Raw genomic sequence first — 56,661 nt, 5'->3', positions numbered from 1 at the left:
GTCGTCGTCGAGCCACTCCTGGAGCTGCTGGAGGACGCGCGCGGTCAGGGCGTGCGCGGCGGCGGCCGGGTCGTCGGCGGCAGCCGCGAGGACGGGTGCCAGTACGACGGCGGGCAGGGTGGCGCCCGCGGTCCGCACGAGGGGGTCGCCGAGGCCGAACGGGTCCTCGCCGAGGACGGCGAAGGACGCCGGGGCGGCCGCCGCGGTGGTGCCGCGCGGCCGGGTCCAGCGCAGCTCGAACAGGGCCTCGCGGACGAGCGCGTCGGCGGGGTCCGCCACCGTGTCGGGCAGGGCGCGCAGGACGAGCGAGCCGACGGTGACGACGGGCCGCCCCTCGGTGTCGGTGACGCTCAGCGCGACCGCGTCGTCACCTGCCGGGGAGAGCCTGACCCGGACGGCGGTGGCGCCGGTGGCGTGCAGGGTGACGTCCTGCCAGGCGAAGGGCAGCCCGCCGCGCCCGTGTTCGCCCAGGTCGAGGAAGGCGCAGGGGTGCAGGGCGGCGTCGAGCAGGGCGGGGTGGATGCCGAACGCGTCGGCGGCGGTGGTGCCCTCGGGCAGCGCCACCTCGGCGTACACGTCGTCGCCGGAGCACCAGGCGGCCCGTACGCCGCGGAACAGCGGCCCGTAGCCGAAGCCGGCCTCCGCCATCCGGGGGTAGAGGCCGTCGAGGTCCAGCGGGGAGGCGTCGGCCGGCGGCCACGCCTCGGCCGTGGGCTCGTCCCCGACCGCCGGGTGGTGGTCGGTGGCGGCGAGGACTCCCTGGGCGTGCTGGGTCCAGGGCTGTTCCTCGTCGGCGGGCCCGTCCTGGCCGGTGTCGGGCCGGGAGTGGACGGTCAGGGTGCGGCGTCCGCTCTGGTCGGGGCTGCCGACCCACACCTGTACCTGCACTCCGCCGTGTTCGGACAGGACCAGGGGCGCGGCGAGGGTGAGTTCCTCGACGCGGTCGCAGCCGACCTCGTCGCCGGCTCGGACGGCCAGCTCCAGGAAGCCGGTGCCGGGCAGCAGAACGGTGCCCCGCACGGCGTGCTCGGCCAGCCAGGGGTGCGAGCGGACCGAGAGCCGCCCGGTGAGCAGCAGCCCGTCGGAGTTGGCGAGGGAGACGGCGGCGGCCAGCAGCGGGTGGTGGGCGGCGCCCAGTCCGGCGCCGCGCACGTCTCCCGCGTGGCGGCCGAGTGCGGTACGGGGCCAGAAGGCGCGGTGCTCGAAGGCGTACGTCGGCAGATCGACGGGGCGGGCCCCGGTGCCGGCGAACCAGCCCTCCCAGTCGACGCCGACGCCGTGCACGTGGAGCGCGGCGAGCGCCTCGGTGAGTGCGGCGGCCTCGGGACGGCCGGGGCGCAGCAGCGGGTTCGCCACCGTGTCGTCGGCGGCGGACCGGGCGAGGGCGGACAGTACGGCGTCGGGGCCGAGTTCGAGGAAGACGTCCACACCGTGGCCGGTCAGCCAGGTGAGGGCGTCGGCGAAGCGCACGGTGCGCCGGGCGTGGTCGGCCCAGTAGTCGGGCGAGGCGAACTGCGCGGCGGTGGCGGGGACGCCGGTGAGGGTGGAGATCACCGGGACGGCCGGGGCCTGCGCGTCGAGTCCGGCGACGACGGTGCGGAACTCCTTCAGCATCGGTTCCATCAACGGCGAGTGGAAGGCGTGCGAGACACGCAGCGGCTTCGTCTTCCGGCCGAGTCCGGCGAAGTGCGCGGCGACCGCCGCGGTCTCGTCGGCGTCTCCGGCGACGACGACGGAGTCCGGTCCGTTGACGGCGGCGACGGAGATCCCGTCGGTGAGCCGGGCGAGGACCTCCTCCTCGGTGGCCTGGAGTGCGGCCATGGCACCGCCTGCGGGCAGTGCCTGCATCAGACGGGCCCTGGCCGACACCAGGGTGCACGCGTCGGCGAGGGTGAACACCCCGGCGCAGTGCGCGGCGGCGATCTCGCCGACGGAGTGCCCGGTGAGGAAGTCCGGCGTGACGCCGAGGGATTCGACGAGCCGGAAGAGGGCGACTTCGAGGGCGAACAGGGCGGGCTGGGCGTAACCGGTGCGGTCGAGCAGCGCCGCCTCCGCACTGCTCTCGGCAGCGAACAGCACCTCCCGCAAGGGCACCTCGAACTCACGGTCCAGGAGCCCCAGCACCTCGTCGAAGGCAGCCGCGAACACCGGGAACCGGGCGTACAGCTCACGCCCGGCCCCCGTCCGCTGAGAACCCTGCCCGGCGAAGAGGAAACCGAGCTTGGTGCGGGCCCGGACCGTGCCCCGCACGGCGATTCCGTCGTCGCCTTCCGCCAGGGAGGAGAGCGCGGCCAGCGCTCCGGCCCGGTCGGCGGCCGTGATCACGGCCCGGTGCTCCAGCCCGGCCCGGGTGGTGGCCAGAGAGTACGCGAGGTCGGTGTCGGACGGCGACGGCCCGGCGGTCAGGAACTCCCGCAGCCTGGCCGCCTGACCACGCAGGGCCTGCGGAGTGCGACCGGACACCAGCCACGGCAGCGCTCCCGGTTCGGCCGTCCCGGGCGTCTGCGGCTCGGGAACGGCAGCGTCCTCGGGAGCCTGCTCGATGATGACGTGGGCGTTCGTGCCGCTGAGACCGAAGGAGGAGACGCCGGCTCTGCGCGGCTCCTCGCGCCGGGGCCACGGGGTGGGCTCGGTGAGCAGTTTGACGGTGCCTGCCGACCAGTCGACGTGCGTGGACGGTTCGTCCACGTGCAGGGTCCTGGGCAGCAGCTCGTGGCGCAGGGCGAGCACCGTCTTGATGACGCCCGCGACGCCGGCGGCGGCCTGGGTGTGGCTGATGTTGGACTTCACCGAGCCGAGCAGCAGCGGCCGGTCGGCGTCGCGGTCCTGGCCATAGGCGGCGAGCAGCGCCTGGGCCTCGATGGGGTCGCCGAGGGTGGTTCCGGTGCCGTGGGCCTCGACCACGTCGATCTGGTCGGCGGAGAGCCGGGCACCGCGCAGCGCCTGCTCGATGACCCGCTGCTGAGAAGGCCCGTTGGGGGCGGTCAGGCCGTTGCTCGCGCCGTCCTGGTTGACGGCTGAGCCGCGAACCACGGCCAGCACCCGGTGCCCTTTGCGGCGGGCGTCCGAGAGCCGTTCCAGAACGAGCACGCCGACGCCCTCGGCCCAGCCGGTGCCGTTCGCCGAGTCGGCGAAGGAACGGCAGCGGCCGTCCGCCGCGAGGCCGCCCTGCCGGGCGAACTCCACGAAGGTGGTGGGGCTGGACATGACGGTGACACCCGCGGCGAGCGCCATTTCGGATTCGCCGGAACGCAGGGACTGTGCGGCCAGGTGGAGCGCGACGAGGGAGGAGGAGCAGGCGGTGTCCACGGTGACGGCGGGGCCGACCGTGCCGAAGACGTAGGCCAGGCGGCCCGAGATGACGCTGGTCGCGTTGCCGGTCAGGACGAAACCCTGCACGTCGTCGTCGGCCCCGGTGCGGTACTCCTGCGGCATCGCCCCGACGAACATGCCGGTACGGGTGGCCCGTACGGCGAGCGGATCGATGCCGGCGCCCTCGAGAGCCTCCCAGGACGCCTCCAGCAGCACCCGCTGCTGCGGGTCCATGGACAGCGCCTCACGGGGCGAGATGCCGAAGAAGGCAGGGTCGAAATCGGCGGCGCCCCGCAGGAACCCGCCGCGGACCTCGGTGGGACCGTCCGCCGTGTCGAGTTCCCAGCCGCGGTCGGCGGGCATGCCCGTGATGCCGTCCCGTTCCTCCACGAGCATGGCCCACAGGTCCTCCGGGGAGGCGACGCCGCCCGGGTAGCGGCAGCTCATGCCGACAATGGCGATCGGCTCTGCGGCGGCCGTCTCCAGTTCGTTCACCCGCTGCCGCGAGCGCTGGAGGTCGGCGCTGGCCCGCTTGAGGTAGTCCCGGAGTTTCTGCTCGTTGCCCATATCAACTCAACCCATCTGGAAGACCGGCGGACAGCAGGGGATCAGGCGCTGCAAAGCGCACATACCTGCAGACCAGCGGCAAGTCTCGGGGCTGCGCCGCCAGGAAAACCCCTAGTCCTGAACGGAGAGCCGAAGCGCGGGGCGGCGGCGGGGGCCGGAGCCCCGGTCGCGCACCGGTCCCCGGCGGTACCACGGCGTTTGCGCGCCTCACGGCACCGCTGTCGCTCTAGGGGTTTACGGAACGGTCCGGAGACAGGATCGGTGGCATGTCCGAAACCGTGGAGGGCTGCTCCAGGCCCGAACGTTCCACCGACGCCGTTGAGCCGCACGAGCCCCGTGAACGCGACAACCCGCACGAGTCGAACGAGCACACCGAGCTGAACGCGCTCGACGCGCTCGACGCGCTCGACGACCAGCTCATCGCTCTGATCCTGCAGCGATCACGGCAGGCCCGCAACGCTCAGCGGATCGGCCGGGCTTCGGGCCGGCCGATGACGCCGCTGGCCCGTGAGAACGAGATGCTGAGGCGCTACGCCCGCCACCTCGGCCGCGAAGGCACCGCGATAGCCATGGCGGTGCTCACGCTCTCGCGACGTCCCTGAACTCCCGCTCCCGACGACCGCCTCCGCTTCGATCGCACTGAGCCGACGAGCACGGGGTGGAGTCCCCGGCTGCCCGTCGGCCCGGTGCGAGGTCCTGGCGCCGCCCGCTACCAGCTCGCCCCCGAGAGTTCCGCGCGCTGCTCGCTCACCAGACGGGCTTGCTTCAGATCCGACTCCACCATCATCCGCATGAGTTCCGGGAATTCCACCCGCGGTTCCCAGCCCAGGTGCTTACGGGCGTGGGAGTAGTCGGCGCACAGGGTCTCCACCTCGGCGGGACGCACGAGGCCGGGGTCCACGTACACGTAGTCCTCCCAATTCAGACCCACGCATTCGAAGGCGATCCTGGCCGCGTCGCGCACCGAGTACATCTGCCCCGTACCGACCACGTAATCGTCCGGCTGATCCTGCTGGAGCATGAGGTGCATGGCGCGGACGTAGTCCCCCGCGAATCCCCAGTCGCGCACCGCATCGAGATTTCCGAGGCTCAGCTTCTCCTGGAGGCCGAGCTTTATCTGCGCCACGGCGAGCGAGATCTTCCTGGTCACGAACTCCGCGCCACGTCGAGGCGACTCGTGGTTGAACAGAATTCCGGACGCGGCGTACATGCCATAGGACTCCCGGTAATTGCGAGTCATGTAATGACCGTACGTCTTCACCACGCCGTACGGGCTACGCGGGTGGAAGGAGGTCGTCTCACTCTGCGGCGACTGCGTCACCATGCCGAACATCTCGGACGACGATGCCTGGTAGAAGCGGATCTGTCCGTCGACGACGCCGTTCGCCGACGGCTTGGTCAGCCCGCTGACGATCCGGATCGCCTCCAGCATCCGCAGAACTCCGGTCCCGTTGACTTCGGTGACCAGTTCCGGCTGCTGCCAGGACATCGGAACGAACGAAATCGCCCCCAAGTTGTAGACCTCGTCCGGCTGCACGGCATTGACCGCCGTGACCAGGGAGCCCTGGTCCATCAGATCGCCGTGCACGAATTCGAGGTCCGGGACCAGTCGGCTGACTCGGTCCTTTCGCGGGTTCGCCTGCCCCCTGGTCAGTCCCCAGACCCGATACCCCAAGGAAAGCAGGTGCTCCGCCAGATACGACCCGTCCTGCCCGGTGACACCAGTAATCAGTGCGCGCTTGGCCATCCCATACCCCTTCGATTTCACGGAGGGGCCAGCGAAGCAGGAAAAGAGCTAAGGAATTTGCGAGACTTCCCCCCGCTCCGGACCGCATGGGCGCCCCCGACAGCCCCCTCCACCTGCGCCGTACGGGGCCGCTGTCCCCGCCCGCCGACGCCGGGCACGGGGTCCGGCCGCCCGGCGGGAACGCATGCCATCGGCACAGGGCCGCGGTACGACCCGTCCTCGATGAGTTGTCCGCCGACGGGGATGTCTACGTGCCCACCCCGGTTCGGGCGACCGAAGCCGAGACTCCGCCATCACGGCCAGACGGCGGCCACTGGCGGACTCCGTGGGTTCCAGGGCCGCTCGCTTGGTCGTGATGAGAGCCGGCGAGGCCCGTCAAGGGCGTCCGGTCCCCTGTAGATCGTGATCTTCGTCGTTGATGGGCGGCCTGCTGTTCGTAGTGGCAGGCCCGGGCTTGATGGCATCGTCGCCAGGCGGACCACCCGAGGTGATGTGCGGCTGGGCAAACGGTGATGGCCAGTGCGGCGAACAGGTGTTTGGGCCCGTCGCAAGTCAACGGAATCAGCTCGCCCGGGGCCGGGCGGTGGCCGTGGTCGCGTGCGGTGGCTGTGGCTGTGGCTGTGGCCAGGAAGGCATGGGCGAGCATCGTGAGGGTGACCCAGTGGTGCCAGGACGTCCAGCGTCTGACCTGGTGTTCGTCCAGCCCGGCCAGATGGACTGATGGCCAGGGAAGGTGGACGACCGCCAGGTTTCTGCCCTTGATGTTGGACCGATGGGGCTGGGGGCAGGGTAGGCATTCCACGGCAATACCGGGAACGAACAAAGCAGTTGCCGCTGGGCGGAAGTTCGTTCCGCCCAGCTGCTGAAGAGGGCCCCTTCCACGCGGCCCACCGCCTCAGTGACCGCCTTGTGGCTTCGTGCAACCGCCTTCCAGGTACACCCCATGGGCCTCGAACGTGGCCGGGCTGCCCAGCCGTCCGGTGACACAAGGACCGGTCCCGGGGACGAAGGAGGAGAAGCCGAGGGTGCCACCGATGCGGTGGACACTCCCGGAATCGACTTCATAACCGAGCCGGACGAGGGCGGCGGCGAGGCCGGCCTCGTTCGCGGGGGGCTTGGCGCCCGGGCCGGTGAGTGCCTGCCTGATGCGCTGCGCGTGGGCCTCACCTCGGCAGCGCGCCTCCGACGACAGACGTGCCTGCCGCTTGAAGGCGTGGTTCTCGGCGTACTTGGCGGCCTCGGAGTCGCTGGGCCGCGGCTCGGATTTGGCGGGCCCGTCGGGCGGAGGGGTGCGGCGGGCCTCGTCGCAACGGGCCGCCACGTCCGGGAACGCCTTGTCATGAGCAGCCTTGGCGGCGGTGTCCACAGGAGCGGGAGCGGGCGCTGTCGGAGAGGCGACGGCGGCCGTAGCTGTCGTACCCATTCCGCCGGCGCCGACGTGGGTGGCGCCGCACGCGGTGAGGGCGAGCAGCGCGAACACCGATGCGACGGCGGCGGCCAACGGCCGGTACGACGTGCGCGTCGCGGCGGTCCTGCATATCACGGGTGGTCTCCCCTCTCACCTGCGGTCTCGGCACCCGCGATTATGCCCGCAGGCCCCACGGACTGGAGCCGAATCCGGACGAACCCGCCCGGTACACCTGGGAGTACGTCGCCGAACCTTCGGACGGTGCGGTCGTCGTCAGGGACGCCGAGCGGCAGGACAGACAAGAGGGCCATGCTCCAATTCGGCCCGTGCGCACTGGACGTCTGCACTCCGTCGGCGGGTAGCTGACCGGCCTCGACGAACCGTGGATACGCCGTTGCAAGGACGGTCGTGCAGGCCATTTGCTACTTGTTGCCAGTCGGCGGACAAACCCCTCGAAGTGCGTGATCAAGCAGGCCAAGAAGGTCGTTGGAGACGAATACGCCTACCTCTGTACCGCGGCAGGATGCAGTTGATGGCTGACGGTTACATCCGCTGGTACCGGGAATCAGCGGCCACCTGGGTCTTCACGGAGCAGACAGAACTCTTCGCGGAGTACGGGATCCATCTCGTGCACCCGGCGAGGGGCGAGGTGCTCGCGGTCGACGTGGAGGGCAAGCACGTTCCGCTCGGACGCGAGGAGCTGAGTCTCCTGCGGGAGCGCCCCCTGTTCACGCGTCAGGGTGGCGGAGTTACGGCCAGGTGCTCGTGGAGCTCCCTGTGCCGGAATTGCCAGGCCGGTCCGGCCGTGCGCAGTAGGCCGGCCTGCTGGCACCGCCGGAGAAAGCTGGCCAGTTTCCAGAGGAGTTGCCCCCGCACGTGCAGACGGAAGATGGTGTAGCGCGTCCAGGCCCGGCCTCCTAAGCCGAGTGCGAGGCCGGACGCCGGCCCGGTCGCCAGGGCCGCCTCAGGATCGGCGACGAGCCTGTAGACCAGCCCGGTCGTCGTGCCGAACAGCGCTCCAGCAACAAGCCCGCCCACCAGGTCGCCGCGCAGCGGGGAGCCCGGATCGGTTCTGGGGACATGGCTGTTCATGGACAGGCACATGATCAGGGCGAACACCAGCCCGTACGCCAGGCCGACCGCGCCGCCGTAACCCGCCCCGGCCAAGACACCTGAGCGCATCTCGCCCCGGGCCGCGAAGTAGGCCCCGCCCACGGCTCCTAAGGGAGGCAGCTCCAAGACCGTCGCGGTCAGCTCTTCCGCAACACTCCGCAGCCTGAAAACGGTGCTCAGTCTGGGCATGCGCAGCGGGCGTGGGACCGGCCACAGCACTGCCTCCGCGCACGACAGGGCCATCACGAGGAGTAGGGCGCCGGTGAGGTGCATCCACAACCTGGAGGGCTGCTCGGGCAGCGCCCAACCGAAGGCGACCCACGCGCCGCAGTTCAGCAGGACTGTCAGAAGCGCCTCCTGTAAACGGACGTCTCGTGCTTTGGCGAGCGGCCACAGGTCGTGCAGGACGAGGTCGCTGGAGGACAGGACCCGGCCCTGCTCGGTGCGGCCGGCCTCGTTGGCGTGCAGGTAGCGGGCGAGCACTGTCAGCACCCGGCGGGTCTTAGCCGGATCGAGGGCCGGCACAGCGGCCGCCCCCGGCCCAGGAGGCGCCGTCACTGCGGCGTCGATGTAATGCGCACCGGCGGTCGTCCACCCGGCTTCGACGCGGAGGCATACAAGCAGCGCAATTCTGTCGAGCGGTGCATCAACCGTCTCAAGCAGTGGCGCGGCCTGGCCGTGCGAATGGACAAGCTCGCCATCGCCTACGAGGGCGCACTTCACCTCGCAGCAATCTTGATCTGGACGCGCTGTGGGAGGACTGAGGACGGCCGTTCGCCAAGGTAGCCCTGATTCAGGGCTTGGACAGAGCGTCGACTGCCCTCATCCGGCAGTCCGAGCACCTCCCAGACCTCTTCGAGACAAACAGATGCCGATAGACCGTTACCTGACGCCGAGGGATGCCACAGAGCGTCGCCTCATTCGCCAGGGCGTGCTCCAGGACTGAGCCGCCTGTTTCCAGGCATGCCGCGAAGCTTGTCGGAGCAAGTCCGAACGCGAATTTGAGGGACCGGAGGCGGTGACCAAGCTGCGGCATGACCACCACCCTCGCACGTGGCCCGATCAACGTGGAGCCAAAGAGAGAGGCCCTAGAAATGGCTTGGCCGCGTGGACAGAGAAACGGGACGGGACTCAGTCATTTCCTCTGGCTCTCCCGCAGGATCGTTGGCCCAATGTCCTCCTTCTGTCACTCTGTGCGGACAAATACCGCAGACCCAGGGGGAGCAGATGGTCTGGATAATTTTGTCCGCGATCGCCGGTTTGATGGTGGCCGTCTGTGTGGCGTTCACGTTCACCGCTGCGCACCGTATCCGCCGCCTGCCGACGGCGGCTCCGGTCGAGGAGTTACTGGTGACGCTCTATGAGCGGGCGGCCCTGAGCAGCCGGGAACGGGTGATACTGACGGCGCTCTCCCGCGTGTTCCTCGGCTCGTCCCCGGACGGTGTCCGGACGCCGCCGGCCGCTGGTTACGCCCCCCGTGACGCAGTGGAGGACGCAGCGATGGCCGCGTGGCGCAAACACGGCACCCACGACCCGGCCCGCGCGATCAGGGTCGCGGCGAAATCCACAGCAGTCAGGCAGGCTACCGCCCGGCTTGCAGCGCTGAAGATGGTGACGGAGGAACATCTGCACCGGGCCCTGACCAATGCCCTGGAGGCGCTGCAGTCCTCGCTGTTGATCATGCCGATCCTGCTGCTCGCGTCGCTGATCGGGTGGGCGGAGGGAACCTCAGGAGCACCAGTCGCAGTGGCGGTCAGCGCTGGCCTGCTGCTCATCGGCCTCGCGGTGTACGGGACTGTGCGCACGGTGCCGCGGTCGGTAACGGGTCATGACGGTGTCGTGCTCGGCTACCTCGACCGGCGCGGCGGTCGTTTCCGGTTGGTCGTCGACCCTGAGCCCCCCGAGCACACCGCCGCGCTGCTGAGCGTGGCCAGCACCGGCACGGCCAGTCTCAGCATGCCTCAAGACCTGCGCCACAAAATCCTCTACCCACCCACCACCGAACTCAACGGCAGCGGAGGCGTAGGGCTGGGAATCTAGCAGTGCTTGGTTAGGTGGTGTCGTAAGGCTGCCAGGTGGGTTGTCGGCAGGTGGGGCAGGTCCCGGTCCAGGTGGCGATGAGGTGCTGAAGAAGATCCAGGGCCTGATAGGGGGTCAGGCCCTGGCAGGGGCTTTTGGGCAGGCCCACCTGTTCGGTCAGGAACAGGTGGGCGGCGGTGACGAGGGTGACGTGGCGGTGCCAGCCGATGAACGAGCGGCCCTCGAAATGGTCCAGGCCCAAGGCCGTCTTGAGTTCGCGGTAGTCGTGCTCGATGCGCCAGCGGGCTTTCGCCAGACGGACGAGGTCCTTGGCGGGAAGGTCGACGGGCAGGACCGGTTCTGAACCTCAGGGCGCGCAGCTCGCGGTGACGGACCGGGCACTCGCGGAACGTGGCGGCGACGGTCTCGGCGGGGCTGCGGGTGCCGAGGAGTGCGGCCGTCTCCATGAGTCAGGCCCGGTTGCGGCCCTTGCGGCGGCGCAGGGCGACCGTGGTCGCGCCGCCCGTGAGGAGCAGAGCCGCGGCGGTGCCGACGAGCAGTGGGGTGTGGTCGTTTCCGCCGGTCTCGGCGAGGCCGGAGGCGGAGGAGGAAGTGGGCGCGGGAGCGGCCGGGGCGGCGGGCTGCGGCGTAGAGGCGGTTGGAGCGGTGGTCTTCGGGTCCGGCATCGGCATGAAGCACCGCTGAGGAACAGCCGCGCGCCGGGCCCAGCGACGTCAGAGGATTTCCGTGAGGCCGCATGCTCCGTGGCGGCTTCCTGTTCTCTCGCCTATTCCGAGCTGTCGAGGACTGTCTGCTCCCCGCCGCCGTACGGGAGTTCCCCGACCGGTCCGCCGCCGTGGCCTGGTACGCGGCCGAGAGGGACGACCTGATCCTGGCGGTTGCCGCGGCGCACGCCGCCGCACTGCACGAGCGGACCTGGCGAATCGCCCTGACGCTGTGGCCGCTGGTCGTGTGGCGCGTGCGCGACGGCTGGGCTCCGTTCCTTGAGACCGCGCTCGAAGCCGCCCGGGCCGATGCCGACCAGCACGGCGCGTCACGGATAGCCAATGTGCTCGGCTGGGTCCTGACCCAGGAAGGACACGTCCCGGAGGCACTCACCCATTTACGGGCCGCCCGCACATTCGCCTCCCGGACAGGTGACGCGGTGGCTGAGGCGAACGCCCTGATCGTGCTGGCCATGGCACAAGCGGCGCTAGGCAGCCAGGAGGAGGCCGCACACTGATGCGAGCGGACACTGCACCCGGCGCGTCAGGCCGGCGGCCGAACCCTCGAGAAACTGACCCTGCAGCACCTCGCCCGCCACTGGGCCGGCGTCGGCAAATGGCGCCGGGCTCTGGACACCGCGACCCAGGCCCTGGCTCTCCACCGCCCGGGCATGAACCGTTCGCCCTCCGCTTGTAGCGCCCCGCTTCGGCGCCTCGTCCGGAACGCACCTACGACGCGTACCGGGTGACGTCCTCGATCCGGATGTCACCGCGTCACTAGTGGTGGGGTGCACGGTCAGGATGCCAGCGCGCCGGCCACCCGGGCCAGGCGGCTGGCCGACAGCGCGAAGCGGTTGGCAGGGCTGCGGAAGGAGTACGCGCCGTTGTTGACGGAGAAGGCGTGTCCGGTTGTCGTCCAGGACGCGGGGCTGGGGACCCCTTGATCCTCCGGGAGAGCAGCGGCGAAAAGCCCGGAATCCAATACGCCGGTGCGGGCGCACAGCGCGCCCGCCAGGGGGCCAAAGGCAGCATCTAGTACCGCGTTGTCCCCGAGCACCGGCAGCAGGCGGACTGCGGATCAGTGATGCTGCCGCCAGGTAGCACGTTGTCCGCAGCCGCAATGAGCTCCGGCCAGGACAGGTCCGACCCCATGAAGTGCCCGCCGTCACGGGCAAGCAGCTCCGCCTGGTCCCAGTCGGGGCGGTGGAGAAGGTAATCGTCGGCGGCCGGAACTTCAGCGCGGGTGGCGTGGGCGGTTGCGGCCTGGGCGCGCATGGTCTCAAGCCAGGTGTACTCCTGCGCCAGGACGGCGCGACGTTCCTGCGCCTCCTCCACCTGGGCGCGGGCCTTCGGAGAGCAGACCGAGTTCGAGCGCCCGGAGCACGGCCGACGTCCGGTCGGAGACCGAGAGCTTCTTGAACGAGCGCAGCAGGTGGGTCTTCACCGTCGCTTCGCCGATGAACAGCCGACGGCCGATGTCCGCGTTTGTCAGTCCGTCGCCGACCAGGCGCAGTACGGTGCGTTCGCGGTCCGAGAGGAGCGGAGGTTCCGTGGACCTGGCGCGGAAGAGCTTCGGGGCGAGGGACGGGGTCAGGACCGTCTCGCCACGGGCCGCCGCGCGGACCGCCCGCACCAGGTCGTCCCGGGCGGTGCCCTTGAGGAGGTAGCCTGATGCTCCCGCCTCCACCGCACGAAGGACGTCCGCGTCGTCCTCGTACGTCGTCACGATGACGACCCTGCTGCGAGGCGACTCCCGCAGGATCAGCCGGGTCGTGGCGACTCCGTCCGGGCCGTCGCCCATCCGCAGATCGAGCAGCACGACATCCGGCAGGAGCCGGGCGGCCAGTAGTGCCGCTTCCTCGCCGGAAGCGGCCTGTCCGACGACGCGAACACCGTCCGCCGTTTCGAGGATGGCGCACAGACCCTCCCGTACGACGGGATGGTCGTCGGCGAGCAGGACGTGGATCGGCGAATCCTCAGGCATGAGTGGCCTCCGGTATCCGTACGGCCGCCGGGGTCAGCGGAAGTGTCACGGTGAGAGTGGTGCCCCGGTCGGCGCGACTGTCGAGGGTCGCCGTGCCACCGGCTTGTTGGGCACGCGCCCGCACCCCGGGCAGGCCATAACCGCCCGGCGCGGGAGCGGCCGCCGGGCGCCGGGGGGCGACGGGGGCGTTGTCGGCAGCAAAGCCCTTGCCGTCGTCGTGGACGGTGAGGCGGACGGAGTCCTCGGTGTACGACAGGTGCACATCCACCCGGCGGGCCAGCGGCCCCGCGTGCTTGCGTATGTTCGCCAGTGCCTCCTGAGTGGTGCGCAGCAGCACCACGCTGGTGGTGGTGGCGAGCTCACGCTCCGGCCCTTCGGTCACGCACCGCACGTCCAGGCCCGTTTCCGCTGCGAGGAGCTGGCCCTGCCGGCGAATTGCCTGGAGAAGGGAACTCTCGCGCAGCGGCGGCGGAGTGAGGCCGGTGATAAAACCGCGGGCCTCGGCCAGGCTCTCGCGAGCCACGCGTTCGGCCAATTCCAGGTGGCGGCGGTTCAGTTCGGGGTTGTCCGGCGCTGTCGCGTCGACGGCCTGGAGGAGACTGATGATGCTCGCGAGGCCCTGGGCGAGGGTGTCGTGGATCTCACGTGCGAGACGCTCGCGTTCGGCGGACACTCCTGCCTCGTGGGACAGGCGCGAGGCGTTCTCCCGGCTGCGGCGCAGCTCCTCGATCAGCTCGGCGCGCTCTGTGCTCTGTTGTACGACTCGGGTGATCCAGAGGGTGAGCAGGACCGACAGGGCGAGGCCGAGGAGGCAGATCGGCAGCATGGCGATGACGTCCGGTTCGAACGCGCCGCCGTCCAGCCACACCACGGCGCACGGCCACAGGTGGGCGAGCGTGGTGAGACCAAAGGACCGGGTCAGCGGCAGACCCATCATGAGCATGGGGGTCACCGCGAACAGCGCGAACGAAGCGGACAGGTCGAAGTATCCGGCCACGGCGAACAGCAGGAGGGGCACGAGGGCGGAGGCGAAGTGGCGTGTGCCCTTCTCCCGCCGGCCGGTCCGCGCTGCCCGGCACCGGCCGAAAAGGACGTACCAGGGGATGATCGCCGTCAACGCCCCGAGAGAGACGGCTCGGTGCACGGTCGTTCCGTCGGAGACGAAGAGGAGAAGCGCCGTGACGACAAGGTACGAGACGGCGAAGAAACCGTCCCAGAGGCCGGGCCAACGGGACACGGCGGAGCCAGAGCGAGGAGGGACGGGGCCACCCGGGCCGGAGCCATCCGGATTGGAGCCGCACGGGTTGGGGTGACCCGGGTCGGGTACGGCAGCCGAGGTCTCCGGTGGCGGGTTCCGTTGAGCGTGAATATGCACGGATCACTCCTACCATCTGTCCACCGACCGGTGGACAGCCCGCTCCACCGGTCGGTGGAACCCACGCGTCCGCGACGTCTCTACGGTGGAAAGGAAGATCGTCGGAGCAGCGGGGGAACAGCACGTGGTGAGCCAGAACGCCCAGACGGGGCAGGCCAGTCAGCCGGGTCGGGCCGAGCACAGCGCGCAGGTCGCGCAGAGCACACAGGCTGATCGGAAGGGGCAGGCCGGTCAAGCCGGGTGGCGACTGCGGCCTCCCCGGCACCGCGTCGAGAAGCGGGCGTTCGGCTGGTGGACCCTCCAGGCATCCTTGTTCGCCTTCCCGCTGCCACTGGTCTTCGGGCTGCTTCACCTCCTCATCCCGCCGACCCGTTTTGTCTTCGGCCCGCTCTTCCTCGCCGCGTTGCCCCCGGGCCTGGCCTACCTGGCCGTTATGCCGGCGTGGCGCTACCGGGTGCACCGCTGGGAGATCACCGACGAGGCCGTCTACGCGGCGTCCGGCTGGCTCTGGCAGAGGTGGCGGGTGGTTCCGGTGTCCCGGATCCAGACCGTGGACACCGTTCGGGGGCCGCTCCAGCAGTTGTTCGGGCTGTCCGGGATCACCGTGAGCAGCGCCTCCGCCGCCGGCGCTGTGAAGATCAAGGGGCTGGACCGCCGGGTCGCCGCCGACCTGGTCGAGCAGCTGGCCCGCGGCGCGCAGGCCGTACCGGAGGATGCGGCATGAGCGAGGTCCGTACGGTACACACGGCGGGGCCGGGCTCCGGGGAGAGCGCCGGGGAAGCCCAGTGGCGGCGGCTCGACTCCCGGCTGCTGCTGGTCAACCTGAGCGTGCTGGCCGCGCCGGCAGCCTCGTTCGGGGCCGCCCTGCTGGTAGCCGGAGGCCGACCGGGCCCTCACATCCTCATCGCCCTCGGCTCGTTCCTGGTGACCTGCCTGGTGGTCGCAGGCATCGGTCTGCTGCGGCTGCTCACCACTCGCTACCGGATCACCGGGGCCGACCGGCTGGAGTTCCGTACCGGACTACTGCTCCGCAGCCGTCGTTCGATCCCTCTCGACCGCGTTCGCGGTATCGACCTGACCGCGAAACCGCTGCACCGCGTCTTCGGCCTCACCACGCTGGTGATCGGCACCGGTGGTCAGGGCGGCGGAACGGCGGGTGGTGGCACGTCGGGCGGAGGTCTGTCCCTGGACGGATTGAGCAGGACGGACGCGGAAGCGGTACGGGCACGCCTTGTGGCACGCCGGGCTGGCGAGGCCGTCCCCGGCCCTAACGCCAACGCCAACGCCGATGTGGACCGCGGGGCCGGGACCGGGGCAGCGGTCACAGCCGGCATCCGTGCCGGAGGGAGCGGTGAGCCGATCGCCGTGCTCGACCGGTCCTGGCTGCGGTACGCGCCGCTTACCGTCTGGGGCGTGGGCGGCGTGTTCGCGGCCGTCGGCACCGTCTATCGAACGCTGCACGAGATGAAGGTCGACCCTCTCGAACTCGGCCTCGTCAAGGACTTCGTCGCATACGTCGAAGACCGCTTCGGGGCCGTTCCGCTCTGGCTCGGGATCCTGCTGGTGGTCCTGCTCGTCGTGACGGTGGGTGTCATCGGATCACTCGCCACCTTCGTCGAGGGCTGGAGCGGGTACCGGCTGGACCGCGAGGATGGCGGGTTGCTCCGGATCCGGCGCGGACTGCTGATTAGCCGCTCCGTCACCCTGGAGGAAAGCCGGCTGCGCGGGCTCCAGCTTTCTGAGCCCCTGCTGCTCCGGCCGGCCGGCGGCGCCCACCTCCACGCGGTGGCGAGCGGTCTCGGCGACGCGGACGAGAACCGCAGCCGCAGCCGTCTCACCCCGGCTGTGCCGCTCGCCGAGGCGCACCGGATCGCGGTCGAAGTCCTGTCCGGACAGACTGCGGTAACGGGAGCGGTACGGGGCTCGGGTCCGCCGCTGGTTGCCGTACTCGTGCCGCATCCACGGGCCGCGCTGCGCCGCCGGGTCGGTCGCGCCTTCGGAGTCGCGGCAACTGCCGTCGTTTTGCTGGCAGTTCCGGGCGCCTGGCTCACGCCGGTCCTCGTCCACGCGGGCTGGATCACCGGTCTTGTCCTCCTGCCGGTTGCGACGGCCTGTGCGTACGGGGCTTTCCGCAGCCTCGGACACGCCGTGGACGGCCCATACCTGATCAGCCGTTCCGGCATCTTTGTCCGTCGTACGGTGGCGCTCCGGCGGGACGGGATCATCGGCTGGACGGTCTCCCGATCGCCGTCCCAGCGCCGGGCGGGGCTTCTCACGCTGGCGGCGACGACCGCTGCGGGCTCGGGGGCGTACCGCATCCGTGACGTGAGCGTGCAGGAAGGCCTTGCCGTCGCGGAGGAGGCGGTGCCGCACCTGCTGGCCCCATTCCTCGAACGGGATGCCTGAGGCCGGAGTCCCGCTGCTCGATCTTGACGCCTGGTCCAGGCGGAGTAGACAGTGTCTACGTCTGCTTGATAGACACTGTCCATGCCAACGGAACAGCGTTCGGAACCTTCGGCGGGACAGCTGCGGCCCTCCCTGCGTGAGCGATTGATCGAGGTCGGTGCCGAACTTGTGTCGACCGGCGGAACCGCCTCCCTGGGACTGCGCGAGATCGCCCGCAGGGCCGGGGTGTCGCACGGAGCGCCGCGCCGGTACTTCCCCACCCACCGCGCGCTGCTGTCGGCGATCGCCCACCGGGGCTTCGAGGAGCTCGGTGCCCGGTTCGAGGCGGCGGTGGTTGCGGGGGAGTCGCCGCGTGTTCGGCTGGTCGCGCTGGGGAGGGCGTACGTCGGCTATGCGCTGGAGAACCGTGGCATGTTCGAGCTGATGTTCCGGCACGACCTGCTCGACAGTTCGGCGGAGGCAGCAGGGAGCGCAGAGACCGCGGGGAGGGCAGAGGCAGCAGCGGCAATGGAGGTAGCAGAGGTAACCGAGGCCACCCTGGCGGACCGGCCGCGGCTTCGTGAGTCCGCACTGCCTCTCATGGCGACCGTCGTCGACCTCGTCGCCGAAGGCCTTTCGGAGCGCCAGGGCGGTGTGCGGCCCGCCGTGGTAGCTGCCGCCCTCTGGGCCAACCTGCACGGAATCGCTCAACTGTGGACCTGGGGAAGCCTCCAGCTCACGCTGTCCGAACCGCCCTCGGAGCAGTTGGACCAGCTCGTCACGAGCGCTGTCGACGCCCACCTGGGCACCCGGCGCCCCGCATGACCGATGTGATCGGCAGCCGTACTGCTGAACCCCGCCGGATCCCCGGGCCCACGCCCCGCTCGGCGTCCCTGCTCGCCCTCCTGGTCAGCGTGGTCGGCGCCATCATCGTCGCGCTCGACGGGACCGTTCTGCTGGTCGCGCAGCCCGCCCTGCAACATGGCCTCGGTGCGAGCACCGCGCAGGTTCAGTGGACAAGTACCGCCTATCTGCTGGCAGTTGCCGCACTGCTTGTGGTCGCAGGACGGCTCGGTGACCGGTACGGGCACACAAACCTCATCCTGGTCGGCGTTCTGGGCTTCGCCGCCGTGTCCGCCGGTATCGCGCTCGCGCCGGACGTCCACTGGGTGATCGGGCTGCGGGTCGCGCAGGGGATGTTCGGAGCACTGCTGCAGCCCGCAACCCTTGCCCTGCTCCGGCTGGCGTACCCGGCGGACCGGCTCGGCGGGGCAGTCGCCCTGCGTACCAGTGCGATCGGGGTGTCGGCGGCGACGGGGCCGCTGCTCGGCGGGGTGCTGGTCGCGCACTTCGGCTGGCAGGCCGTCTTCTGGATCAACGTCCCGGTCGCGCTCCTGCTCGCGGCCTTCACCCTTGCCCTGCGGGTGCCGGTCCCGTCTTCGCGCGCCGCAGGACCGCAACGCCTCGACCTCACCGGCGCGGTCCTGCTCGCGGGCGCGCTCGCGGTGCTGGTGCACACGCTGTCCGGGGTGCCGGCGTATGGCTGGGGTGCGGCCCGAACCTTGTTCGGGCTCGCCGTCGCGGCGGTGGCCTCGGCCGGGTTCGGGGTGCACGAACACAGGGCCGCGTACCCGATCGTGCCGGCGGCGGTGGCACGATCGGTGCCGGTGACCGCGTCGATGGTGATGCTATTGGTCAGCGGTGGAGCCATGTTCGGGGCGCTGTTCGCGACGACGTTCCACCTCCAGGACGTTCTGGGCCTGGACGCGCTCGCCAGCGGAATGCGGGTGATGCCGATGACCGCGCTCATGGTGCTCGGCGCACCCGTGGCGAGCAGGGCGCTGCGCCGGTACGGGGCGTGCCGTACCGCGGTCGTGGGTGTCGCCCTGGTATCCGCGGCCCTCGCGGCACTGGCCCTGACGCTGACCGGCGCGGGACCTGCCGGACCGGCCGGGGCATGGGTGGCCTTCGGTCTGCTGGGGGCGGGGTTCGCCACCGTGATGGTCACCACCACCGAAACCGTGGTCGGTGACGCTCCGCCCGGGTACGCCGGTGTCGTCGGCGGCCTCAAACAAACCGCCATGAACATCGGCCCGGTCTTCGGTATCGCTGTCGCCGCCAGCATGATGCCGTCAAGGTCCGCCGCCTTCCGGGACGCGTTCGTACTGACCCCCACCCTGTCGGTGCTGGCCGGACTGGCCGCCCTCGGGTTGGTGCCGGCACTCCTGCTGCCCGGCGGGCAGACGCACGGTCGCAAGTTCGCGAGTGCGGATCGAACGTGAGTTCCAACTGCCGCATCTCCGTGAAAGGGTGGCCGGCATGACGACGCAGCCCGTTCGTACGACGCCCGAGTTGGACCAAGCCCAACGGGCGGGCGTGGGTAATGTCTGGGCAGCTTGCGGGCAAGGCCGGGCTGCACCACAGCACGTGCCCTTCGCCGTCCGTGACCGCCATTGATTTCACGGCGTTCTGCTTGTTCTTGCCGGGAATGGATTTCTCCCGGCCCCTGCTCTTGGCCGCGGGGCGTCGGACACGGATTTCCGTGCCGTCGGTGATCCCGGTCTTTCTGCTGGTGCCGAGGTGGTTGACGGCCTCTGCGAGGGTGCGCGGGCGGGGGCCGGGGACGACGGTGCAGCCCCGCTCGGCGAGCAAGGGCCGCACCTCGTTGACGGTGCGGGTGACAGTGGAGTGGTCCCCATCGAACCAGCAGGCCAGCACGTCGTGGGCGGCACCATGACGCAGGTGGACCAGGGTGGCCGGCAGCCGGTCGACGAACACCAACTGGTGCTTCGCACCGGCCCCCACGGCTCGCTCCGCCGCCGTGAGACACGCCTGGCCTGATGGCGGGCATGTCACAACGGACCGACACCAACGACGAGTTCACCGATCACGTCGGCCGTCGGACTGGTAATCCGACGGTTGCTGGCGATCGTTGCCCGAGCCACGTTCCCCACCACCCCCCATGGTGCGACACGAGCAGCCTCGATATCTCACCACTTACCATGCACGGGCTCGTTAGCCCTGGTGGAAGACCCTGACGTTCCAGTCCGCCTTCCAGTTGCCGTCGCCGAACCGGAGGTCGGCCGTGCACTTATAGGTGTCACCGTCGCATGCCAGGCCCGTCACCGGAACAGGGGCGGCCACGCGGTTTACGGCCGAGCGGTTCTGGTGGAAGACACGGACCGACCACTCCGCCTTCCAGTTTCCGTCACCGAACTTGAGAGCGGCCAGGCACTTTCCGGTGTCACCGTCGCAGGTGGCGCCCGTGACCGGAACCGGGGCGGCGGCACGGTGGTCGGCCGAGCGGTTCTGGTGGTAGACGCGGGCGTCCCAGTCCGCCTTCCAGTTGCCGTCGCCGAACCGGAGGTCGGCGGTGCACTTGTAAGTGTCACCGTCGCAGTTGAGACCGGTCACCGGGACCGGGGCGGCGGAGACGGATCCGCTGAAGCCCAGTGCCAGGGCCGAAGCAGCGGCCAAAACGCCCAAGGTCGTACGCAGCACGAGAGTTCCTTTCAGGTGGCAGCCGGACAAGTGCCGGCCGGTCAGGGAAGAGATGCGGCAGCCACAGGGTCCGCCACTCCTGCGGCCCTCAGGCATCACCAGCACGAGTGACGCATTGCCGCCAAACGGGTCAAGGGACGATCCCTCTTCGGTGTCTGCCTTGGGAAGCGGAGCAGGCGGGGGCCGGGCTGCCGAAGGGGGCTGCCACGGGCGGGCTGTCGCAGGAGCGACGGGACGTCCTGGATGAGATCGATCCTGGGTGGGCGCCGGTGTGGGACGCGGGCTGGCAGCGGTACCTGCGGTTGGTGCAGAACCACCTGGAGCACGGTGGCAGCATGCCGATGGAGGCCGGTGAGGTCGTCGTCCAGGGCGAGGACCTCGGGCGATGGGTGCAGGGATGCCGGTTCGGGTGGGATGCGCTGCAACCGGCGCAGCAGGGGCTCCTGGAGAACGCCCTCGGGCTCGAACCGGCTGACGAGTCGGAGCGGCCGGTGAAGCGCACGCAGGATGACAAGTGGAGGCTCACCCTCGCGGCGGCGAAGGCGTTCCCTGCCCGTGAGGGGCACCTTCAGGTGCCGAGGAAGCATGTGGAGTCCGTGGAGTCGCACGGCGCGGGAGACGTTCAGAGCGGCTCTGGCGGCCTTGGAGTAGTGGACGTGAAGTTGGGGATGGTCCTGGACAACATCCGTAAGCGTGCCGACAAGCTCCCCGCCGAACGCCGGGCCGAGCTGGACGCGCTGGGGATGCGGTGGACGACGGCGAAGAAGGCGGCGGCGCGATGAGCACGGATGCATACACCAGCAGGCCGGTGGAGCGGGCGGCGGAAGAGGTACGGGAGGGCTTGGCGGTTGCGGCGTTGGCAGTCGCGGTCTGTTCCTACGCGCAGTTCGCCGTGCACGCACGCTTCGACGCCGGGATGACAGGAGAGGTCCTGCCCGTGCTGTGGTCGGTGGTCCCCGAGGAGCAACGGTCGGCGTACCCGGCCCGGCTGGAGGAGTTCGTGGACACCCACCGCGAGCGGCTGGTGCGGCTGTTCGCGGAGTACGGGCCGCAGTCCGCAACGGCCAGGCACGGAAGGTGCGAACTGCTCGCCCACCCGGTGTCGCTGATCGTCCTGGAGCAGCTGGTGGCTGTCCGCTCCCGGTACGCGCTGGCGGCACGGTGGCACGGGGAGCTGCCGGACCGGTGGCTGAACGACATCAGCACCACCTGGGGCGTCGGCGAACTGCTGTGAACCAGGGCGCAGGAGCCGTTGTCGTGACCCGGGATTGGATAATTCGTTGTTTGATGGCCGGCCCATCGCCTTTCCTGCTTCGGGAGCGCTGTGCCCGCCACGACCAGCATCACGTTCCGTCTGGCCGCACTCACGGGGATGATCGCCGCCGGTGCAGCCCTTCCGGCCGCCTCAGCCGCAGCGAGCGAGAACATCGTGGGGATCGGCAACGCCGCCTTCGACAACACGATGATCAACATGAACAAGCAGGTCACGGCCGTGTCCCGCACGACGCAGGGCAGCGGAGTGCTGAGTAACCTCAACCAACTGCCCCTGGGCCTTCCCCGCAACGGCGGAGCCGGCGGCGAGGGCATGGCCGATCCCGGTGGTGCCACCGGGGGAGTCGTTCGCTTCGTCGAGGCAGTGGGCAAGTGCTCAGGTTTGTGCTCGCTTTAGCTCGTCTTTCGACCCCCGTGGCGGAGCTGGGCGCGGTGGTGGCGAGGGATGTCAGCTGTCTGCGGGCCGCGGCTTCTTCGTCCAGCTCGGGGTGCACCCGTTGCGGGTCAGGCGCCGGGGCATGAGCGTGATGAATGCCCAGTTCAGATGGGCTTCGGCAGGTTGGGGCAGTCGCTCATGGTCCCTGGCGTTGCGGCGGGCGTTCATGGTCCAGCCGAGGGAGCGTTCGGCTTTCCAGCGCCGGGGCAGGACGACGAGGCCATGCGTGACCTTGGGTCGCAGCACGGGCTGCAGGGTCACCAGAGGTGACCTGCGGCCCAGGCGGGTGGCAGGTCGCGGGCGTAGGCGGAGTCCGCCCAGACCTGGGTGATCTGTGGGTGGGTGAGCCGCAGGCGCCAGAGCTGGTCTCGGGCGACGACCTCGTCGCGGACGCCGCCCGCCGTCACCGTACTCATCACGGGCCGGCCCAGGGTGTCGACGACGAGGTGTCTCTTGCGACCCTTGATCTTTTTGCCCGCATCGTAGCCTCGGCTGTCCCGGCCGACGGGGGAAGCCGCCTTGACGGACTGCGAGTCGACGATCAGCGTCACAGGGCCTTCCACCGGCTCAGGCTGAGGCCCTCCCTGGCGGCCAGGCCGACGGAGGTGAGGACGTAGGGCTCGCGCCCGGTGCCCTCATGGGGAACAGGCGTGGTGGCTGCCCGGCCCCGCTGCATACCGCGCGGCTTCATGGCATCAGGTGGGCCATGGAGCGTGCCCGCTCCCACATACCGGGGATCTGCTCGCTCGGGCGCTGCTGTTCGCCGTGCAGGGCGTTGAGCACCACCAGGCATCCGGTCAGGGCCGGCACCGCCCACTGCGCCAGGTGCAGCTGCCGCCGCGCCTTGTCCAGGTCGATCGGGTGCTTGGCTGCTTTCTCGGTGTCAGCAGGGTCGGAGGAGGAGGCCAGCTCGACTTTCTTGCCCAGAACCCGGGCATAGGCCGTGGCGGCCAGAGCCGCGGCGGTGACCACGGTCTTGGCCGTGGTGGAGGCGGCCACGCCCTGCTGGGTGGCGACGCGGTGCGCGTTCACGGCGAGCAGTCCACCACCGCCGAACAGGTGCGCGCCGATCGCGGCGGCGTTGACCGGCGTCCACTTCGCCCATCCCGACGACGAGATCCGGTCTCGGGTCGTCTGCGTGCCGCCTTCGTCCTCGGCCGCACCGTTGAGACCGATCGCCCCCATCAGTGAGCCGCCGAACCAGGCCGCCAGACCAAGATCGTGCAGGCTGCGAATGGTGGTGTTGCGTTCAGACATAACGGAGCTCCTTCAGGAAGGGAAAAGAGGGGTTCGGCCGACATGGACTGCACCCCCAACCCTCGCCAGCCTCCGCAGATCCCGCCATCGCAGGAGATCAGTCGGGTGAGGGTCCGGACGCTTCCGGCGGGCGGCTGCACCGCGTACGGGCTTCCCTCGACGATGACGTCCGCTGCGCGGTCGTCGGACAGGTCCGCCTCGGTGCCGACCGGCCGGACGACCTCGATGCGGGTGGCGTCGGCGGCGGCCGAGACGGTCACCGCGGGTGCCGTGGCCGGGGGCGGGACGTCGTCCTGGTCGTCGTCGGCGGGCCTCAGCAGGAGCTGCCAGGAGGCGTACTCGCCTTTGATCGTCTGGTCGGGGCTCCCGGAAGGGGCGACTGTGTCTGGTCTCCCGGCATAGCGTCCGGCCCGGAAGGGACGTGGGGGGGGCCGGGGTGTGCAGTGTTGCTGGTGCGCTGGCGAGTCCGATGGTTGTGGTGGAAGTCCCGGTGGGCCCGAGCAGAACGATCCCGTCGTAGAGGGCGGCGACGGTTGCTGCGGCGACTGCGGCGCCGCTCAGACGGCTGCTGCGTGGCCGGGGATCAGTGGTCATTCCTGTGCTCTCCTTCGGCCAGTACTGCTGTCACCTGCTACAGGTGCGGAATGCTTCGTCGGTGTGACAGTTGCCGCGAACTTTTTAGAGAGGTGGTCGACGGAGCAGCGGTCGGTGGCCCACGCGTCGGTGGCCCGCGCCGCGACCGGGACAAGCCGACTCCCCTCCCCCACCGGGCACTTGGGCAGGAGAAATTCGACCGCGTCGTGAAGTGAGAGTGCCGGGTCCGGCCGGCGGGCGACGGGCGCGTCAGGCCCTGTGGTGCGCGCGAGTGGTGGGAACAGCCCGTGGTGGGAACCGTTCGAGCCGTCGGGCCATGGGGGTAATCTGCCGTAACGGGCGGCGAGTTGGCGCGGGCGCGCCGGATACGTACCATCCGCCTGCGACAGGGTGCCTGGAACCGGCAGGACGGAGCGGTGCGGTGAACGACGCGATACCCGATGCGGGATCCGGACCAGGACCGGAGGCGGGGCCAGGGGCTCCCGCGGCACCTGGCATCGACTGGGAGGCCGAGGGCCGCTGGCACGACACGCGGCCCGCGTCGTTCGTGGCGGTGACCGTCGTCGGGTGCGCCGTGGCCGCCGGGGTGTGCTGGGCGGCGGGGAACACGGGCTGGGTCCGGGTGATGGCGCTCGGCCTGGTGCTCTCGGTGCTCGGCGCCTGGCTCAACGACCGGATGATGGTGAGCCTCCAGAGGAGGACCGGTGTTTCCGTGCGGCACGCGGCGGTGCTGCTGCGGCACCTGCGGCAGGAACGGATTCCCCACGATCCCCGGGACCGTCGCGTCATGGCCGAACTGGTCCGGATGCAGATCGGCCGGCAACGGCCGGTGACGGGACGGGCCGCGGTGACGGGCCTGGCGGTCTTCGTGCTGCTGGCCGCCTTCATGCTGGTCGCCGGCCACGTCGTCCTGGCCGTCGGAACAGGGGTCCTCGCGGTTGCCTTGATCAGGCAGTACCGCGGTGCCGCCCGGGTCCGCGCCCGGCTCGCACGGATGGAGAGGGTGCTGGCGGAGCCGGACGCCTGAGTCCCGCTGCCGCGCGTCGGCGGATTCCGGCCGTGGTCAGGATCGCAGCGGCGGTCGCGCCGGCGGCGAGGGCGAGGACCGGGCCGCCCACTGCGAGGGCGTGCTGGAGGGAGGTGGCCGCCGCGTATCCGGCGCCGGCTTCCGCCCCGGCCCACAGGGGTGCGGCGAGCAGGCTGGAGGGGGCGATGCGGCGGTAGGGCACCCCCGTGGCGCCCGCCAGGTGCGGGGCCAGGGTGCGTACGACGGGTACGAAACGGGTGAGGAGGACGGCCCGGCCACCGCGTCGCGCCATGAGGGCATCGGCGCGCCGCCATGCGGCGGCGGGGATGCGGTGCCCGGCACGGCCGGTGCGCAGGCGGCTGCCCAGCAGGTGCCCGGTGCGGTGGCCCAGAGCGTCGCCGGCCACGACCGCGCACGAGGCGGTGGCGATGACCAGGAGGAGGTTCAGCTCGCCGGTGCGGGCCAGTGCCCCGGCGGTCAGCAGCAGGGCCAGGGTGGGAACGAACGCGCCGATCAGCAGCACGGACTCGACGAGCACTGCGGCGGCCAGGACCGCGTAGGCGGCCGGGGCGGGCATCTGGCCGAGCAGGGTGGTCGGCGTGGTCATCGGCGCGCGCCGGCCGGTACGGTCCGGGGCATCGCCGGGGCCGCGGAGGCGGCCGGGCCGGCCGGTCGGCGCAGTTGCCATACCTTCGCCGGGGGCAGGTTGCCCCAGACGCTCCGGCAGCCCGTGGCGTACCGGTGCTGGTAGGCCGCCAGAAGCCGCGGGGCAGCCCGTACCGGCTGAGGGAGCGCGGTCAGCTCCAGCCGAACCGGCGGTCCACCACCGCGGTGAACTCCTCGAAGGACAGTACGGCGTCGCCGTTCTGGTCGGCGGCGTCGAACAGGGCGGAGGACGCGTCGGTGTCCTGCACGCCCCAGGACGGGATCACGCCCGCTGCGGCCAGCGACGGGCCCTTCGCCCGCAGGGCGACGATCACCTCCTCCCGGGACAGCAGCCCGTCGCCGTCCAGATCGAGGGCCTCGAAGAGCCTGCGGGCCTTGTCACTCATCACATGTCCCCGTCGGTGTGTGGGCGGCGGATGCGCCGTCCCGCTCATGCGGAAGGACGCGTGCCCAGCGCCCCGGGTTGCCCGCCCCACCCTGCGGCTGGCGGGCGGGGGCCGGGGCTGCCGTCCGGCCGGGCGGCCGGCCTCCCGCGGGGCCCCGGGGCCGGTCCGCGCCCTGAGCCGCCGGCCGGACCGCCGGGCGGCCCAGACGACTGCCAGGAGGGCCGGCGCGAGCAGCGGGTGGCCCATGGCGATCCGCGCGAAGGCGAGCCGGCCCGTGGAGTCCTCCTCGTACAGCCACTGCTGGACGACGAACCTGGCCGCGAACACACCGGTGAGCGCGAGGGTGGCGATGTCGTAGGAGCGGACCGACGGCTTGTCCTTCAGCCAGGCGGTCCCGGTGCTGTTCAGCGCGCCCCAGATGATTCCCACCAGGGGCCGGCGGACCAGGACGGAGAGGAGGAAGACCGCTCCGAGCACGAGGCTCGACCAGATGCCCAGCAGGAAGTAGCCCTTCGCCGAGCCGGTCTTCCAGGCGACGAAGGAGGCGACCGCGACACCGAACAGGCCGGACAGGGCGGGCTGTACGGGTTCCTTGCGGACCAGGCGCACGACGGAGAGCGCGACGCCGGCGCCGACGGCGGTGAAGATCGCGGGGGTCAGGCCCAGGGAGGCGTTGGCGAGCACGAAGGCCACGATCGGCAGCATCGTGCAGACCATGCCCGTGGCACCGCCCATCTGCCCCAGGGCGGTGGGCCGGGCCTTCGGGGACGCGGGGCCGGTGGGGCGTACCTGTTCAGTCATGGCGGACCAACTCACCGGGGTAAGGGGGGTGTTGCCGGCAGGTGCTGTCTGCTGCCGCGTACCGGCGCTACCGCGGCTGCCGCCTCCCGGCGCGTCCTGCCGCATTCCGGTCCGTACCGGCGCGAGTGCCCAGGTGGCGGGAGAGGAAGCGGTCGGCCGCGTGGTACATGTCGATGTTGTTCTCCGGGTTGACGAAGCCGTGGCCCTCGTCGTCCTTGACCATGTACTCGACGTCGACGCCCCGGGCGCGGAGCGCCTCGACGATCTGGTCGGACTCGGCCCGGGTGACGCGGACGTCGTTGCCGCCCTGGATCACCATCAGCGGGGTACGGATCGCGTCGACCCGGCTGATCGGCGAGCGGGCGAGCAGTTCCGCCTCCTGCGCGGGGTCGTCGGGGTTCCCGGCGTAGCGGTACCAGTTGTTGTACAGCGACGGCTTCACGAACTCCGGTACGTTCCGCAGGAAGGTGACGAGGTTGGAGATGCCGCAGAAGTCGATCGCGGCGGCGAACACGTCGGGGGTGAAGGTGACGCCGACCAGCGTGGCGTAACCGCCGTACGAGCCGCCGAAGATGCCCACGCGGCCGGGGTCGGCGTACCCCTCGGCGACGGCCCAGTCGACGGCGTCGATCAGGTCGTCGTGCATCCTGCCCGCCAGTTCCCCGACGCCGGCCTGGAGGAAGGACTTGCCGAATCCGGTGGAGCCGCGGAAGTTCACCTGGAGGACGGCGCAGCCGCGGTTGGCGAGCAGTTGGGCCGTGGGGTCGAACCGCAGGCTGTCGCGGTGCCAGGGGCCGCCGTGCACCAGCAGGACCAGGGGCAGCCCGCGCGGCTCGGCCCCGCGGGGCAGCGTCAGGTACGAGGGGAGGCCCAGCCCGTCCCGCGCGGTGATCGTGACCGGGGCCATGGGGGCGAGGGTCGCGGGATCCAGTCCCGGCAGGGGGCGGAACAGGAAGCGGCTTTCGCCGGTGGAGTGGTCGTAGAAGTAGGTGGCGCCCGGGTCGAGGGGGTGGCTGAAGCTGACGACCCAGCGCCGGCCGCTCGTGTCACCGGACACGGAGGCCAGTTCGCCTTCGGAGAGCTTCTCCAGGTTCTCCAGGACTGCGGCGAAGTGGGGGTCCAGCGCGCGGACGACCTGGCGCTCGCCGAGGTAGCGCACGCCGAGGAGTTCTCCGGTGCCGCGGTCGAGGATCAGCGGTTCCGGCATGGTGGGGAAGACGCTGGAGCGGGTGTCGAGGTCGAGTCCCGGGTGGCTGTCGACCGGGGTCTGCGTACCGCTGGCCAGGTCGAGCCGGGCGATGCCGAGGTGGTCGGTGTCCCCGTAGGAGGCGATCCACACGCCGGTGCCGTCCGGGGTGGGCTGGAACGGGTTGATCCCCACGGGGTGTTCGGCTCCGTCGAAGGTGGCCACCAGGCGCAGGGCTCCCGTCTCCGGGTCCCACTGGGCGAAGTCGATCTCTCCGCCGGGTGTCCAGATCTGGGCGTACAGCTTCCCGTCCGGGGTCGGCAGGAGTCCGGCGAACCGGCCCGGGTTCTGCGCGACGACCGTCAGCTCGCCGGTGGCGATGTCGACTTCGCAGAGGTCGAACTCGGCGGGACTGCGGTGGTTCAGGTGCACGGTCATCCTGCCCGGACGGGCGGGCGACGTCTCCCAGGCCACGGCGGTGGCCCCGGGGTAGGGGGTGAGGTCGAACGCCTCGGCGTCAGGATCGTCCAGGTCGACGCGGTGGACGTGCCAGTTCTCGTCGCCGTCGCCGTCCTGGGCGTACAGCAGCCACCGGGGGTCGTCGGTCCAGCGGAAGGTGTGCACGCTGCGGTTGTCGTCCGCGGTGACGCAGCGCGCCGGCTCGCCCGCGTCGAGGCTCTCCACCCATACGTTGAGCCGCTCGCGCCAGGGGGCGAGGTAGGCGATGCGGGTGCCGTCGGGCGAGATCGAGGCCGCGACGCGGGCGGGCGGGGTGAAGAAGTCCTCGACGGCGAGGAGGGGGGCGTGGGGCGGGGAGTGGTGCGGGAGGTGGTTCGGGTCCTGGTGCGGGACGGCTTTCGGGGCCGCGTCCGGGACATCGTTCTGCACGTCGTTCGGGACGTCGTTCTGGGCATGGTTCGGCGCGTCATTCTGGGCATGGTTCGGCGCGTCGTTCGGAACGGTCGGCATGAGGACACTCCTTGTCGGATACGTGGTCCGTGGGTCGAGGTGCGCTCCCCGAGGAGGGCTGCGTCGGCCCCGCCCTTGCGCGCGCTCTGCGGGGGCGGCGGCGCCGGGCGGCGGGGCTCGTGACGCCCGAGGGGGGCGGCACTCGCGGTGTCGGGCGACGGGGCCCGCAGCCGCCGGGCGGGCCCGCGGTGCCCGGCGGCAGGACCCGCAACGCCGGGCGGGCCCGCGGTGTCACGCCACGGGGTTCCCCACCACTCCCCCGGTGGCGGTGCGGATGGCCTGGGCGAACCGTCCGGCGAGCTCCGGCACGTCGGAGAACTCCGTGAGGTCGGCACCGGACAGGACGGCCGCCCCGATGTGCTCGTCCAGCACCCGGATGACCGCCGCGGCTGCCGCGGCGTGCACCCGTACGTCGAGGTCGTCGTCGGGGCGGTCCAGGCGGCCCCCGATGATCGACCGCAGCTGCCGTTCCGTCTGGTCGCAGGCCATCAGCCAGGCCGTACGGAGCGCCGGTTCGGTGTCGGCGAGCCGGATCATCTGCATGGCGAGCATCTCGTCGGCGTGGCTGACGGGCGGCGCCTCCTGCCGGAGCCGGTTCAGTTCGGCGGTGAGGTGGTCCTCGAGGGAACTCTCCCGGGGCCAGCTGCGCAGCACGCTCAGCAGGGTGACGACGCCCTGCATGACGATCGGCTCGGCGCAGCTCTCCTTGCTGCGGAAGTGGCGCCAGATGGTCCGCGTGGACAGGCCCACCGCCTCGGCGATCTGGTCACCGCCGGTGGCGGCCACGCCCTGCTCCCAGAACAGGCGCGCGGCTTCCCGCGAGATCTCCAGCCGCAGCCGCTCACGCCGCTGGTCACTCATTCCGCCCGCGCTCCGCTTCGTCTCCGCCACGATGCCCCGCCACCTCTCCGCTTCTGTCTCTCAACGACAGTATGTCACTTAGTGACACTCGACAAGAGGGGCGGCGCCTCGCACGACGACGTTCGCCCGCCGACGCCGAAGGACCTGATCGAGCCAACAATCGAGCGGCCCCGCCGTCCGCTCCCCGCAGCGGCGACCGGACTCCCCCGCCTGCCGGCCACCGGCGCTCTTACCGCCGGTTACGGTGCTCAGCTCCGGCACGCGCGCCCGCGGGAGCACCTCCACCCGAACACGGGCCGGCGTCCGGGCCGTTGGCACCGGTCGGCCCCCGTACGCGCCATTCCGCCGCGAAGGTCCGCCCCGTGCGGGCCTTCGGTGCCAGCATGGTGACCATGACGACTACAGGGCGTACCCCTGCCGGTCCCCGGGAGCCTTCCGCGGGTCGTGGCCGCGGCCGGACCATCGCGGGTGTGCCCGTCCCGCTGACCATGGGCGCGGAGGAGGAGTACCTCCTGGTCGACCCGGTGTCCCGGGCGGTGAGCGCGGCCGGCCCGGAGGTGGTGGCCGAAGCGGCGGGTGAGCTCGGCGACCGCGTCGGCCCGGAGCTGACGCGTTATCAGGTCGAAGTGCGCACCGACGCCCACAGCAGCCTGGCGGAGTTCGCCGAGCAGGTCCGCTCCACACGTGCGACCGTCGCGCGGGCGGCGGCGCGGCACGGCCTGCGGATCATCTCCAGCGGCACCCCGGTCCTCGGCCAGGCCACCCCGCCGCCGTTGACCGGGAGCCCCCGTTACGCCAGAAGTGCCGCGATGTTCCGTTCGCTGGACGATGAACAGAGCGCCTGCGCCTGCCACATCCACATCGGCGTTCCCGACCTCGCCACCGCGGTGCGGGTCAGCAACCACCTGCGCCCCTGGATTCCGGTCCTGATCGCCCTCACCGGCAACTCGCCCTTCTGGGCGGGCCGCGACACCGGCTACGCCAGCTGGCGCACCACCACCTGGGGCCGGTGGCCGGTGGCGGGGCCGCCGCCGTACTTCGAGTCCCTCGCCCACTTCGAGGACCTCGTCGCAGGCTTCATCGCCACCGGCACCGTCATGGACCGCGGCGGCCTGTACTGGGACATCCGGCCCTCCCACCACGTACCCACACTGGAGTTCCGCTTCGCCGACGCGACCACCACCCCGGGCGAGACCGTACTGCTCGCGGGCATCCTCAGAGCGATGACCGCGGACGCGCTGCACGCCATCGCCGCCGACGAGCCGGCGTTCCGGCCGGAGCCGGAGATGCTGCGGGCCGCCTGCTGGCGTGCGGCCCGCCACGGCCTGGCCGGGCAGGGCATCGACCTGACCACCGGCGGGCTGTCCCCCGCCGTCGGCCAGCTGGACCGGCTCCTGTCCCGGCTGCGGCCCGCTCTGCTGAGTCACGGCGACAGCAAGCTCGTCCACACCCTCTGGTCGCTCCAGCGCGCCCACGGCAACGGCGCGGAGCGGCAACGCGCCGCCCACCGGACCCGCGGCAGCCTCGCCGACGTCGTCGACCATCTGATCGACAGCGCCTGACCGCTGACGCCCGGTCAACTCAGCGGACGACCTGCGTTTCCCGTTCCCGCCGAGGGGTGGGGCATGGTACTCCGCGGCCCCTCGCCCGAAGGAACCTCCCTGCGGGAGAACGGCGCCCGCCCGGATGTTTGTATATAGCAATGATCATGTTTGTATATAGCAATGATCGTTGACACACAGCAGACCCACGAGCGACGGACGTACCTGGACCACGTCCTGGAGCACTGGCACGAGGACCAGGACGCGGAGGCGCTCGTCCAGGGCGCCCAGCGGCTGACCAGGGCGCAGGCGCGCCGACGGCTGTTCCGCCTGGGGCACGCGCTGCGCGGGCAGGGGCTCGTGCCGGGCGACGGCGTGGGGCTCTTCCTCGCCAACCGGGTGGACTCCGTCCTGGTACAGCTCGCGGTCCACCTCATCGGCTGCCGCGTGGTCTTCCTGCCGCCCGAGCCGGGACCCGGCGAACTCGCCGCGCTGGTCGAGCAGTCCAAGGCACGCGCGGTGGTCACCGACCCGCTCTTCGCGCGGCGGGCCGCAGCCGCGGCCGGCCGCAGCGCCCACGCACCCGTACTGCTCAGCCTCGGGCCCTGCGAGGAGCAGTGCGCCGACCTGCTGGCCCTGGCAGCCGAGTGCCCCCCGGTACGTCCCGAGGGCGTGCCCGCGGCGGGTGCGGACGAGTCCGTCACCGTCCTCTACACCGGTGGCACGCTGGGCCGCCCCAAGCTCGCCTCGCACAGCCACCGCCTCTACGACGCGCTGGTGGACCTGACGCGCAGCACTTCCGAGGACTCGGGGCCGGGCGCCTTCCTGACCGCGCGGCCCGCTCCGGTTCCGGCCCCGGCCCGTGCCCCGGGTTCCGTCCCCGCCCCCGGCCCGGTCACGGCCCCGGACCGGCACCGGGTGCTCGCCGCCACGCTCCTCACGCACGGGAGCGGGCATCTCACCGCGGTCCAGGCGCTGGTGACGGGGTCCGTCCTCGTCGTGCTGCCCGAGTTCGAGCCCGGGTCCGCGCTGGAGGTGCTGCGCGAGGAGCGGATCACCGCCGTGATGTTCGTACCGCCCATGCTGTACGCCCTCCTCGACCACCCGCGGTGCACGCCGGGAGCCCTGCCCGCGCTCCGGCGCGTCGTCGTCGGAGGCGCGGCCTCCTCGCCCGCCCGGCTGCAACAGGCGGTCGCCGTCCTCGGTCCCGTGCTCAGCCAGGGTTACGGACAGTCCGAGGCGCTGGGCATCACCGCGTTCGGCGCGGAGGAGCTCGCCTCCGAGGCGGCCCGGCGGCCCGAACTCTGGCGCAGCTGCGGCCGGGCGATATCGGACACCGAGATCGAGATCCGCGGGGAGGACAGCACGGAGCCCCTGCCCGCCAAGCGGGTCGGCGAGGTCTGCGTACGGGGAAAGTCGGTGATGCTCGGTTACTACGAGGACCCGGAGCGCACCGCCGAGGCGCTGCACGACGGCTGGCTGCGCACCGGGGACATGGGTTACCTCGACGACGAGGGCCATCTCTACCTCGTCGACCGGGCCAAGGACATCATCGTCACCGGCAGCACCAGCGACAACGTCTACTCCCGGGTGCTGGAGGACTTCCTGCTCACCCTGCCCGGCGTGCGCAACGCGGCGGCACTGGGCGTACCCGACGAGGAGTACGGGGAGGCGGTGCAGGTCTTCCTGGCCACGGCGGACGGCGCCGACGTCGACCCCAGGGCGGTCGGTGAGGCGGTGAGGGCCGAACTGGGAGAGCTGTACACACCCCGCAGGACGGTCCTGCTGGACCGCCTGCCCACGACCAAGGTCGGCAAGGTGGACAAGAAGGCGTTGCGCGCCGCGTGGACCGAGGCCGGGCCGGACAAGTAGGCCGCGCGGCGCGCCTCGGGTCCGCGCGACGAGGTGTGCCGGGAGGTGCGGTGGCGCTCCCGGCGGGCCGTGCCGCCGCTCGGCACGGCCCGCCTGCGGGGAGCCGTCTGCGGACAGGGGCCTGCGGGCAGGGACCCCGCGGGGAGTGACCGGGAAGTGACCGGCGTGCGACCGGGCCGGGCGAGGGTGAGTCCGTACGGCGGCGTCACTCGGGGCGACGGCTCGTCCGGAGCCACGCGGTGCCCCGGCCGGGGCGATCGGATGGTCCCGGCCGAGGTAATCGGATGGTCCCGGGGGACACCGTCATCGGTCCGGGTGTGTCGCCGCCGGGCCGGACCGCCCCCACCCAAGGAGTTCCATGCCTCGTCGCGCCCTTGTCCTCTCGCTCCCCGTCTCCGTCGCCGCGCTCGGCCTCGCCGTGTCAGCGGTGCTCGTCCCACCCGTGGCGGCTGCCGCTCCGCCCTCGGAAGTGCCTGCGGCCTCCGGCACCGGCTCGGCTGCTTCCGCCGTGGACCCGACTCCGCCGAACATCATCTGCGACTCCGGGTGGGACCTGAAGCCGGGCACCTACTTCTCCACCAGCTGCCGGCCGGACGGCTGGGTGCCCTACCAGGAGTACCGCGCGGTGGTGCACTGCACCAACGGGGTGGCGTACGGCCCCTGGGTGGTCCCCTTCGACGCCCCCCGCAGGACGGTCTCCACCGCGCGGTGCTCGGGAGGCACCCGGACCGGCTGGGACACGCAGTGGCGCCGCCCCTGACCGGGCACTCGTGCGGTGATCCGTCACTGCGTCAGGTCGACGACGACCTTGACGTCGTCGGGCCGGGACTCCAGTGCCTGGGCGGCCCGGTCCAGAGGGACCCGCCGGGTGATGAGCCGGTCGAGCCAGTCGCCGTCGGCCTGTGCCAGGGCCTCGGCGGCCTGCCGGAAGTGGCGCAGGTTGGCGTTGACGGAGCCGACGACCGCGTCGTTCTGCAGGACGATGTCCCGGTTGAGGGTGCCGGCGTCCACGGTGATGCCGCGCCCGGCGGGTGAGACGCCGGTCAGGCATACCACTCCGTAGGAGGCGGTGCCGGACAGCGCCGCGAAGACCAGGTCGCTGGCTCCGGTGGCTTCGATGACGACGTCGGGGCAGAGCTTGGCCATTACGTGCCGGGCGTCGTCCGTGTGGTAGGTGGCGCCGACATCGCGGGCGAGGGAGGGCTTGGGGCCGTCCTTCACCTGGTCGAGGAGGTGTACGTCGAGTCCTCGCTGGGTTCCCAGCAGGGCGGCCAGCAACCCGATGGGGCCCGCTCCTGTGACCAGGACGCGCTGCGGCTCGAACCAGGAGCGGCCCCCGACACGTTCCACCTGCTCCCACGCCTTGGCCACCACCGAGGTCGGTTCCATGAGCACACCCGCCCGTTCCAGGCGGGGTTCCAGACGCACCGCGTAATCGGGTTCCACGCACCAGAACTGGGCGCCGAATCCGTCGAGTTCCTTGATCCCGCGTTCGGTGTAGCGTCCGTTGCGGCACATGTCGAACTCTTCCCTGGCGCACGCTCCGCAGGGCACGGGGTCGGGCCTGCGCACCACACCGGCCACCAGGTCGCCGACGGAGAACGAGCTGCCCGGTGGGGCCTGCTCGACCCGGCCCAGGGACTCGTGCCCCAGGACCATCCAGTCCCGGCCGGCCGGCGCCCATCCGTACTGGCCGCCGGCGAGCTCGTGGTCCGTCCCGCACACGCCCATCATCAGTCCGCGTACGAGGAGGTCGGTCCCGGTCGGGGAGGGCACGGGCAGATCGCGCACCCGCAGGGAGTTCCGCAGGCCGGGTTCTACCGTCAGCGCGCGCATCAGTGGCAGCCTCTCTCAGCTCGTGCCCCGGCCGGCATCGACTCTCGCGTACCACCCCACCGGACGTGCAAACGGGGTCCAGGCGTACGGGTACCGCTGCCCCGGGCGCTCCATCTCGCTGTCGCACACACGCTCGACCGAGGGGCCCCGCCCGGCCCGTGACGTACACCCGGCGGGCTCCGCGCACACCACCACTGTCACCCGTTTGATCGCGGGCGCCTACGAAATTCCTGATCAGGCGGCAGAGTGAGTCCCATGTGGCTTCGTCGAACAGCCGCGTGCGCCCTCACCGTGCCGCTGGCTCTCCTGTTGTTCCGCGACACCCCGGTACGGCTCTTCGCTGCGCAGCCGGTGCCGTTGTCCGGAGTTCAGCGGCCCGCGATCGTCAGCCGCGCGGAATGGCATGCCGACGAGGCCCTGGTGAAGGAAGTCGCGACGACGACGGGGGCTGTGCAGACCGTCTTCATCCATCACACCGGGCACGCCAACGGATACTCCTGCGCCGACACCCCCGCGATGCTCCGGGCGATGGAGGAGTCACACATCCGCGACCAGGGCTGGGACGACATCGGCTACAACTTCGTCGTCGACCGCTGCGGCACCATCTACGAGGGCAGAGCAGGCAGCATCGGCCGCTCCGTGCTCGGCGCCCACACCACCGGTTTCAACGCCCACAGCGTCGGGATCGCGGCCCTCGGCACGTTCCACCCCGGCGTGCCGGGGTCCGATGCGCTGATCAAGGGGATCGCCAAGGTGGGCGCGTGGAAACTCGACAGGGCCGTCGACCCCCGGGGCCTGGTACGGATGGTTTCGACCAACGACGACAGCCTGTACCCACGCGGTCAGGCCGTCTCCCTCCCCACCGTGGCGGGCCACCGCGACACCTATCAGACGCACTGCCCCGGCGACGCGCTCTACGCACAACTCCCTCTCATCCGGACGGAGATGGCCAGGCTTCGGAATTCGCACCGGCAGCAGCGGTCCGCGGACGGCGGCACGGGTGCACCCGACCACCGCGGGCACCGTCTCCGCGACCGGCACCCCTACCGCGCCGGGTGAGCGGAGGTGCCGCCCCGGGCGGGGCGTCGTGCCGGACCGGTCCAGCAGTCCAGACGTACGGCCGGAGCACCCCTGCCGCCTGCACGAGGCGGCGCCCTCGGCGGTTCCGGGAGGCGGAGGTCACCTCATCCGTTCCAGCGCGGAGGCAACGGGGGCCACGCCGTCCTCGCGTGCCAGCTGGTCGGCGATGTGCCGGGCGCGGGCACGGTATGCGGGGTTGGTGGTGGCCCGGCGCAGTGCGTCGCCCAGGGTCGCGGCGGTCAGGTGGCGCAGCGGAACGGACGCGGGGGCGGTGCCGAGGCCGACCAGGCGGGAGGCCCAGAAGAACGCGTCGAACTGGACGGGCACGGGCACGCAGGGCACTCCCGCGCGCAGGGCGGAGCCGGTGGTGCCGGCGCCGGCGTGGTGGACGACAACGGCGGTGCGGGGGAACAGGGCGGAGTGCGGGACGTCCCCCACAGTGATCATGTCCTCCGCGACGACGTCCTCCCCGGCGAAGCCCTCCTGGGCGACGTCCTTCTTGGTGGCGTCCTCCTGGGCGACATCTTCCTTGGTGGTGTCGAGCCCTGCCCAACCGCGCTGGATGACTCCCCGCAGCCCGGCGGCACGGAGCGCGGCGACGATGTGGGCGCTGGTCCTGCGCGGGTCGGGCGTGGTGGCACTGCCCAGGCCCACGTAGGCGGGCGGCGGGCCGGCCTGGAGGAAGTCCTCCAGTTCCGGGGGAAGTTGACGGCTGGTGTCGTGGGTCCACCAGTAGCCGCAGATGTTCAGGCCGGGGCGCCAGTCGCGGGGGCGGGGCACCACCCGTTCGCTGAAGCCGTGCCACACCGGCCACCGCTGCCGCTCCCGTGCCCGCCGGGCGGCTGCCAGGCGGGTGGACGGCAGGCCGAATTCGGGGGCGAGAGTACGTGCGGCCCGTGCGAAGACGGTGTCGATGGCCGCGGCGACGGCGTTGCCGCTCCACCGGTTGCCCACCGGCCCCAGGGAGCGGTGGCCGGCGAGCATGGGCGGCGGGAACTCCCGTGTCCCGTGCAGGGGTTGCAGGAACAGCCCCATGCTGGGGCGGGAGAGCCCTTCCGCGATGGCGTATCCCAGCGGCGCCACCGCCCCACCGGCCAGGACGACGTCCGCGTCGCGTGCCGCGTCCACGAGCAGCGGCGTCATCTCCGTGGCCACGTCCCTGGCCAGAGCCGCCGCCTTCAGCAGCTTCCCGGCGCCGGACCGGCTCTCGTGCAGCCCACGGCCCTCCAGTGACTGCATCACCGCTCGGGGATCACCGGGCAGGGCGGCGAAGCGCACCCCGGACCCCGCCACGAGCGGCGCGAACGGACCGTGGGTCGCCAGCGTCACCTCGTACCCGGCACGGACCAGCCCGGCCCCCAGCCCGGTGAACGGAGCGACGTCCCCGCGCGAACCAGCCGTCATGATCACCACTCTCACACCCGCCAGCATGCCCCGGGGCAGCCCGGTTCAATGACCGGCGGCACGACATTCGGAGGGGTGCTGGTCGGGCCGCCGTTCCGGGGGAGGCCGGTGAGCGGCTCGGTGCACACCGATCTGCCGTCGCCGGCAGCCGTGATCGACCGCCGCACGGCCACGCACTGCCACGCACGGCCCCGGGGCGGCCACGGACCTGCTCAACGCTCCCCACGTGACCGCGTATCGGATCGCCCCCTTCTCATGCGCAGGATCAAGGCGACCGCGTCCTGCGAGCAGGTGCCGGGCGTCAGCACTTCCTGCAGGAGGAGGCCGCGAATCGCGGCAATGGTGACGTCGGCCGTCTCCCGTGCTTCCTTCGTGCCGAGCCCTTCGCGTTCCGCGAGCGAGGACAGCACCGCGGTCAGGTCGTCGAGCGACTCCACGAACTCACGGAATGCCTCGGGCCCGTACGCGGCAAGACCGACGACATAGAAGAAGCCGCGGGCACGCGACAGTTGCTCCGGCCGGGTGTAGGTACGCCAGATCGACAGCACCACATCGTCGAAAGTGCCCTGTCGGGCGGCCTCCAGAAGTGCCTCGTTGTCGCGCGATCGCTGCGCCTTGAGCAGGGCGGCCAGGACGCCCGAGAGCGAGCCGAAGTGGTACCGCAACAGGGCATGGCTGCTCTCGATCCGGGCGGCGACCTCACGGAGCGACATCTCCGGCGGGGGCAGGGCCTCGCCGAAGGCGTCGAGAAGCCGTGCCAGGAGTCGCTCGCGCGCGTTGCCCCTGCGTTCCGAGGTTGACAGGATCACTCCCACAGTTTATCCATTGGAAAAGAAGGAAGGGTGGTTCCGTATCGCTGCGCACATGGTCGCAGTCGGCTCGCAGCGCCGGAGGATCGACCGCGGCGCCTGCTCGGGCAGTCGGCACGGCGGTCGTCGGCGGGCGGGGTGTCGTCCCCGCGGCCTCGACGTCCCCACCGAGCCGGCGACGTCGACCTCCCTCCCCTCCACGAAGCGTCCGTGCCCCCCTTGGCGTCTCCAGCACGATGTTTCCGCCCCCGCCCAAGCCGTCCGCGTCACCGCGTCAACCACGCCGTCCTCGTCACCCATGCCGTCCGCGTCACCCAGGCCGGCCACACCGCAAAGGACCACAGATGAGCACCATGTGGCAGGGCTGCCTCGCCCACACCGACTACTTCGAGATGCGCTCCGGCGGCGGGCACGACTACGGCGTCTGGGTCACCACACCACCGCATTACGACCCGGCCACGGCGAAGGCACCCGTCGTGTACGTGCTCGACGGCAACTGGGCCGTGGGCATGACCGCCCCTCTCATCGTCACGCAACTGGACCCGATGCAGTCGATCCAGCCCTACATCCAGGTCAGCGTGGGGTACGCGGGCGAAGAAGCGGAGCACTGGGACCGGTTGCGCAACCGCGACCTCGTGCCCCCCGGCGAACCCGTCGCGAAGGAGTACGTCGATGCGGTGGAGCTGGGGGTCGAGAGGGGCACGACGACTCGCGAGCAAGCCGATTCCCAGCTCGCCGAACTGCGCGACAGCCGCGGGGACGTGTTCCTGGACTTCCTCACCGACGAACTCCACCCGCGGATCGAACGCGACTACGGCACCGCCCCGTCCGGTCACGGCCTCTTCGGCTATTCCTACGGCGGACTCTTCAGTCTCTACGCCTGGCTCACCCGCAGCACCTTCTTCGACAGCATCGGCGCGGGCAGCCCGGGCATCGTCCATACGGACAGCCAGGTGTTCGCGCGTCTGGAGGCAAGGGGAGACGACCTGCCCGCCACCAAGCTGCATGTGACGTTCAATGAACGGGAGATCCTCGGGGACATGGCGGTCTACCAGAATCTCGCGACGAACACGGCCACGTTCCTGCACCGCCTCACCTCGCGCAACGCATCCGTCACCAGTGCACTCATGCACGAAACGCACGTGACCGGACTCCAGGCATCATTCCTCAGCTACCTCAGGACCTGCCGGGCCCAGTAGATCTGGACGCCTCGCCGTTCGGCGGCCCACGCCGGAACCGGCAGCGCGTCCCTCACCACCGCTCACTGGGTATCCGTCGTGTCCGACGGATACCACCGCGCCCTGTCCGGACGGTCAGCAGCGTTCCCGAATCGATGCGCGAGGCAATCGCACGCCGACACGCGGGAGTTGGACGGGACCCGCACCGTCACGCAAGACTGGGACCACAGGGCCTCCATGGTGCACGAGTGGCGTCGCAACCCCGAGCTGCCAAGGGGCCCCGTCTTCATACATCCACCCGGTCAAGATCACCCGACCAGGGGCCCTGTTCGATCAGGACCGTCCTCATGATCGACAGGAATACGGCTTCTCACAGCACGCGCAAAGCCTGGTCGGTGTCACGTTCACGCCTGGCGAGCGCATGCAGTACGGCCTGATCGCCGTGCCGGTCACGGGCGGCTGCGACAAGGACATCGACTGCGATGGCGAGCGTGGCTTCGGGCGTCTGGCAGTGAGCGCCCACGCTGAGAACCAGGTCATCAAGGTGCACTGCCAATTCGACGCATCGGGTTTGGAGGTAGCCATCGAGCAGCATTTCCTCTCCAGGCCGGTGGAGGATGGCCACTCGCCGATCGGCTGGCTCTTGGTCCAGCCGTTGTGCCAGCCTTTGCCATGCAGCGCGCGCCTGCTCAGCCACGGCGGCGGGGCCGACGGCTGCCGTCTCCTCGCTCCGCGCGCGTACACCGACGTTGAGTGCGGAACCCGGCAAGGACGTGCCGACGAGCCGCGCGTAGTAGCGCACTGGCGATACGGGCTCCGTGCCCACTGTCTTGCCGTCGAGAAACCATTCGACCTGCAGGACGCTGCGCGCAAGGTGACCGGCCAGTCCACCAACCGTCATCCCCGGCAGCACTGACTCCTTGTCCCAGCGGCGCGCCACCTCTTCCGTGGCCAGCAGGTGCACGGCCCGCTCGGCGCCCAGCAGGTATGCCTTGCGTATCTCCTTGGTCATGCGAGGCATCCTGCCCGCATCAAGATCGTCACAGCCGAGGCGTCCATATGATGGATTGTCTGACCAAGATATGGACGAGCGATCGGTGGGGCCAAAGTCCCGTCGTTGTCTGCGAGGTACCGGATCGCGTCGACCATGCGCGCCCGACCACGGATCACCCGACGGGGCAGCCGCAAACGAACCCACCCCTTCCTCCACGCCCGGCAGCCCTGCGCAGGACACCTCCTCACCCGGCCCGTCCTGCGGGGCGGGCTCCTGCCCCGTACGCACTCAGGCCACCCGGACCACCGCGGTGTGCACGGCGCCGCGCGTGCCCGGGGAGACCCGGAGCGTGAGTGCGGCTCCCGTCGACACCACCTGCACCGCCGGGTCCAGGGAGACGACGGCGGAGACCGGCCGGTCCCATGTGAGGTCGACGGCGGCGCCGTCGCGCAGCGGGCCCGAGACGCACACCGTGGCCGTCCGCGGCTCCTCGCGGACCGTCACCGAGGCCGGTGTGCCGACGGTGAGGTCTCCCACGCTGCCCGGATTCCAGAAGTTGACCCCGGTGAAGCCGCGCGAGGGCACACGCACGCCCTGCCGGTCGCCGGTGTTGGCGAGGACGGTGAGCCAGTCGGGGTCCGCCGAGCGAGCTGCTGTCCGCGCCGCAGAGGCACCGGGCATGAGCAGGTAGGAGTACGTGTCCCAGGTGGGGTCCGGACCGTGGTCGAACCAGAGGGAGAGATAGCGGCGGGTGACGGGGTCGGAGGAAGCGCCCCGGTTGATGTCCGACCACGCGCCCGTGCGCGCCTGGCGCAGGGCCTTCAGCGAGACGGGGGCGCCGCCCGGGAAGACGTATCCCGCGTGTCCGGCCAGGTGCGCCCACCGTGCGCCGCCGAGAGAGGCGCTCCAGCCGAGCGTGCCGGGTTGCGTCCGGCCGTCGACGGTGAACGCGTGCACCCCGCCGGACCCCAGGTTGCGGTTCTCCACGACGGACTCGACACCCTGCCCGTCACGCGCGTGGATGCCCGCCCCCAGACAGACGACCGTGTCGTCGAGCAGGAACCAGGACTTCTTGGCGAGCAGGGTGGAGGACAGCCCTTTGAGGTACTGCCCGACGGAGGCGTACGTGCCGTCCGTCGACCCGCCGACCCAGCGGACGTCCGGCCTGGCCGCCCCCCAGGCGCCTCCCTCCGCATCCGCGAGCGGCTTGCGGGAGGCGGTGGTGCCGGGCAGGCGATGGTGGTCCACGGTCGCCCAGAAGTCGTCGCTGTACTGGCCGTTGGCGAAGTCGTCCCCCCACCAGTAGAGCATTCCCGAACCGCTGTGCCAGCCACGCAGGTTCTCGCCGTTGCCGTTCTCGTAGTACGAGATCCGGCGGGAGGCCATGGAGAGGCAGGCCGCCCATCCGTCGCCCCGGTGCACGGCGCGGTCCATGCCCGGGAAGAGCCGGTGGCCGACCGGTTCCGCAGTCGCCGCGGCGTCGCTCCCGGCGACTTCGGCAAGACGCGCGAGCGCGGCTACGGGCAGCCCGGGCCGCGTGAGCGCGGGACTGTAGTACTGGCGGGCGAGCCAGCCCTTGACCATGCCGTACCAGCGATCCCGCTCCGCGGTGGAGGCGCTCTGCGCGAGCAGCGCGATGCCCGCGAGGATCGACTGGCCCCGCAGTTGGTCGTCCTGGCGGACACCGCTGTCGGCCGCCTTCGCCCCACGGCTCACGGCCCGCCCCGAAACGGCGTCCATGGCCAGCCCGTTGAAGAGGAACGGCGCGTACGCCTTCTCCACCGAGTCGAACACGATCTGCCGGTTGCCGTCCCGCACCTCCCATGCCGACCCTTCGAGCAGTGCGAACAGCAGGGAGAGCCCGCCGAGCATCACCGACCCGTACGAGCCCGCGTACGGGATGTGGCTGTGCTGGATGAAACTGCCGTCGGCGTACAGCCCGTCCCCACTGGTGACGTACGGGAAGACGGGGGAGAGCGCGTCGCGTGCGAGTGCGAGCTTCGCGGCCGAGGCGCCGACGGCTCCCCGCAGGGCCAGCACCCGGCACAGGTCCACGCGGTTGGCACCGGTGGAGGTGCCGGTGTACTGGGCGACCGCGCTGTCGGGCACGAAGTGGTCGACGGCGGCACAGTGCTGTGCGACGCGGTCGGCACCGAGGTGCTCATGGAGCAGGACGTCGATGTCGAGCAGCGCCTGCGGAGCGCCGATCTGCCAGCTGTACCAGTTGCCGTACCGCGACTGCCCCGCGTGATAGGCCTGCGCGTGCAGATGGTCGAGACCGGCCAGGATGTCGTCGCGCAGGACGCCGTCACCGGTGAGCCCGGTGCCGGGCTGGGCGTGTGCCTCGGCCAGCGTGCGCAGCCTGACGTAACTGAGGTGGAGGTTTCCGGAGTAGGTGTACGACTCCGGGTCCGTGTCCGGGGCGGGGTCGGCGTAGGGCAGGTCGGGCCACAGGGACCCGTCCCGGCGGGCCATCGCGGCGCGCAGGGCACGGGCGGTGTCGCCGAGTGCGGCCAGCCGGGAGACGAAGGGCTCGGCGGCCGGATCGAAACCCGAACCCAGTATCAGGGCGCGCCACTTGGGCAGCAGGACGCCGATCGCGTCGTCTGTGCCGGCCGCGGCGGCCGTATGCGTGGCGGGCGCGGAAGCGGCGACCGCGGCACCGACGGCTGCGGCGCGCAGCAGACCGCGGCGGGAGAGGGGGGAAGCGGGGACGGCAGGAAGCATGGGCGAGGACACCTCGGGGGAAGGAGCTGTCGTGAAACCTGGAACCGCGCGTGGTGCAGCGATTTGTTTCATGCCGTCGATCGGCGCGTCAATGTGCTGTTCTGGTTTATTTCTTTTGATCGTTTGATCGAAAGAGCCCGCAAGCCACCACCCGGGGGTGTCCGGGCTCTGACCAGGGCCGTGGCGAAGGCCCCGAGTGCGGCGTCCACGGACGTGTCCACGAGCACGAGGGGCGGCATGGCGAGGGACACACGGCGGGCAGCAGAGTGGGCGGGTGCGGCGCAGCGTGAGGACGGCGGGGCCGCCGGGTGGCCGCCGGAGGACGGCCGGCAGTGGCTGGCGTACTCGCGCTGGGGCCCGGCCCGGTCGGTGGCGTCTTCTGCGTCCGGGACCACGGCACCGAGCGAGGCGACGTCCGGCTGCTGGGGGCCCTCTCGTACTTCGCGTCGCTGCTGTCGACCGCCCTGCTGGTCGTGACCGGGCGGGCGGGGGCGAGTCGGCCCGTCGACGCCGCCGGTGCGTTGATCGCCAGGGGCGCCGTGCTCGCGTCCGCGGACATGCTGAGCTCCGTGTGCCGCCGGGGGTGAGCCGGACCCGGCCGCCCTGAGGGCGCTCCGGACCCGGATGCCCGTTGTCGGCACCGTGGGCACGTACCTGAAGCTCCGGGCGCACCCGCTCGATATTCCCTCGTCCCGGTACTCCGTGGGAAGCGCGCCGGGACGGGTGGTCGGTGAGGAGGCGGGTGGGGGCCGGATCGGCGAGGTCGCCTCCGTCGGTGAGCACACCGCGACGGACCCACCAGAAATGCCGAACGCGGCGCGGAACGGACCGAGTTGCCGGACGCAGCAACAGGGAATCCGGGTTGCCCGAAGATCGTCATGATGGTTGGGTCAGGGAGTCGGACGCCACGGGGCCGGGTTCCGCCCGGTCCGGGCGCCAGGAAACTCAATCGGGGAGAAATACACGTGCGGATACGTACAGGGGTGGCCTCGGCCGCCCTGGCAGGCCTGCTGACCGTCGCCATGACCGTTCCGGCGCAGGCCGCCGAGCGCGACATCCCGCAGGATGCGAACAGCTACAGCCTGGGCCAGGAGGAAGCGCGTGCCGCCGCCGGAGTGGGCGCGTTCGTCACCGGCGGCGACTACGTTCACTTCTCCCACACCGTGCAGAAGACCATCAACGCACACGGCTGGTGGAAGAAGCTGAGCGGGCCGGCCACCAAGGCCAAGGTCACGGTGTGGCTCCAGGTCAAGTCCGGTACCGGATGGCGGACGCTGAACGTCAAGTCCAAGAACGTCTACTCCGGCGGCGGCAGCGCCAAGCGCTCCCAGGCCGAGTGGAAGTGCACGAACCTCATCCAGAAGCACTCCTTCCGCAGCATCGTCGATGTCGACCTCATCGGCTACCCGGACGACGCGAACAGGAAGATCACCGACACCAAGTCGCTGTACTGTGGCGTCTGATTCGGGACTGTGAACGAGTGAACACGAGCTGACAGCGGCGCCGGAGAGGAGAAATCTCCGGCGCCGCCCGCTTTCCAGGAGCGCCTGTGATCCCACCCACCGTGATCGTCGGCCTGCACGGACGTCTCGTACGGCATCCGTGGTTCGACCGGGTACTGGAAGGAATCTCGGACGAGACCGATCCTGATTCCTTCCTCGAGGAGGACGTCCTCGGCCTCGTGATCGACCGGGCCGGGGCCTACGGCTGGCAGACGCTGAGCCGATGGCTGCACGAGGACGGACGGACCACCGCCCGGCACGAGCCCACTGCCTGGGCGCACGAGGAGGTCGGCGGCGACTGGACCGAGGACGGAGCGGTGCGCCAACTGGCCTGGCTCCAGGCGGGCTTCCTCGACGCTGCGCAGACCCCGGGTTCCTCAGTGCGGCTGCCTGTCCGGCCGATGACGCTGGTACTGACCGAGGTGCTGGAGCGAGTGGGCGAGGTGTCGTTCACCGGGCTGCACGCACTGCTGCCGTTGCAGGCGGCGCAGTACGACACGGCCTTCTTCCAGAGCGAGTTGGCCCCGTGGTTCGGTCTGGCGGATCCGGATTCCGCGTACGACGTGGCAGTGACCGTGTTTCGGGTGCCCGGCGGGGACGGCGGCCGGGGAGCGACGGTTGAGCAGGAGGCGGCCGCGGTCTGCGCCGGACTCGGGGACCTGGCGCAGGGGGCGGTGACCTGCACGACGCCGGGGACGAAGGCGGCCTCCGCGACCGAGGGGCCCGGGGCCGGGCTTGCCCTGGACCTCGACGAGGTGCTGCACACGACGGGCATGCGCGAGGTGATGCGTCTGGACTGTCGTACGCGGGAGTGGACGCCCGACCTCGCCGTGTGGTTGCTGGAAGCCGTCGCCGAGGGGCTGCGTGCGGCGGGCGGGGCGGTGCCGACGGTGGTCTCCGTTTCCCTGGTGTCCCCGTCACCCTGAGGCCGCGGCCCGACGGACGGGTGCAGGTCCGCATCCGATACGTGCGACGTCATCGGTTACGGGCGGCGTTGTGTGCACGGGCCCGGAGCTCGTGGGCCCGGCGGGGCAGGCGTACCGCATAGGCCGAGGGGGCGGGCGCATCGCGCGGAACCAAGTGATCCGGATCCGCACCCCTGGTCGTTGTCAGCCCGTTCTGCCGGAGGAGAAGACGGTGATCTCGGAGAACGCGCGAGCCCCCTGTCCCGACGCGGGATGCTCCCCCTCGGAACCGGCGTGGTCCTGGCCACGGCCGTGTCCGCGAGCGCCCAGGGGTCCACCTCGCGTGGTGAGAAGGAAATCACGCGTCAGCTGCGGGACCTTGAGCAGCGGCACGCCGCGCGGCGGGGCGGCTGGGCGGCTACGCCCTCAACACCACCACCGGCCACGAGGTTGGGCCACCGCGCCGTATGGGGACCTGCTGGTCCAGGCGGGCCAGTAGGTCGCTGGGAGGTGTGTGCTGCTGGTCGGTGGGGAGGAACTGCGGGTTCACGGCGTCACGTACGACGACGTCGCGTGCCAGGGTGACCATGGTGTCCAGGCTCCGGTGGAACGGGCACTGTGACACGGGTACCTCGTGCAGTCGACGAATCGCATCCGCGACACTGTCCCAAGAGCGCCGCAGATCCTCGGCCGACACTTGACCAGCAGGAATGCCAGGGACAGCACTTGTCACCAGACAGGCTCCCGCATCAGTGTCGTACCAGTCGAGGGTGGCCGGTCCCGGTACTTCCTGAGCGCTCAGCCACTCGATCCGGTCGTGCTCTGCCGCCAGGTTCGCCGCATCTACAGCGGGCATGCACTTCGCATACCGACGGGCGTCCGCACTGCGAAAGACGTAGGCCCCTGACTCGCCGGTGGTGACAGGCAGCCAGTCGCCGCCGATGCCGAGCAGTGCCGGTGACACGCCCCGTGGGCCCGAGTGATCGTCCATAGCGGTCGCCCTGTCCGTCACGGCGTTCCCCGCGGGGGCCGAGCCTCCTGCCCGCGGCGAGCCTTGGGACGGCTGTGACGCGGCAAGGGCCGCGCGGGTTCTTCGAGTGTGACGGCGCTACCGCCACGGCTCCGCTGCTGATTTCCTGCTGGGTTCGTTGCCTCCGCGCTCTGGTGCCGGCGGTTCCTCAGGCTGCGGGCGGGAAATTCACGGCTCCCGCAACATGGCGGTGTTCGGCGTTGATGCGCTGGGCTTCTTCGAGCTGGTCTTCGAGGATGATGATGCGGCAGGCGGCGTCGATGGGGGTGCCCTGGTCGACGAGCTCACGGGCGCGGGCGGCGATGCGCAGCTGGTAGCGGGAGTAGCGGCGGTGGCCGCCCTCGGAGCGCAGCGGGGTGATGAGGCGGGCGTCGCCCAGGGCGCGGAGGAAGCTCTGGGTGGTGCCGATCATGTCGGCGGCCCGCCCCGTGGTGTAGGCGGGGTAATCGTCGTCATCGATTCTGTTGTGGGACGTCTCTGCTGTCACTGGCACCTCTCCATGCAGCTTGGCGGGGTCATGCTGGAGGGGCCCGGCACCATGTGGCACCGGGCCCCGAAGGAACTGCTACACCATCTGCCGGCCCTGGTACTGCGCCGGCCTTCTGTTTCCGTCCGTCCGACGTCTGTGCTGTCGGGGGTGCGGGGATCGCGGTTGCTTGACCTCAGACCACCTCACTTACGCGATGTCCTGCGGTACCCGGATTCTGCATTTCCGTCCGGGCGATCCTGATGGCGCTGGTGTTCCTCCGTTCATCCCTCTGGGATCACACAACTGAACTACTGGTACTGCGTACTGCTCGCGGCCTGGCAGAGCACCGCGTGGTGACCTGCAAAAGCGCCACGCCTTCCGGCAGCCAGCCCCGTCGCCCTTCATGCGTCTGCTCTGGCTTAGAACCCCACTGCCGGACCTCCCGGTGCGCGCGCCCGCAGCCAACGCCTTCACCGAGGTACTGCTGACCTACCTGCACTGCGAGGTACTGCGTACTGCATCTTCAGGTACTGCTGGTGGTGGCCCCTGATCACTGCGGGCCACCCGGTCCGATGGTCAGTTCCGTCGCCATCTGCCACTGACCGGCTTCGGAACTCCACCACCGCACCGCTTTGCAACTGCGGTACTGATGCCCGGCAGTTCGTTCCTGCCAGGCCCTGCTGTCTCTCTGGGCTACGAGAGAAACCATAACCACACTCACCACACAATGTCTACCGTGGCCAGTGGAGATTTTCGTTTTTCCGAGAGTGAGACAACCTGCGCTCTCCTCCGAGGCTGATGCGGTGTCAGGCAACCGCATCACGGGGCACCCCATGGCGGTGAAGACGCTGTTCGGGGGCACACTGTCCCCCACCAGTACGGAGAGCTCTCCCGCCCGTGCGCACCTCACGGAGAACGGCATGGACCCTGCCCTGCCCAGCGGAAGTCACCCGCCGACAGGCCATGTGCCGCCGGGGGCATACGGTGAGCGGGATACTCCTGGCGTACGAAAACGTGGCGTGGTTCCGTGACGACCTGACGGCCGCCCACGGGGTGGCCTCCCGGCCGGGTCGGGCTGAGTGAGCACCGCAGCGGTGAGGTCCGCGTGGCGCTTGCCGAAGCCACCTCGAACCTGAAGAAGCACGCCGTCGACGGGGCAGTCCTGCTACGCATTGTGCGGACCGCCGAGCATGCCGGTGTCGAGTTCCTCGCCGTGGCCCGCGGGTCGGGCGTCACGGACACCGCCGCCTCGCTGCGCGACGGCCGCTCCACCGCCGGAACCCTGGGCATCGGTCTGGGAATGATCGCCCGGCTCGCCGACACCTTCGACCTCCACTCCCTGCCGGGACAGGGGACGGTGCTGCCGGCCCGGTTCTGGCCCCGCACGGTCCCCGGCCGGGCCCGCACCGCCGGACGGAACGGCCACGCAGACGGCCGGCGGAATGACCCGGCCCGTCAGCGGAGAGCACGAGTGCGGAGACGGGTGGGCCGCCCGCTGGGACGGCATCGCACCCCGCACCCAGCCGACCGGGCTCCCGGCGAGTGGGGCCGGGCATGGCTGGTGATGCTGTGCGACGGCCTGGGCCACGGAGCCCTGGCACGCATCGCGGCCCAGGCCACCGTCCACGCCTTCTACACGGGCACGGGCCGCACCCCCGAAGACATCGTCCAGGAGATCCATCGGGAACTGGGCAGCACGCGGGGTGCAGCGGTTGCCGTGGCGCGCATCGAGCCCGCCGTCGGGGAGGTGTCGTTCTGCGGGGTCGGCAACAACAGCGCCGCAATCATCACGGGCACCTCCAAGACCGGCCTGGTGTCCATGCCCGGGACCGCGGGAGGCGAGATGTACCTCCTGCGCACCTTCACCCACCCGCTGCCGCCCGGCAGCGCACTGGTCCTGCACTCAGACGGCCTCTCCCCCCGGTGCCCCCCCCACACCCTTCCCGGAGTGCTTGACCACTCCCCCACCGTCATCGCCGCGCACCTGCTGCGCAGCGCCGGCAAACACCACGACGACGCGATAGTCACCGTCATCAAGGGGCTGTGGTGAGAACTGCTGGCGGCCGGACGGGGGCTGCTCCGGTGGGGCGGTGCTGTGACCAACGGTCCGGCCCGTGCATACAATCTGCCTCATGCCGAAGCATGACGAGCTGCTCGTGAACATCGCGGCCCTGGTGGAGTCCGGGCAGAGCAACCAGATGTCCCTGACCGTGGTTGCCGGAGGCGCCGTCATCACCGGCCGCCTGGCCCCCGAAGCGGTCTGGAGGGCCAGGGTCGCGGAGGTCCTCACCGACTCCGACCAGTTGGGCGCGTTCGCCGCCGTCTTCGAAACCCCCGTAAAGGAAGACGGGCCGCCGGCCCATCTGCACTTCCACGTCGCCCGCATCCTGCAGGGCACGACCGGTATTCCGGAAACCGGCGGAATGTACCGGGTCGCAATCGACGACATCAGTGCCTGGACCGTCGGCGACTTCAGCTACTCCGACCACTGAGCACCTGACTGCGCAACGCCGCCGCTGTCACGCGGGCCTGCCCTCAGTGCACCAGCGCTCCGGTATGCAGCGATCTGCTCACCCGCCGCAGTCCACACCTGCGGATACCGGTCAGGGGCAGGGGCGGCCGCGGTCACAGTAGTCATAGTGCTGCGATGTTCGGGGAACCTCCAGTGACCGCGCGCGTACGCCAGGACAGCGGATGCTGGGTGATCAGCATCGCGGGACACGCCCACTACGCCGACGAAGACGCCCTCAACTCCGCCCTGGAGACGACGACCGGCACGGTGCTGCCCACCGTCGTCATCGGCGTGTCCGGGCTGGTGTGCTCCGGCGCCTCCTTCCTGCAGTGGCTCCTCACCGCCCGCCGCACCCACCAACACCCACCTCATCCTGGCCGGCCCCCTCCATCCCACCCTCCGCAACCGGCTCAACACCACCGGTCTCACACCCCACTTCACCCTCGCCGACGACCTCCAAGCCGCCCTCAACCTGGCCGCGCACCCGTAGCCCGCCAACACGGCACGGGAAAGACGTGAAGACCGCCACAGGTGTGCGTGCCGCTGCTGGGGCACGTCGCACGCCCCGTGGCAATGACCATCGAGCGCCTGGATGCTCAGGGGCTGCATTGGCCACAGCTGGGGCCAAGTCTGTGATGCCGTGTCTTCCAGCTCGCCACGGCGCACCGTGGCTCGGGCAGCACGAGACCCTGGTTGTCCTGGAGAGGATGGAGACCGACCCGTTCGCTCTGCGCGGCCGATGGGACGAGGAGGAGCCTGTCCTGCTGGACGGGATCGGCGACACCCTGCTGGTGCGGGAGTGGGCACGGGAGAACGCCCGCTTCCTTTACGGAGGGCGGGGCCGGGCACAGCCAGGCGTACGGGGCGCTGCGCGCGTTGTCCGCGGTGTGCGCCGGTCGAGGCGCGGCGGCCGGACGCCGCGGAGGTCGGGGTGGTCGCGGTCCTCGCCGTCGTCGTGCCGGAGGAGCCGGTCACGATCGCCTGATGTGGGAACGCGTGGGCCTACCACCCGCCTGCGGGTGACGGGGAGCCGGTGCTGCTGACGCAAAATCACAACATGCGCCAGCAAGCCCTGGACACCGGGCTACGGAACGTGCCGGACGACTGACGGCACGTCGTTTCCGCTGCTGGGCGCGCACCATTCACTCGTACACCGTGGCGGCATGGAGCCTCCGCGCGAAGAAGGTCTGGTCATCTCCAGACGGGAGATCCTTGCCGAAGTTGCGGTACACCCTGCGAGCTCTTCTCGTCCTCGCCACCACCGAAGTTCACAGGTGACGGACGATCTCCCCACAACGATCAAGCTTCTTACCGGCACAAGCTCACCACTCACAGACCACACCAGCCCCACTGACCAGTAAAAATCACGATGGCACTAACTCAGTGTGACCGCTGGCGGCCAGTTGGTTCCCCACCCACTGGCCGCAAGCGGGGAGGTTTAATTGGCCATTATCACACCATGGCTCACACAAGGTACGCGGCCTGGAAAATCAGGATGAAATGGTCTTAGTACGGGCCGACTCCGGATGCCGGGATGGCTTGCTCGTGGGAATTTCAGTCCCTGGCGGCGACGGCGCAAGGGCCTGCCCCCTCCCCATTGAGGACGTCATGAGAGGCAGAATCCCCTTCACAGCGGTAACCGTTGCGGCTGCGTGCATTGTCGGTGTTCCCGTACACGCAGCCCCTGGGCCGTCGGCGGATCCCGTCGAGAGGCTCGCCTCGGCCGCCAGGGACTTCGACACGGTCGGCGATCCGGTGCATTTCTCCAGCACGCCCCCCGCGTCGGCTTCCGCCCATGGCTGGTGGGAGACGAAGAACCCTAAGCACAAGCAAAAGAAGGCACGAGTCACCGTTGAGCTTCAAGTTCGAACGGGAGGCGGGTGGCGCACCGTGGTCACCGGCCCCTCCAAGGTGGTCAAGCCAGGAGGTGACAGCGCCCGGCGGACCCATGTCCGCTACACCTGTGTCGGAACTACGCTGACGGCATGGCGCAGTCGGGTCGACGTCGATATCGAATGGGTCATCGACTCGGCGGAGAAGCTGGTGACCGCGCCCCAGAACCTTCGTTGCGGCGCACGCTGACACCACCCAGGGAAGGCAGAGCATGAGAGGGAGCCACAGCATCGCCGACGAGCGGGAGACCTGGCCCATGGCCGTCGCCGTTCACGGAACGCTGAGGCTGCATGAGTGGCTCGGCCAGGCATACGCCGACCACGACCTCGACGAGGACGTCTTCAGCCTCGCTGTGACGAGGGCCGCCGCCTACGGCTGGAGCCTGCCCGAATCCACCGCTCGGCCCCGGCTGGATGGAGCGCGCTGGGACCTGGTCGACACCGAGCAGGACTGGTCACAGGACGAGCGGCCGCGACAGATCGCCCGGCTGACGGTCCACCCGACCACCGGCCTGACCGGACAGCAGCTTCCGGTTCTGCCCATGACCCGGGTCCTTTGCGATGTACTGGCCCGGGTGGGGCACCTGGACTTCACCGGGCTGCGTACCCATGCGCCGCTCGGCCTCGCCCTCGCCGACGGATTCCAGTGGGCACGCGAGGCCCGCTGGTTCGCCCTGGCACCCCCAGGGGTTCGCGTAGACATCCGGCTCACGCTCACGCTCGACGGCCGGCCCATTACGGACGGCATGGCGTCCGAACTGCTCGATCGCATCGTGGAATACAGTTGGGACCTGCTCGACCTGACTCTCGACCCACTCCGGACGGAGCCTGTCTCGCTCACCGGAAGCTGCCCACAATGGGCACCGGACACTGCGGCCTGGATCATCGAGATCGCGCTCGCGTCCCTGCACACGATGGGCCTCACCGGGCACGCCGATCTCGCCATTGACCGAGCTGCCGCGGCACGGTGACGGCCTCGACGAGCGTCTCGACACCCACTTCGACCTCGGTGGATTCGACGCACTCGAAGTCGCCTTCGGTTACGTCGTCGGGCCCGGCGGATATCGCTGAAGCGGCACGGTGCCAAGGAGGACCTGGTGTTGACCACGGCGGCGCGGGCGGATCAGGACCTTGAGGTGATGGGTGCCACGAGCCGGATGTTCGTGGAGATGATGCGAACCGAGAGCGGGCGGGCGCTGGCCCTGGATGTGCTGCCGGCGACGTTTCCGTGGGTGCGCTATCTGCCGACACACGATGTGCGCGGGTGTCTCCGTGGAGCTGGTCAGACACTCAGCGCGACGAGCGCGATGGACAACACCGCATCCATCATGCCGTAGAACGTACGCGGTCCATTGCCAGGACCGCTCCCAGGAACGCCGGAACGTGCCCGTGACGGACGATCACGTGCTAGCGATCTCCCCCCTGGACCAACCCGAGCGCGCCGGTCGACCATCACACAAGGCCGATGAGCTGCGACGTCAGGATGGAAATTGCTCAGTAGGCTCAGATCCATGGATGCGTTCATACCGTTCCTGATGTTGATCGGTGGCCTTGCCACAGTCCTGGGTTTCTTTACCTGGCTGGCGTCACGTGTTCGCCGCCGAGGTCTCGCGGGCGGGGCCATGAGTGGGGCCCTGGCCTCCTACGAGGAGGCGTTCCGCATCACTGCTCACGAATCCCATGTTGAGATCCGGGCGCAAGCAGAACGCAAGACACCGATTCTGTCGCCCGACGATCACTGGGGACGAAACCCCCATGAAGCCGGTCAGGCAAGAACGGGAGGGCGTTATCCGATTCAGCCGCGTCCTCGCCGGTCACGACGGGGCCTCGGCCGCTGGGTCGATCGTTTGAGGTCTGGTCGCTGATCATGGACACCCTGTTGCCGGCTGTGGGAGGAGGCGTTGCTCTGGGCGTCTTCGCATACCTGGGGGAGCGTGTTCTGCTGGCCATGGAGGCTCGGGGCTGGATCTCCTCTCCGGCACAAGACCAAGGTCCTGTCACCCATCGGTGTCGACCTCATCCAGGAGGGCGATCCTGGGGGCCAGGCTGCAAGCGCGCCATGGAACAGGAACGCGTGCGCAAGAACATCAGGCTGGCAGACGGCCCGTTGTCCCAGGTGAACCTGGACGTCGGCACGGTGCGCATCCGCCAATCTGGCGGCGAGGGCCAAGAACCGACAACCTCCTCATGGTCGGACACGACCGCACTCGGATTCTGAGCACGAGAGTGCCGACTACGGTACTCAGTGGCCAACTGGGGCGCGTATTGAGTCGTGATCACGTGGCTCGGCTGAGGTCTTTGATCCAGATCATGGAGGCCCGGAGGTGGAGTCCGGCTTGGTAGCTCTCGGGGGTCTTGTCGTAGCGGGTCGCGATGCCGCGCCAGGCTTTCATCTTGTTGATCAGGCGCTCGACGGTGTTCCTCGCCTTGTAGAGCTCGGCGTCGTGGCTGACCGGCCGGCCGCCTCGTCGGCCCTTCCTCTTCCGGTTGGCGGTCTGGTCCTTCTTCTCCGCGATGACCGCCTTGATCTGCCGTTTGCGCAGGTAGGCGCGGTTGCTGCGGGAGGAGTAGGCCTTGTCCCCGGCGACCGCGTCCGGCCGGGTGCGGGGGCGTCCGGACGGGCCCCGGGCCCGGACTTTGCGCAGGACGGGGATGAACTGGGGGCTGTCGGCGGCCTGTCCGGCGGTCAGGATGATCGCCAGCGGGCGGCACTTCCGGTCGGCGGCGAGGTGAACCTTGCTGGTCTGCCCGCCCCGCGAGCGCCCGAGCAGGGCGGCCTTCAGCCGGACTCTGTGCCGGCGCCGGATACGCCTGCGCTCTTCTCGCGCGGGCTCGCTTCCGGCGCTCTGCCCGTCTTGTCCTTTGGAAGTGCCCCCTTTTGCCGGGCCTTCTCCGCCTCGGCCGCGGCCTGCTCCAGAGCGGCGAGGACCTCGTCATCCAGGTACATCCCGGCACCGTCGTGGTGGGCCCTGACTGTGGTGGAGTCCACGCTGACCAGCGACAGGTCCACCTCGCACCGCTTCGCGGCCTCGGCAATCAGGCCTTCCATCAGGGACTCGAAGACGCCCGCGTCCCGCCACTGGCGGAAACGGTTGTGGACGGTCGGCCAAGGCCCGAACTCGGCCGGCATCTCCCGCCACTGTCCACCTGTTCCGAACCGCCAGATCACGCCCTCGAACTGCTGCCGCAGCCGCTCGGGATACGGGCCGTACTCACCGATAGGCAGATACGGCGCGATGAACTCCCACTCCGCATCTGTCAGTTGCACCCGTGTCATACAAGACGGTCTACCGGATACACCCTCGACACGAGGGGGTATCCCGCAAGTTGATCACGCCTGAATACACGCCCTAAGCGGCCCCGGCGAAGTCCGCCGCGGATCCCGTGACTCCGGCACCGGTACCGAGGACGTGACGAGTCGGCTGCGTCCGGTCCTGGTACCGGAAATCCCCGCACCGTGCCGCTGACAGGGCTACGGCCACCGCGCCATGGGGGCGGTCAGGGACGCACGCCGCCTCATCCCCTGTTTCGGCCCTCGAAGGGCCGAACGGTCCGCCGGATTGCACCACATGGCCCCTGTGACGGGTCTTCGCACGAGTGCAGGGTCTGCGATGCGGTTCGTCTCGCACGCCCCCGGTCTCTCGTCCGGCGCATTTCCCGGCGGGGCAGTGTCGGATCGCGTGTCACATCCGGATCGAACCAAGGAGTGAACATGGAACGGGAGATACAACGCGCGCACCTCGTCAGCGCGATGATCGAAGGCTTACGAAGCAGGCGGACGGCGATGGTCTGTCTGGTGTTGGCGATCGTCACATCCGTGGTCGCGCTCCCCGGTCTCGCGCACGCGGGTACCGGCGGCCGCTTCACCTTTCTGCGGGACGACGGATCGTACTGGGGGGTGACCTTTCCCGGCGCCGGCTACGGCGAGATCCCGTTCGCCATGGACACGAACGGAGACGGCAAGCAGGAACTGGCCGTCTACTACAACGGGCGAGTGACCATACGGCGCGACGACGGATCGTTGTGGGGCGTGACGTTCGCCGGGGCCGGTCAGGGCGAGGTTCCCCTGTCCATCAACCTCCGAGGCCACGGAGATCGCAGACAACAGCCCGCCGTCTACTACCAGGGGCGGTTCACCTGGATGAACGATGACGGAACCCTCGCAGGCCGGACGTTCCCGGGAGCCGGCCGACTGGAATTGCCTCTGGCGGTCGACACCGACGGGGACGGCGTGCAGGAATTCGGTGTGTACAAAGCCGGCAGGTTCACGTTCATGCGCGCGGACGGCACGCTGTGGGGTGTCACCTTCGCCGGCGCGACGGCCAGCGACGTTCCGTTCGTCGTGGATACCAATGGCGACGGAAAGCAGGAACTGGCCGTTTACCGTGACGGCAGGATGACCATACGCCGCGACGACGGAACCTACTGGGGCTTCGACTACCAGGGCGCCGGACGGGACGAGGTTCCGCTCGCGGTCGACACCGACGGCAACGGTCGTCAGGAGTTCGCCGTCTACAGTCACGCCTCGCCGCAACTCCTGGCCAAGCAGATCCTGGCCAACCCGGCGATCAACAAGGGTGGCAGGGTCGTCACGGAAGACTTGGAGCAGACCGCCGATGGACGACCCGCGGTCGGCACCAGCCACCTGAGTTCGGTGATCTTGCGTTCCCTGGTCCATCTGAGTTACGGGCACAGCTTCTACATCTCCGCCCTCACTGGCAACGGCACAGGCCACAGCACAGGTAGCCGGCACTATGCCGGCGCTGCCTTCGATCTGGCCATCGTCGACCAACACACCCTCACCGGCCGGGACGCCTGGTCGCTCACCGCCATCGGGGTCGTCCGCGACGATCTCATATCCGGATCCCGCATCGGTCAGTTGAACTGCCCGGGAAATCAGCCGGCCCTGCCGAACTGGATCACCCAGATCTCCGACACCTGCAACCATCTGCACGTCGATGTCCCGGCGGGAACCCCCTGACAGTCGAGCCACTGAACTCTTTCAGAACACCGAAGGGGTGACAGATCCGCGGCGCCGGTCAGCAGAACCAAGCATGATCCTGCTGACCGGTTGACCGCCAGCGGCCGATGAGGTCCCACCCTCCCGTGGAAGCAACTGCAAGGTTCATCGGCGATGGCGCCTGCCCGCAGTCAGTCCAGACGTGCGGTCGCCCGCAGCGCGCCGACCTCGGCCAGAGGGGCTCCCGCGGCAACCGCGCCTACCTGCGCAAACGGCAGATCAAGGCGGTCATCGCGGAGAAGAAGGACCAGACCGCCAACCGGAAGAGGAAGGGCCGACGAGGCGGCCGGCCGGTCAGC

48 protein-coding genes and 8 pseudogenes (2 of these 56 cut by a window edge) are annotated in these 56,661 nt (G+C 70.3%); 30 read left to right on the top strand and 26 right to left on the bottom strand.

Going from position 1 to position 56,661, the window contains the following annotated elements:
* A protein-coding gene (locus ACZ56L_RS13210; protein WP_471063797.1) for a type I polyketide synthase crosses the window boundary here: on the bottom strand, positions 1-3,879 show its 5' end (the start). It extends 25,116 nt beyond the left edge of the window; 3,879 of the gene's 28,995 nt are visible here — the first part of the coding sequence; the start codon lies at positions 3,877-3,879; its stop codon lies off the left edge, out of view.
* Positions 3,880-4,145: 266 nt separating this feature from the next.
* Between ACZ56L_RS13210 and ACZ56L_RS13205 the strand changes: the two genes are divergently transcribed.
* Entirely contained in the window at positions 4,146-4,481 is a 336-nt protein-coding gene (locus ACZ56L_RS13205) for a chorismate mutase (protein ID WP_471063795.1), read from the top strand.
* A gap of 107 nt (positions 4,482-4,588) precedes the next feature.
* On the opposite strand, the gene ACZ56L_RS13200 is transcribed toward ACZ56L_RS13205, so the two are convergent.
* From ACZ56L_RS13200 to ACZ56L_RS13190, 3 genes are all read right to left on the bottom strand, one after another.
* The gene (locus ACZ56L_RS13200) at positions 4,589-5,626 is read right to left on the bottom strand and encodes a GDP-mannose 4,6-dehydratase (RefSeq protein WP_380837133.1); all 1,038 of its coding nucleotides are present in this window, start codon (positions 5,624-5,626) and stop codon (positions 4,589-4,591) included.
* 895 nt (positions 5,627-6,521) lie between these two features.
* Entirely contained in the window at positions 6,522-7,169 is a 648-nt protein-coding gene (locus tag ACZ56L_RS13195) for a hypothetical protein (RefSeq protein ID WP_471063793.1), read from the bottom strand.
* Between the two features lie 600 nt (positions 7,170-7,769).
* Entirely contained in the window at positions 7,770-8,249 is a 480-nt protein-coding gene (locus ACZ56L_RS13190; RefSeq protein WP_471063791.1) for a hypothetical protein, read from the bottom strand.
* A gap of 272 nt (positions 8,250-8,521) precedes the next feature.
* Here ACZ56L_RS13190 and ACZ56L_RS13185 point away from each other — a divergent pair.
* Positions 8,522-8,933 (top strand): annotated as a pseudogene (locus tag ACZ56L_RS13185) (hypothetical protein); the annotation flags it as partial.
* 441 nt (positions 8,934-9,374) lie between these two features.
* Positions 9,375-10,187, top strand: coding sequence for a hypothetical protein (locus ACZ56L_RS13180; RefSeq protein WP_471063789.1), 813 nt, complete (start codon positions 9,375-9,377; stop codon positions 10,185-10,187).
* Between the two features lie 130 nt (positions 10,188-10,317).
* On the opposite strand, the pseudogene ACZ56L_RS13175 reads toward ACZ56L_RS13180, so the two are convergent.
* Both ACZ56L_RS13175 and ACZ56L_RS13170 read right to left on the bottom strand, forming a co-directional pair.
* A pseudogene (locus ACZ56L_RS13175) lies at positions 10,318-10,497 on the bottom strand (transposase); the annotation flags it as partial.
* 139 nt (positions 10,498-10,636) lie between these two features.
* Positions 10,637-10,858, bottom strand: a complete 222-nt coding sequence (locus tag ACZ56L_RS13170; protein WP_468692918.1) for an LAETG motif-containing sortase-dependent surface protein — start codon at positions 10,856-10,858, stop codon at positions 10,637-10,639.
* A gap of 65 nt (positions 10,859-10,923) precedes the next feature.
* Here ACZ56L_RS13170 and ACZ56L_RS13165 point away from each other — a divergent pair, with 65 nt between their 5' ends.
* Complete coding sequence (locus ACZ56L_RS13165; protein WP_471063787.1) at positions 10,924-11,409, top strand: hypothetical protein; 486 nt, start codon at positions 10,924-10,926, stop codon at positions 11,407-11,409.
* A gap of 761 nt (positions 11,410-12,170) precedes the next feature.
* Here ACZ56L_RS13165 and ACZ56L_RS13160 read toward each other — a convergent pair.
* Both ACZ56L_RS13160 and ACZ56L_RS13155 read right to left on the bottom strand, forming a co-directional pair.
* Entirely contained in the window at positions 12,171-12,875 is a 705-nt protein-coding gene (locus ACZ56L_RS13160; RefSeq protein WP_471063785.1) for a response regulator, read from the bottom strand.
* The gene (locus ACZ56L_RS13155) at positions 12,868-14,112 is read right to left on the bottom strand and encodes a sensor histidine kinase (protein WP_471063783.1); all 1,245 of its coding nucleotides are present in this window, start codon (positions 14,110-14,112) and stop codon (positions 12,868-12,870) included. The genes ACZ56L_RS13160 and ACZ56L_RS13155 overlap by 8 nt, the downstream gene beginning before the upstream one ends.
* Before the next feature lie 385 nt (positions 14,113-14,497).
* Here ACZ56L_RS13155 and ACZ56L_RS13150 point away from each other — a divergent pair, with 385 nt between their 5' ends.
* The 4 genes from ACZ56L_RS13150 to ACZ56L_RS13135 all read left to right on the top strand — a co-directional run bounded on the left by ACZ56L_RS13150 (position 14,498) and on the right by ACZ56L_RS13135 (position 18,917).
* Positions 14,498-14,974, top strand: a complete 477-nt coding sequence (locus ACZ56L_RS13150) for a PH domain-containing protein (protein WP_468692940.1) — start codon at positions 14,498-14,500, stop codon at positions 14,972-14,974.
* Positions 14,971-16,656, top strand: a complete 1,686-nt coding sequence (locus tag ACZ56L_RS13145; RefSeq protein WP_471063781.1) for a PH domain-containing protein — start codon at positions 14,971-14,973, stop codon at positions 16,654-16,656. The genes ACZ56L_RS13150 and ACZ56L_RS13145 overlap by 4 nt, the downstream gene beginning before the upstream one ends.
* 81 nt (positions 16,657-16,737) lie before the next feature.
* Positions 16,738-17,460 (top strand): TetR/AcrR family transcriptional regulator, encoded by a 723-nt coding sequence (locus ACZ56L_RS13140; protein WP_471063779.1) that lies wholly within the window; start codon positions 16,738-16,740, stop codon positions 17,458-17,460.
* A 5-nt stretch (positions 17,461-17,465) separates the two neighbouring features.
* A complete protein-coding gene (locus ACZ56L_RS13135; protein WP_471063860.1) occupies positions 17,466-18,917 on the top strand; it encodes an MFS transporter in 1,452 nt (483 codons plus the stop codon).
* A gap of 130 nt (positions 18,918-19,047) precedes the next feature.
* On the opposite strand, the pseudogene ACZ56L_RS13130 reads toward ACZ56L_RS13135, so the two are convergent.
* A pseudogene (locus tag ACZ56L_RS13130) lies at positions 19,048-19,413 on the bottom strand (helix-turn-helix domain-containing protein); the annotation flags it as partial.
* Positions 19,414-19,650: 237 nt separating this feature from the next.
* Entirely contained in the window at positions 19,651-20,136 is a 486-nt protein-coding gene (locus ACZ56L_RS13125; protein WP_345227059.1) for a hypothetical protein, read from the bottom strand.
* Between the two features lie 269 nt (positions 20,137-20,405).
* Between ACZ56L_RS13125 and ACZ56L_RS13120 the strand changes: the two genes are divergently transcribed.
* From ACZ56L_RS13120 to ACZ56L_RS13110, 3 genes are all read left to right on the top strand, one after another.
* Positions 20,406-20,918 (top strand): helicase associated domain-containing protein, encoded by a 513-nt coding sequence (locus ACZ56L_RS13120; RefSeq protein ID WP_471063777.1) that lies wholly within the window; start codon positions 20,406-20,408, stop codon positions 20,916-20,918.
* Positions 20,915-21,370, top strand: a complete 456-nt coding sequence (locus ACZ56L_RS13115; RefSeq protein ID WP_471063775.1) for a hypothetical protein — start codon at positions 20,915-20,917, stop codon at positions 21,368-21,370. Before ACZ56L_RS13120 ends, ACZ56L_RS13115 begins: the two co-directional genes overlap by 4 nt.
* A gap of 90 nt (positions 21,371-21,460) precedes the next feature.
* Positions 21,461-21,805: a hypothetical protein gene (locus tag ACZ56L_RS13110; RefSeq protein ID WP_471063773.1), complete on the top strand. Its 345-nt coding sequence runs from the start codon at positions 21,461-21,463 to the stop codon at positions 21,803-21,805.
* Between the two features lie 54 nt (positions 21,806-21,859).
* Here ACZ56L_RS13110 and ACZ56L_RS13105 read toward each other — a convergent pair.
* The 3 genes and pseudogenes from ACZ56L_RS13105 to ACZ56L_RS13095 all read right to left on the bottom strand — a co-directional run.
* A pseudogene (locus ACZ56L_RS13105) lies at positions 21,860-22,395 on the bottom strand (transposase); the annotation flags it as partial.
* The gene (locus ACZ56L_RS13100; protein ID WP_468689311.1) at positions 22,392-22,535 is read right to left on the bottom strand and encodes a hypothetical protein; all 144 of its coding nucleotides are present in this window, start codon (positions 22,533-22,535) and stop codon (positions 22,392-22,394) included. The pseudogene ACZ56L_RS13105 and the gene ACZ56L_RS13100, both read right to left, overlap by 4 nt.
* The gene (locus ACZ56L_RS13095) at positions 22,532-23,101 is read right to left on the bottom strand and encodes a hypothetical protein (protein ID WP_401761777.1); all 570 of its coding nucleotides are present in this window, start codon (positions 23,099-23,101) and stop codon (positions 22,532-22,534) included. The genes ACZ56L_RS13100 and ACZ56L_RS13095 overlap by 4 nt, the downstream gene beginning before the upstream one ends.
* A 1,015-nt stretch (positions 23,102-24,116) precedes the next feature.
* Here ACZ56L_RS13095 and ACZ56L_RS13090 point away from each other — a divergent pair.
* Positions 24,117-24,722 carry a hypothetical protein gene (locus ACZ56L_RS13090; protein ID WP_471063770.1) on the top strand — a complete coding sequence of 202 codons (606 nt, stop codon included), beginning with the start codon at positions 24,117-24,119 and terminating at the stop codon, positions 24,720-24,722.
* On the opposite strand, the gene ACZ56L_RS13085 is transcribed toward ACZ56L_RS13090, so the two are convergent.
* The 5 genes and pseudogenes from ACZ56L_RS13085 to ACZ56L_RS13065 all read right to left on the bottom strand — a co-directional run bounded on the left by ACZ56L_RS13085 (position 24,643) and on the right by ACZ56L_RS13065 (position 29,621).
* Positions 24,643-25,329, bottom strand: coding sequence for a DedA family protein (locus ACZ56L_RS13085; protein ID WP_471063768.1), 687 nt, complete (start codon positions 25,327-25,329; stop codon positions 24,643-24,645). The genes ACZ56L_RS13090 and ACZ56L_RS13085 overlap by 80 nt on opposite strands.
* Before the next feature lie 190 nt (positions 25,330-25,519).
* Complete coding sequence (locus tag ACZ56L_RS13080) at positions 25,520-25,774, bottom strand: EF-hand domain-containing protein (RefSeq protein WP_345227963.1); 255 nt, start codon at positions 25,772-25,774, stop codon at positions 25,520-25,522.
* A gap of 192 nt (positions 25,775-25,966) precedes the next feature.
* Positions 25,967-26,509, bottom strand: a pseudogene (locus ACZ56L_RS13075) (DUF3159 domain-containing protein); the annotation flags it as partial.
* A gap of 133 nt (positions 26,510-26,642) precedes the next feature.
* Complete coding sequence (locus tag ACZ56L_RS13070) at positions 26,643-28,730, bottom strand: S9 family peptidase (protein WP_471063766.1); 2,088 nt, start codon at positions 28,728-28,730, stop codon at positions 26,643-26,645.
* Between the two features lie 231 nt (positions 28,731-28,961).
* Positions 28,962-29,621, bottom strand: a complete 660-nt coding sequence (locus ACZ56L_RS13065; protein WP_471063764.1) for a TetR/AcrR family transcriptional regulator — start codon at positions 29,619-29,621, stop codon at positions 28,962-28,964.
* Positions 29,622-30,061: 440 nt separating this feature from the next.
* Here ACZ56L_RS13065 and ACZ56L_RS13060 point away from each other — a divergent pair, with 440 nt between their 5' ends.
* The 3 genes from ACZ56L_RS13060 (at position 30,062) to ACZ56L_RS13050 (ending at position 33,764) form a co-directional block, all read left to right on the top strand.
* A complete protein-coding gene (locus ACZ56L_RS13060) occupies positions 30,062-31,153 on the top strand; it encodes a carboxylate-amine ligase (RefSeq protein ID WP_468689299.1) in 1,092 nt (363 codons plus the stop codon).
* 162 nt (positions 31,154-31,315) lie between these two features.
* On the top strand, positions 31,316-33,004 hold the full coding sequence (locus tag ACZ56L_RS13055; protein WP_471063762.1) for a class I adenylate-forming enzyme family protein: 1,689 nt from the start codon (positions 31,316-31,318) through the stop codon (positions 33,002-33,004).
* 358 nt (positions 33,005-33,362) lie between these two features.
* Positions 33,363-33,764 carry a hypothetical protein gene (locus ACZ56L_RS13050; protein ID WP_471063760.1) on the top strand — a complete coding sequence of 134 codons (402 nt, stop codon included), beginning with the start codon at positions 33,363-33,365 and terminating at the stop codon, positions 33,762-33,764.
* A gap of 23 nt (positions 33,765-33,787) precedes the next feature.
* On the opposite strand, the gene ACZ56L_RS13045 is transcribed toward ACZ56L_RS13050, so the two are convergent.
* Entirely contained in the window at positions 33,788-34,840 is a 1,053-nt protein-coding gene (locus ACZ56L_RS13045; protein WP_401761798.1) for a glucose 1-dehydrogenase, read from the bottom strand.
* A 255-nt stretch (positions 34,841-35,095) separates the two neighbouring features.
* Between ACZ56L_RS13045 and ACZ56L_RS13040 the strand changes: the two genes are divergently transcribed.
* Positions 35,096-35,899 (top strand): N-acetylmuramoyl-L-alanine amidase, encoded by an 804-nt coding sequence (locus tag ACZ56L_RS13040; RefSeq protein WP_471063758.1) that lies wholly within the window; start codon positions 35,096-35,098, stop codon positions 35,897-35,899.
* A 120-nt stretch (positions 35,900-36,019) separates the two neighbouring features.
* Here the strand turns inward: ACZ56L_RS13040 and ACZ56L_RS13035 are convergent, their stop codons facing one another.
* Positions 36,020-37,324 (bottom strand): glycosyltransferase, encoded by a 1,305-nt coding sequence (locus ACZ56L_RS13035; RefSeq protein ID WP_471063756.1) that lies wholly within the window; start codon positions 37,322-37,324, stop codon positions 36,020-36,022.
* Positions 37,325-37,536: 212 nt separating this feature from the next.
* Positions 37,537-38,133, bottom strand: a complete 597-nt coding sequence (locus ACZ56L_RS13030; RefSeq protein WP_345227093.1) for a TetR/AcrR family transcriptional regulator — start codon at positions 38,131-38,133, stop codon at positions 37,537-37,539.
* A gap of 344 nt (positions 38,134-38,477) precedes the next feature.
* On the opposite strand from ACZ56L_RS13030, the gene ACZ56L_RS13025 reads away from it, so the two are divergent.
* Complete coding sequence (locus ACZ56L_RS13025) at positions 38,478-39,332, top strand: alpha/beta hydrolase (protein ID WP_468689291.1); 855 nt, start codon at positions 38,478-38,480, stop codon at positions 39,330-39,332.
* A 349-nt stretch (positions 39,333-39,681) separates the two neighbouring features.
* Here the strand turns inward: ACZ56L_RS13025 and ACZ56L_RS13020 are convergent, their stop codons facing one another.
* Entirely contained in the window at positions 39,682-40,323 is a 642-nt protein-coding gene (locus tag ACZ56L_RS13020) for a maleylpyruvate isomerase N-terminal domain-containing protein (RefSeq protein ID WP_471063753.1), read from the bottom strand.
* Between the two features lie 270 nt (positions 40,324-40,593).
* Positions 40,594-43,032: a polysaccharide lyase 8 family protein gene (locus ACZ56L_RS13015; protein ID WP_471063752.1), complete on the bottom strand. Its 2,439-nt coding sequence runs from the start codon at positions 43,030-43,032 to the stop codon at positions 40,594-40,596.
* Positions 43,033-43,364: 332 nt separating this feature from the next.
* Here ACZ56L_RS13015 and ACZ56L_RS13010 point away from each other — a divergent pair, with 332 nt between their 5' ends.
* The 3 genes from ACZ56L_RS13010 to ACZ56L_RS13000 all read left to right on the top strand — a co-directional run bounded on the left by ACZ56L_RS13010 (position 43,365) and on the right by ACZ56L_RS13000 (position 45,460).
* A complete protein-coding gene (locus tag ACZ56L_RS13010; RefSeq protein ID WP_471063750.1) occupies positions 43,365-43,619 on the top strand; it encodes a hypothetical protein in 255 nt (84 codons plus the stop codon).
* Positions 43,620-43,997: 378 nt separating this feature from the next.
* Positions 43,998-44,495: a hypothetical protein gene (locus ACZ56L_RS13005; RefSeq protein WP_345227106.1), complete on the top strand. Its 498-nt coding sequence runs from the start codon at positions 43,998-44,000 to the stop codon at positions 44,493-44,495.
* Between the two features lie 86 nt (positions 44,496-44,581).
* Positions 44,582-45,460, top strand: a complete 879-nt coding sequence (locus tag ACZ56L_RS13000) for a hypothetical protein (RefSeq protein WP_471063748.1) — start codon at positions 44,582-44,584, stop codon at positions 45,458-45,460.
* A gap of 439 nt (positions 45,461-45,899) precedes the next feature.
* Here ACZ56L_RS13000 and ACZ56L_RS12995 read toward each other — a convergent pair.
* A pseudogene (locus ACZ56L_RS12995) lies at positions 45,900-46,430 on the bottom strand (phosphotransferase); the annotation flags it as partial.
* A gap of 187 nt (positions 46,431-46,617) precedes the next feature.
* Positions 46,618-46,956 (bottom strand): helix-turn-helix domain-containing protein, encoded by a 339-nt coding sequence (locus ACZ56L_RS12990; RefSeq protein ID WP_471063746.1) that lies wholly within the window; start codon positions 46,954-46,956, stop codon positions 46,618-46,620.
* A 1,087-nt stretch (positions 46,957-48,043) separates the two neighbouring features.
* Here ACZ56L_RS12990 and ACZ56L_RS12985 point away from each other — a divergent pair.
* The 8 genes from ACZ56L_RS12985 to ACZ56L_RS12950 all read left to right on the top strand — a co-directional run bounded on the left by ACZ56L_RS12985 (position 48,044) and on the right by ACZ56L_RS12950 (position 53,560).
* On the top strand, positions 48,044-48,988 hold the full coding sequence (locus tag ACZ56L_RS12985) for a SpoIIE family protein phosphatase (protein WP_471063744.1): 945 nt from the start codon (positions 48,044-48,046) through the stop codon (positions 48,986-48,988).
* Between the two features lie 82 nt (positions 48,989-49,070).
* Complete coding sequence (locus ACZ56L_RS12980; protein WP_345227116.1) at positions 49,071-49,430, top strand: hypothetical protein; 360 nt, start codon at positions 49,071-49,073, stop codon at positions 49,428-49,430.
* A gap of 1,628 nt (positions 49,431-51,058) precedes the next feature.
* Complete coding sequence (locus tag ACZ56L_RS12975) at positions 51,059-51,532, top strand: hypothetical protein (RefSeq protein WP_471063742.1); 474 nt, start codon at positions 51,059-51,061, stop codon at positions 51,530-51,532.
* A gap of 67 nt (positions 51,533-51,599) precedes the next feature.
* Positions 51,600-52,313 (top strand): hypothetical protein, encoded by a 714-nt coding sequence (locus ACZ56L_RS12970; protein WP_471063740.1) that lies wholly within the window; start codon positions 51,600-51,602, stop codon positions 52,311-52,313.
* On the top strand, positions 52,288-52,413 hold the full coding sequence (locus tag ACZ56L_RS12965) for a hypothetical protein (protein ID WP_345227122.1): 126 nt from the start codon (positions 52,288-52,290) through the stop codon (positions 52,411-52,413). The genes ACZ56L_RS12970 and ACZ56L_RS12965 overlap by 26 nt, the downstream gene beginning before the upstream one ends.
* 26 nt (positions 52,414-52,439) lie before the next feature.
* A complete protein-coding gene (locus ACZ56L_RS12960; RefSeq protein WP_471063738.1) occupies positions 52,440-52,679 on the top strand; it encodes a hypothetical protein in 240 nt (79 codons plus the stop codon).
* 174 nt (positions 52,680-52,853) lie between these two features.
* On the top strand, positions 52,854-53,207 hold the full coding sequence (locus ACZ56L_RS12955; RefSeq protein WP_471063736.1) for a hypothetical protein: 354 nt from the start codon (positions 52,854-52,856) through the stop codon (positions 53,205-53,207).
* Between the two features lie 209 nt (positions 53,208-53,416).
* Positions 53,417-53,560: a hypothetical protein gene (locus ACZ56L_RS12950; protein WP_471063734.1), complete on the top strand. Its 144-nt coding sequence runs from the start codon at positions 53,417-53,419 to the stop codon at positions 53,558-53,560.
* Between the two features lie 58 nt (positions 53,561-53,618).
* On the opposite strand, the pseudogene ACZ56L_RS12945 reads toward ACZ56L_RS12950, so the two are convergent.
* A pseudogene (locus ACZ56L_RS12945) lies at positions 53,619-54,619 on the bottom strand (IS5 family transposase).
* Positions 54,620-55,054: 435 nt separating this feature from the next.
* Between ACZ56L_RS12945 and ACZ56L_RS12940 the strand changes: the two are divergent.
* Both ACZ56L_RS12940 and ACZ56L_RS12935 read left to right on the top strand, forming a co-directional pair.
* Positions 55,055-56,323: a hypothetical protein gene (locus ACZ56L_RS12940; RefSeq protein WP_471063732.1), complete on the top strand. Its 1,269-nt coding sequence runs from the start codon at positions 55,055-55,057 to the stop codon at positions 56,321-56,323.
* A gap of 151 nt (positions 56,324-56,474) precedes the next feature.
* Positions 56,475-56,661: pseudogene (locus tag ACZ56L_RS12935) on the top strand (transposase) (its annotated part continues 171 nt past the right edge of the window); the annotation flags it as partial.

It is taken from the genome of Streptomyces sp. NPDC039736 (assembly GCF_055596485.1).
The sequence above is the reverse complement of the archived record's forward strand: the minus strand, read 5'-3'. Positions and strand labels throughout refer to the sequence as shown.

What these genes read in the sequence shown, in the direction of transcription:
- ACZ56L_RS13055 (WP_471063762.1), top strand. Translation starts at nt 31,316, where the DNA reads ATGATCGTTGACACACAGCAGACCCACGAGCGACGGACGTACCTGGAC.
- ACZ56L_RS13070 (WP_471063766.1), bottom strand. Translation starts at nt 28,730, where the DNA reads ATGCCGACCGTTCCGAACGACGCGCCGAACCATGCCCAGAATGACGCG.
- ACZ56L_RS13015 (WP_471063752.1), bottom strand. Translation starts at nt 43,032, where the DNA reads ATGCTTCCTGCCGTCCCCGCTTCCCCCCTCTCCCGCCGCGGTCTGCTG.
- ACZ56L_RS13140 (WP_471063779.1), top strand. Translation starts at nt 16,738, where the DNA reads ATGCCAACGGAACAGCGTTCGGAACCTTCGGCGGGACAGCTGCGGCCC.
- ACZ56L_RS13025 (WP_468689291.1), top strand. Translation starts at nt 38,478, where the DNA reads ATGAGCACCATGTGGCAGGGCTGCCTCGCCCACACCGACTACTTCGAG.
- ACZ56L_RS13035 (WP_471063756.1), bottom strand. Translation starts at nt 37,324, where the DNA reads ATGACGGCTGGTTCGCGCGGGGACGTCGCTCCGTTCACCGGGCTGGGG.
- ACZ56L_RS12940 (WP_471063732.1), top strand. Translation starts at nt 55,055, where the DNA reads ATGGAACGGGAGATACAACGCGCGCACCTCGTCAGCGCGATGATCGAA.
- ACZ56L_RS13160 (WP_471063785.1), bottom strand. Translation starts at nt 12,875, where the DNA reads ATGCCTGAGGATTCGCCGATCCACGTCCTGCTCGCCGACGACCATCCC.
- ACZ56L_RS13050 (WP_471063760.1), top strand. Translation starts at nt 33,363, where the DNA reads ATGCCTCGTCGCGCCCTTGTCCTCTCGCTCCCCGTCTCCGTCGCCGCG.
- ACZ56L_RS12955 (WP_471063736.1), top strand. Translation starts at nt 52,854, where the DNA reads ATGGATGCGTTCATACCGTTCCTGATGTTGATCGGTGGCCTTGCCACA.
- ACZ56L_RS13115 (WP_471063775.1), top strand. Translation starts at nt 20,915, where the DNA reads ATGAGCACGGATGCATACACCAGCAGGCCGGTGGAGCGGGCGGCGGAA.
- ACZ56L_RS13100 (WP_468689311.1), bottom strand. Translation starts at nt 22,535, where the DNA reads ATGAAGCCGCGCGGTATGCAGCGGGGCCGGGCAGCCACCACGCCTGTT.
- ACZ56L_RS12970 (WP_471063740.1), top strand. Translation starts at nt 51,600, where the DNA reads ATGGCCGTCGCCGTTCACGGAACGCTGAGGCTGCATGAGTGGCTCGGC.
- ACZ56L_RS13145 (WP_471063781.1), top strand. Translation starts at nt 14,971, where the DNA reads ATGAGCGAGGTCCGTACGGTACACACGGCGGGGCCGGGCTCCGGGGAG.
- ACZ56L_RS13200 (WP_380837133.1), bottom strand. Translation starts at nt 5,626, where the DNA reads ATGGCCAAGCGCGCACTGATTACTGGTGTCACCGGGCAGGACGGGTCG.
- ACZ56L_RS12975 (WP_471063742.1), top strand. Translation starts at nt 51,059, where the DNA reads ATGAGAGGCAGAATCCCCTTCACAGCGGTAACCGTTGCGGCTGCGTGC.
- ACZ56L_RS13180 (WP_471063789.1), top strand. Translation starts at nt 9,375, where the DNA reads ATGGTCTGGATAATTTTGTCCGCGATCGCCGGTTTGATGGTGGCCGTC.
- ACZ56L_RS13080 (WP_345227963.1), bottom strand. Translation starts at nt 25,774, where the DNA reads ATGAGTGACAAGGCCCGCAGGCTCTTCGAGGCCCTCGATCTGGACGGC.
- ACZ56L_RS13095 (WP_401761777.1), bottom strand. Translation starts at nt 23,101, where the DNA reads ATGTCTGAACGCAACACCACCATTCGCAGCCTGCACGATCTTGGTCTG.
- ACZ56L_RS13205 (WP_471063795.1), top strand. Translation starts at nt 4,146, where the DNA reads ATGTCCGAAACCGTGGAGGGCTGCTCCAGGCCCGAACGTTCCACCGAC.
- ACZ56L_RS13165 (WP_471063787.1), top strand. Translation starts at nt 10,924, where the DNA reads ATGCTCCGTGGCGGCTTCCTGTTCTCTCGCCTATTCCGAGCTGTCGAG.
- ACZ56L_RS13170 (WP_468692918.1), bottom strand. Translation starts at nt 10,858, where the DNA reads ATGCCGATGCCGGACCCGAAGACCACCGCTCCAACCGCCTCTACGCCG.
- ACZ56L_RS13020 (WP_471063753.1), bottom strand. Translation starts at nt 40,323, where the DNA reads ATGACCAAGGAGATACGCAAGGCATACCTGCTGGGCGCCGAGCGGGCC.
- ACZ56L_RS13085 (WP_471063768.1), bottom strand. Translation starts at nt 25,329, where the DNA reads ATGACCACGCCGACCACCCTGCTCGGCCAGATGCCCGCCCCGGCCGCC.
- ACZ56L_RS13040 (WP_471063758.1), top strand. Translation starts at nt 35,096, where the DNA reads ATGTGGCTTCGTCGAACAGCCGCGTGCGCCCTCACCGTGCCGCTGGCT.
- ACZ56L_RS13045 (WP_401761798.1), bottom strand. Translation starts at nt 34,840, where the DNA reads ATGCGCGCGCTGACGGTAGAACCCGGCCTGCGGAACTCCCTGCGGGTG.
- ACZ56L_RS12980 (WP_345227116.1), top strand. Translation starts at nt 49,071, where the DNA reads ATGCCGAAGCATGACGAGCTGCTCGTGAACATCGCGGCCCTGGTGGAG.